The sequence below is a fragment of the Rhizobium sp. LjRoot98 genome (genome assembly GCF_964252935.1).
GTDB lineage: Bacteria > Pseudomonadota > Alphaproteobacteria > Rhizobiales > Rhizobiaceae > Pararhizobium.
Window position 1 is genome coordinate 1,237,531 of the sequence record NZ_CAXUPW020000001.1, and the last position, 56,254, is coordinate 1,293,784.

The 56,254-nt window shown below is 60.2% G+C and carries 56 protein-coding genes and 2 tRNA genes (2 of these 58 running past the window's edge); 27 read left to right on the forward strand and 31 right to left on the reverse strand.

Annotated elements, in window-relative coordinates; all coding sequences use genetic code 11:
* Positions 1-13, forward strand: the end of a protein-coding gene (locus ACSQ3J_RS06090; protein WP_060500616.1) for an O-succinylhomoserine sulfhydrylase. Its footprint begins 1,172 nt before the window's first position; the window shows 13 of its 1,185 coding nt (coding positions 1,173-1,185); the start codon falls outside the window, past its left edge; it ends in the stop codon at positions 11-13.
* A 47-nt stretch (positions 14-60) separates the two neighbouring features.
* Here ACSQ3J_RS06090 and ACSQ3J_RS06095 read toward each other — a convergent pair whose 3' ends face one another.
* Positions 61-681, reverse strand: coding sequence for a CDP-alcohol phosphatidyltransferase family protein (locus ACSQ3J_RS06095; protein ID WP_060500618.1), 621 nt, complete (start codon positions 679-681; stop codon positions 61-63).
* Positions 682-776: 95 nt separating this feature from the next.
* Here ACSQ3J_RS06095 and apaG point away from each other — a divergent pair, with 95 nt between their 5' ends.
* The gene (gene apaG, locus ACSQ3J_RS06100; RefSeq protein ID WP_436038886.1) at positions 777-1,169 is read left to right on the forward strand and encodes a Co2+/Mg2+ efflux protein ApaG; all 393 of its coding nucleotides are present in this window, start codon (positions 777-779) and stop codon (positions 1,167-1,169) included.
* Positions 1,170-1,182: 13 nt separating this feature from the next.
* Here the strand turns inward: apaG and ACSQ3J_RS06105 are convergent, their stop codons facing one another.
* The 3 genes from ACSQ3J_RS06105 to ACSQ3J_RS06115 form a co-directional block, all read right to left on the reverse strand.
* The gene (locus ACSQ3J_RS06105; protein ID WP_436038887.1) at positions 1,183-2,172 is read right to left on the reverse strand and encodes an Hsp33 family molecular chaperone; all 990 of its coding nucleotides are present in this window, start codon (positions 2,170-2,172) and stop codon (positions 1,183-1,185) included.
* A 271-nt stretch (positions 2,173-2,443) separates the two neighbouring features.
* Positions 2,444-3,361: an ornithine carbamoyltransferase gene (gene argF, locus ACSQ3J_RS06110; RefSeq protein WP_060500626.1), complete on the reverse strand. Its 918-nt coding sequence runs from the start codon at positions 3,359-3,361 to the stop codon at positions 2,444-2,446.
* 46 nt (positions 3,362-3,407) lie between these two features.
* Positions 3,408-4,607, reverse strand: coding sequence for an aspartate aminotransferase family protein (locus ACSQ3J_RS06115; RefSeq protein ID WP_436038888.1), 1,200 nt, complete (start codon positions 4,605-4,607; stop codon positions 3,408-3,410).
* A 433-nt stretch (positions 4,608-5,040) separates the two neighbouring features.
* Here ACSQ3J_RS06115 and ACSQ3J_RS06120 point away from each other — a divergent pair, with 433 nt between their 5' ends.
* Positions 5,041-5,574, forward strand: a complete 534-nt coding sequence (locus tag ACSQ3J_RS06120; RefSeq protein ID WP_436038889.1) for a GcrA family cell cycle regulator — start codon at positions 5,041-5,043, stop codon at positions 5,572-5,574.
* A gap of 13 nt (positions 5,575-5,587) precedes the next feature.
* A complete protein-coding gene (locus ACSQ3J_RS06125) occupies positions 5,588-5,965 on the forward strand; it encodes a VOC family protein (protein WP_436038890.1) in 378 nt (125 codons plus the stop codon).
* 20 nt (positions 5,966-5,985) lie between these two features.
* Here ACSQ3J_RS06125 and phoB read toward each other — a convergent pair whose 3' ends face one another.
* The 7 genes from phoB to phoR all read right to left on the reverse strand — a co-directional run bounded on the left by phoB (position 5,986) and on the right by phoR (position 13,770).
* Positions 5,986-6,669 (reverse strand): phosphate regulon transcriptional regulator PhoB, encoded by a 684-nt coding sequence (gene phoB / locus ACSQ3J_RS06130; protein ID WP_060500634.1) that lies wholly within the window; start codon positions 6,667-6,669, stop codon positions 5,986-5,988.
* A 107-nt stretch (positions 6,670-6,776) separates the two neighbouring features.
* A complete protein-coding gene (gene phoU / locus ACSQ3J_RS06135; protein WP_436038891.1) occupies positions 6,777-7,487 on the reverse strand; it encodes a phosphate signaling complex protein PhoU in 711 nt (236 codons plus the stop codon).
* Positions 7,488-7,565: 78 nt separating this feature from the next.
* Entirely contained in the window at positions 7,566-8,381 is an 816-nt protein-coding gene (pstB, locus tag ACSQ3J_RS06140; RefSeq protein ID WP_060500638.1) for a phosphate ABC transporter ATP-binding protein PstB, read from the reverse strand.
* Positions 8,382-8,393: 12 nt separating this feature from the next.
* Positions 8,394-9,716, reverse strand: coding sequence for a phosphate ABC transporter permease PstA (gene pstA, locus ACSQ3J_RS06145; RefSeq protein ID WP_060500641.1), 1,323 nt, complete (start codon positions 9,714-9,716; stop codon positions 8,394-8,396).
* Positions 9,713-11,197 (reverse strand): phosphate ABC transporter permease subunit PstC, encoded by a 1,485-nt coding sequence (pstC, locus tag ACSQ3J_RS06150; protein ID WP_060500643.1) that lies wholly within the window; start codon positions 11,195-11,197, stop codon positions 9,713-9,715. The genes pstA and pstC overlap by 4 nt, the downstream gene beginning before the upstream one ends.
* A 99-nt stretch (positions 11,198-11,296) precedes the next feature.
* Entirely contained in the window at positions 11,297-12,331 is a 1,035-nt protein-coding gene (locus ACSQ3J_RS06155) for a substrate-binding domain-containing protein (RefSeq protein ID WP_060500645.1), read from the reverse strand.
* A 194-nt stretch (positions 12,332-12,525) separates the two neighbouring features.
* Entirely contained in the window at positions 12,526-13,770 is a 1,245-nt protein-coding gene (gene phoR / locus ACSQ3J_RS06160) for a phosphate regulon sensor histidine kinase PhoR (protein WP_436038970.1), read from the reverse strand.
* Positions 13,771-13,917: 147 nt separating this feature from the next.
* Between phoR and ppk2 the strand changes: the two genes are divergently transcribed.
* Positions 13,918-14,796 (forward strand): polyphosphate kinase 2, encoded by an 879-nt coding sequence (gene ppk2 / locus ACSQ3J_RS06165; protein ID WP_200954878.1) that lies wholly within the window; start codon positions 13,918-13,920, stop codon positions 14,794-14,796.
* Positions 14,797-14,817: 21 nt separating this feature from the next.
* On the opposite strand, the gene ACSQ3J_RS06170 is transcribed toward ppk2, so the two are convergent.
* Positions 14,818-15,960, reverse strand: coding sequence for a hypothetical protein (locus ACSQ3J_RS06170; RefSeq protein ID WP_060500649.1), 1,143 nt, complete (start codon positions 15,958-15,960; stop codon positions 14,818-14,820).
* Positions 15,957-16,097, reverse strand: a complete 141-nt coding sequence (locus ACSQ3J_RS06175) for a hypothetical protein (protein ID WP_156393805.1) — start codon at positions 16,095-16,097, stop codon at positions 15,957-15,959. Before ACSQ3J_RS06175 ends, ACSQ3J_RS06170 begins: the two co-directional genes overlap by 4 nt.
* 238 nt (positions 16,098-16,335) lie before the next feature.
* Here ACSQ3J_RS06175 and ACSQ3J_RS06180 point away from each other — a divergent pair, with 238 nt between their 5' ends.
* Positions 16,336-17,295 (forward strand): NAD(P)H-dependent flavin oxidoreductase, encoded by a 960-nt coding sequence (locus ACSQ3J_RS06180; protein WP_060500650.1) that lies wholly within the window; start codon positions 16,336-16,338, stop codon positions 17,293-17,295.
* Positions 17,296-17,418: 123 nt separating this feature from the next.
* Positions 17,419-17,494: transfer RNA gene (locus tag ACSQ3J_RS06185), tRNA-Thr, on the forward strand.
* 101 nt (positions 17,495-17,595) lie between these two features.
* Here the strand turns inward: ACSQ3J_RS06185 and ACSQ3J_RS06190 are convergent.
* Positions 17,596-17,898, reverse strand: a complete 303-nt coding sequence (locus tag ACSQ3J_RS06190) for a hypothetical protein (protein WP_060500652.1) — start codon at positions 17,896-17,898, stop codon at positions 17,596-17,598.
* A gap of 268 nt (positions 17,899-18,166) precedes the next feature.
* Here ACSQ3J_RS06190 and ACSQ3J_RS06195 point away from each other — a divergent pair, with 268 nt between their 5' ends.
* A complete protein-coding gene (locus tag ACSQ3J_RS06195; RefSeq protein ID WP_164491957.1) occupies positions 18,167-18,328 on the forward strand; it encodes a hypothetical protein in 162 nt (53 codons plus the stop codon).
* Between the two features lie 191 nt (positions 18,329-18,519).
* Positions 18,520-18,708 carry a hypothetical protein gene (locus tag ACSQ3J_RS06200; RefSeq protein WP_060500654.1) on the forward strand — a complete coding sequence of 63 codons (189 nt, stop codon included), beginning with the start codon at positions 18,520-18,522 and terminating at the stop codon, positions 18,706-18,708.
* Between the two features lie 38 nt (positions 18,709-18,746).
* On the opposite strand, the gene ACSQ3J_RS06205 is transcribed toward ACSQ3J_RS06200, so the two are convergent.
* From ACSQ3J_RS06205 to ACSQ3J_RS06215, 3 genes are all read right to left on the reverse strand, one after another.
* On the reverse strand, positions 18,747-19,574 hold the full coding sequence (locus ACSQ3J_RS06205; protein WP_060500657.1) for a bifunctional allantoicase/(S)-ureidoglycine aminohydrolase: 828 nt from the start codon (positions 19,572-19,574) through the stop codon (positions 18,747-18,749).
* 188 nt (positions 19,575-19,762) lie between these two features.
* Positions 19,763-20,920: an AI-2E family transporter gene (locus tag ACSQ3J_RS06210; RefSeq protein ID WP_060500659.1), complete on the reverse strand. Its 1,158-nt coding sequence runs from the start codon at positions 20,918-20,920 to the stop codon at positions 19,763-19,765.
* A 196-nt stretch (positions 20,921-21,116) separates the two neighbouring features.
* Complete coding sequence (locus ACSQ3J_RS06215; protein ID WP_436038892.1) at positions 21,117-22,319, reverse strand: MFS transporter; 1,203 nt, start codon at positions 22,317-22,319, stop codon at positions 21,117-21,119.
* A 390-nt stretch (positions 22,320-22,709) separates the two neighbouring features.
* Between ACSQ3J_RS06215 and ACSQ3J_RS06220 the strand changes: the two genes are divergently transcribed.
* The 3 genes from ACSQ3J_RS06220 (at position 22,710) to ACSQ3J_RS06230 (ending at position 26,856) form a co-directional block, all read left to right on the forward strand.
* On the forward strand, positions 22,710-24,410 hold the full coding sequence (locus ACSQ3J_RS06220) for a long-chain fatty acid--CoA ligase (RefSeq protein ID WP_060501375.1): 1,701 nt from the start codon (positions 22,710-22,712) through the stop codon (positions 24,408-24,410).
* A 443-nt stretch (positions 24,411-24,853) separates the two neighbouring features.
* Positions 24,854-26,479: a glucose-6-phosphate isomerase gene (gene pgi, locus ACSQ3J_RS06225; protein WP_436038893.1), complete on the forward strand. Its 1,626-nt coding sequence runs from the start codon at positions 24,854-24,856 to the stop codon at positions 26,477-26,479.
* Positions 26,480-26,613: 134 nt separating this feature from the next.
* Positions 26,614-26,856: a DUF6894 family protein gene (locus tag ACSQ3J_RS06230; protein ID WP_436038894.1), complete on the forward strand. Its 243-nt coding sequence runs from the start codon at positions 26,614-26,616 to the stop codon at positions 26,854-26,856.
* A 27-nt stretch (positions 26,857-26,883) separates the two neighbouring features.
* Here ACSQ3J_RS06230 and ACSQ3J_RS06235 read toward each other — a convergent pair whose 3' ends face one another.
* Positions 26,884-27,771, reverse strand: coding sequence for a LysR family transcriptional regulator (locus tag ACSQ3J_RS06235; RefSeq protein ID WP_436038895.1), 888 nt, complete (start codon positions 27,769-27,771; stop codon positions 26,884-26,886).
* Positions 27,772-27,900: 129 nt separating this feature from the next.
* On the opposite strand from ACSQ3J_RS06235, the gene ACSQ3J_RS06240 reads away from it, so the two are divergent.
* Positions 27,901-28,254 carry an antibiotic biosynthesis monooxygenase gene (locus ACSQ3J_RS06240; RefSeq protein WP_060500672.1) on the forward strand — a complete coding sequence of 118 codons (354 nt, stop codon included), beginning with the start codon at positions 27,901-27,903 and terminating at the stop codon, positions 28,252-28,254.
* A 178-nt stretch (positions 28,255-28,432) separates the two neighbouring features.
* Positions 28,433-29,476, forward strand: a complete 1,044-nt coding sequence (locus ACSQ3J_RS06245; RefSeq protein WP_060500674.1) for a glycosyltransferase family 4 protein — start codon at positions 28,433-28,435, stop codon at positions 29,474-29,476.
* Between the two features lie 163 nt (positions 29,477-29,639).
* Here the strand turns inward: ACSQ3J_RS06245 and ACSQ3J_RS06250 are convergent, their stop codons facing one another.
* The 3 genes from ACSQ3J_RS06250 to ACSQ3J_RS06260 form a co-directional block, all read right to left on the reverse strand.
* On the reverse strand, positions 29,640-30,566 hold the full coding sequence (locus ACSQ3J_RS06250) for a carbohydrate kinase family protein (RefSeq protein WP_060500676.1): 927 nt from the start codon (positions 30,564-30,566) through the stop codon (positions 29,640-29,642).
* Positions 30,567-30,640: 74 nt separating this feature from the next.
* On the reverse strand, positions 30,641-31,339 hold the full coding sequence (locus ACSQ3J_RS06255) for an orotate phosphoribosyltransferase (protein WP_060500678.1): 699 nt from the start codon (positions 31,337-31,339) through the stop codon (positions 30,641-30,643).
* Positions 31,340-31,444: 105 nt separating this feature from the next.
* Complete coding sequence (locus ACSQ3J_RS06260; RefSeq protein ID WP_060500680.1) at positions 31,445-32,008, reverse strand: glyoxalase superfamily protein; 564 nt, start codon at positions 32,006-32,008, stop codon at positions 31,445-31,447.
* Positions 32,009-32,408: 400 nt separating this feature from the next.
* Here ACSQ3J_RS06260 and ACSQ3J_RS06265 point away from each other — a divergent pair, with 400 nt between their 5' ends.
* Positions 32,409-32,912: a hypothetical protein gene (locus tag ACSQ3J_RS06265; protein ID WP_436038896.1), complete on the forward strand. Its 504-nt coding sequence runs from the start codon at positions 32,409-32,411 to the stop codon at positions 32,910-32,912.
* 42 nt (positions 32,913-32,954) lie between these two features.
* Here ACSQ3J_RS06265 and pyrC read toward each other — a convergent pair whose 3' ends face one another.
* From pyrC to ACSQ3J_RS06290, 5 genes are all read right to left on the reverse strand, one after another.
* Positions 32,955-34,007 (reverse strand): dihydroorotase, encoded by a 1,053-nt coding sequence (gene pyrC / locus ACSQ3J_RS06270; protein ID WP_060500684.1) that lies wholly within the window; start codon positions 34,005-34,007, stop codon positions 32,955-32,957.
* A 107-nt stretch (positions 34,008-34,114) separates the two neighbouring features.
* Complete coding sequence (locus ACSQ3J_RS06275) at positions 34,115-34,750, reverse strand: nucleoside triphosphate hydrolase (protein ID WP_060500686.1); 636 nt, start codon at positions 34,748-34,750, stop codon at positions 34,115-34,117.
* Positions 34,747-35,544 carry an ATP-binding cassette domain-containing protein gene (locus ACSQ3J_RS06280; protein WP_082511891.1) on the reverse strand — a complete coding sequence of 266 codons (798 nt, stop codon included), beginning with the start codon at positions 35,542-35,544 and terminating at the stop codon, positions 34,747-34,749. The genes ACSQ3J_RS06275 and ACSQ3J_RS06280 overlap by 4 nt, the downstream gene beginning before the upstream one ends.
* Positions 35,520-36,578 (reverse strand): ABC transporter permease, encoded by a 1,059-nt coding sequence (locus ACSQ3J_RS06285; RefSeq protein WP_060500690.1) that lies wholly within the window; start codon positions 36,576-36,578, stop codon positions 35,520-35,522. The genes ACSQ3J_RS06280 and ACSQ3J_RS06285 overlap by 25 nt, the downstream gene beginning before the upstream one ends.
* A gap of 104 nt (positions 36,579-36,682) precedes the next feature.
* Positions 36,683-37,708 carry a sugar ABC transporter substrate-binding protein gene (locus tag ACSQ3J_RS06290; RefSeq protein ID WP_060500692.1) on the reverse strand — a complete coding sequence of 342 codons (1,026 nt, stop codon included), beginning with the start codon at positions 37,706-37,708 and terminating at the stop codon, positions 36,683-36,685.
* A gap of 300 nt (positions 37,709-38,008) precedes the next feature.
* On the opposite strand from ACSQ3J_RS06290, the gene ACSQ3J_RS06295 reads away from it, so the two are divergent.
* Both ACSQ3J_RS06295 and ACSQ3J_RS06300 read left to right on the forward strand, forming a co-directional pair.
* Positions 38,009-39,241 (forward strand): ROK family transcriptional regulator, encoded by a 1,233-nt coding sequence (locus ACSQ3J_RS06295; RefSeq protein WP_060500693.1) that lies wholly within the window; start codon positions 38,009-38,011, stop codon positions 39,239-39,241.
* Complete coding sequence (locus tag ACSQ3J_RS06300) at positions 39,241-39,669, forward strand: RbsD/FucU family protein (RefSeq protein ID WP_060500695.1); 429 nt, start codon at positions 39,241-39,243, stop codon at positions 39,667-39,669. The genes ACSQ3J_RS06295 and ACSQ3J_RS06300 overlap by 1 nt, the downstream gene beginning before the upstream one ends.
* 72 nt (positions 39,670-39,741) lie before the next feature.
* On the opposite strand, the gene ACSQ3J_RS06305 is transcribed toward ACSQ3J_RS06300, so the two are convergent.
* Entirely contained in the window at positions 39,742-40,125 is a 384-nt protein-coding gene (locus tag ACSQ3J_RS06305; protein WP_060500697.1) for a DoxX family protein, read from the reverse strand.
* A gap of 292 nt (positions 40,126-40,417) precedes the next feature.
* On the opposite strand from ACSQ3J_RS06305, the gene ACSQ3J_RS06310 reads away from it, so the two are divergent.
* Both ACSQ3J_RS06310 and ACSQ3J_RS06315 read left to right on the forward strand, forming a co-directional pair.
* The gene (locus ACSQ3J_RS06310; protein WP_060500700.1) at positions 40,418-41,122 is read left to right on the forward strand and encodes a Crp/Fnr family transcriptional regulator; all 705 of its coding nucleotides are present in this window, start codon (positions 40,418-40,420) and stop codon (positions 41,120-41,122) included.
* A 4-nt stretch (positions 41,123-41,126) separates the two neighbouring features.
* Entirely contained in the window at positions 41,127-42,983 is a 1,857-nt protein-coding gene (locus tag ACSQ3J_RS06315; protein ID WP_060500702.1) for a CHASE2 domain-containing protein, read from the forward strand.
* A 37-nt stretch (positions 42,984-43,020) separates the two neighbouring features.
* Here the strand turns inward: ACSQ3J_RS06315 and ACSQ3J_RS06320 are convergent, their stop codons facing one another.
* Positions 43,021-43,644 carry a FecR family protein gene (locus ACSQ3J_RS06320; RefSeq protein ID WP_060501376.1) on the reverse strand — a complete coding sequence of 208 codons (624 nt, stop codon included), beginning with the start codon at positions 43,642-43,644 and terminating at the stop codon, positions 43,021-43,023.
* Positions 43,645-43,865: 221 nt separating this feature from the next.
* On the opposite strand from ACSQ3J_RS06320, the gene ACSQ3J_RS06325 reads away from it, so the two are divergent.
* The 8 genes from ACSQ3J_RS06325 to ACSQ3J_RS06360 all read left to right on the forward strand — a co-directional run bounded on the left by ACSQ3J_RS06325 (position 43,866) and on the right by ACSQ3J_RS06360 (position 54,301).
* Positions 43,866-44,756, forward strand: coding sequence for a tetratricopeptide repeat protein (locus ACSQ3J_RS06325; RefSeq protein ID WP_082511893.1), 891 nt, complete (start codon positions 43,866-43,868; stop codon positions 44,754-44,756).
* 275 nt (positions 44,757-45,031) lie between these two features.
* Positions 45,032-45,838: a 2', 3'cyclic nucleotide phosphodiesterase SpdA gene (gene spdA / locus ACSQ3J_RS06330; protein WP_060500704.1), complete on the forward strand. Its 807-nt coding sequence runs from the start codon at positions 45,032-45,034 to the stop codon at positions 45,836-45,838.
* A gap of 168 nt (positions 45,839-46,006) precedes the next feature.
* Positions 46,007-46,321 (forward strand): YkgJ family cysteine cluster protein, encoded by a 315-nt coding sequence (locus ACSQ3J_RS06335; RefSeq protein WP_037204632.1) that lies wholly within the window; start codon positions 46,007-46,009, stop codon positions 46,319-46,321.
* A 187-nt stretch (positions 46,322-46,508) separates the two neighbouring features.
* The gene (putA, locus tag ACSQ3J_RS06340) at positions 46,509-50,204 is read left to right on the forward strand and encodes a trifunctional transcriptional regulator/proline dehydrogenase/L-glutamate gamma-semialdehyde dehydrogenase (protein ID WP_060500706.1); all 3,696 of its coding nucleotides are present in this window, start codon (positions 46,509-46,511) and stop codon (positions 50,202-50,204) included.
* A 114-nt stretch (positions 50,205-50,318) separates the two neighbouring features.
* Positions 50,319-50,903, forward strand: a complete 585-nt coding sequence (locus ACSQ3J_RS06345) for an IMPACT family protein (RefSeq protein WP_060500709.1) — start codon at positions 50,319-50,321, stop codon at positions 50,901-50,903.
* Between the two features lie 109 nt (positions 50,904-51,012).
* The gene (locus tag ACSQ3J_RS06350) at positions 51,013-52,779 is read left to right on the forward strand and encodes an SLC13 family permease (protein WP_436038897.1); all 1,767 of its coding nucleotides are present in this window, start codon (positions 51,013-51,015) and stop codon (positions 52,777-52,779) included.
* Positions 52,780-52,907: 128 nt separating this feature from the next.
* Positions 52,908-53,894, forward strand: a complete 987-nt coding sequence (locus ACSQ3J_RS06355; RefSeq protein WP_060500713.1) for an aldo/keto reductase — start codon at positions 52,908-52,910, stop codon at positions 53,892-53,894.
* 164 nt (positions 53,895-54,058) lie between these two features.
* Positions 54,059-54,301 (forward strand): hypothetical protein, encoded by a 243-nt coding sequence (locus tag ACSQ3J_RS06360; RefSeq protein WP_060501378.1) that lies wholly within the window; start codon positions 54,059-54,061, stop codon positions 54,299-54,301.
* 52 nt (positions 54,302-54,353) lie between these two features.
* Here ACSQ3J_RS06360 and ACSQ3J_RS06365 read toward each other — a convergent pair whose 3' ends face one another.
* From ACSQ3J_RS06365 to ACSQ3J_RS06375, 3 genes are all read right to left on the reverse strand, one after another.
* Positions 54,354-54,785 carry a GNAT family N-acetyltransferase gene (locus ACSQ3J_RS06365; RefSeq protein ID WP_060500715.1) on the reverse strand — a complete coding sequence of 144 codons (432 nt, stop codon included), beginning with the start codon at positions 54,783-54,785 and terminating at the stop codon, positions 54,354-54,356.
* A gap of 146 nt (positions 54,786-54,931) precedes the next feature.
* Positions 54,932-55,008: transfer RNA gene (locus ACSQ3J_RS06370), tRNA-Arg, on the reverse strand.
* A 201-nt stretch (positions 55,009-55,209) separates the two neighbouring features.
* Positions 55,210-56,254: the 3' portion of a sensor histidine kinase gene (locus tag ACSQ3J_RS06375; protein WP_060501380.1), read on the reverse strand. 437 nt of this gene lie beyond the right edge of the window; only the last 1,045 of its 1,482 coding nucleotides appear in the window; the start codon falls outside the window, past its right edge; its stop codon occupies positions 55,210-55,212.

Here is a 56,254-nt window from a genome sequence, read left to right on the forward strand (position 1 = left end):
GGTCCAGGCCTGATTATTGAATTTTGTGAAACGCCCTTATCTCCGGATGCGGGCGTTTTTCTATGCCTGGCTCTCTCTTTTGAAACTCGCTCTGGCCAGCATGGTGCGCGACAGCGCCGTATAGAAACAGACGAGCGCGAAGATCACCGCGATCTCGGAAAACCATTGCGGGAACAGGCAGAAAGCCAGGAAGACAGCGATCGTTTCGGTCGCCTCGGCAAGTCCCGTGGTGAAATAGAGCGACTTGGCACCGCGCACCTCCGTCGAGAGACCGCGCCTTTCGGCCATGATCGAAAAAGCAAGGAAGCTGGCGCCGTTGACATAGAAAGACAGCAGCAGCAGCCCGCCGGCAATGCCATTCTCATAGGGATCGGCAAGGATGAAGGCGAACGGGATGAGACCGTAGAAGGCGAAATCGAGCACGATATCGAGAAAGCCGCCGAAATCGGTTTTTTGGGTCGATCGCGCGACGGCACCGTCGAGGCCGTCACAAATCCGGCTGATCCCGATCAGAATGAAAGCCCAGACGTAAGAATCCAGGACGATAGCGACCGCAGCCGCGAGACCGATCAGAAAGCCGGTGACGGTGACGGTGTTCGCCGTGATACCATGACCAGCCAAAGCGCTGCCAGCCCGCTCCAGCCAAGGGTCAATCCACCGCCTCACATGACCGTCGAGCATGCCGTACCCTATCCTTACAGTTTACCCTATGCGTTATTCTTGACGAAACCATCTTGCTGTAGAATATCGCCTATGGACTTGAAAAGGGTTTGCATATGTACCGCGCGCTGACACGCGACATCGAGGTGACCGTCGAGCCTTATTATCTGGAGGAGCAGTCCGATCCGGATGACAGCCGCTATGTCTGGGGTTACCGGATTCTGATCTCGAACCTGTCTGACGAAACGGTCCGGCTGATGACGCGCTATTGGCATATCACCGATGAAAACGGCCAGGTGGACGAGGTCAACGGACCCGGCGTCATCGGCGAGCAGCCGGTTCTGAACCCCGGCGATACCTACGAGTACTCGTCCGGCTGCCCGCTCGATACACCATCCGGCGTCATGTTCGGCCACTATTCGATGGAAAACACACACGGGGAGTCGTTCACTGTCGACATCCCCGCTTTCTCGCTGGATTCGCCCGGCCAGAACCGGACCTTGAATTAGAGCCGCAGTGTTTTTACTGCGGCTTCACTTCCGTCGCTTCAAACCGGTAGGTCGTCGAGCAGAACTCGCAGGTGACCGATACCAGCCCATCTTCTGCCGCGTGATCGATATCGTCCTGGCTGAGGCTTGCCAGAACATCCCGCAGTTTTTCACGCGAGCAGCTGCATTTGTCATAGACCGCTTGCGGCGGATAGACCTTGACGCCGCGCTCGTGGAACAGCCGGTAGAGCAGACGCTCGGTACCCACGGTCGGATCGGTCAGTTCGTCGGCATCGATGGTCTGGACCATGACGCTGGCTTCATCCCACAAATCATCGACCGCAAGAGCGCCGTTGCCGTCATCGCCGTCGCCACCGTGTAGATCCGCCTGACGCATACGATCCGGCGCCTCCGGCAGGAACTGCGCGACCATGCCACCAGCCCGCCAGCGATGGCGCGGCTTGCCGTTTTCATCACGGTCGAGCAATTCGGCAACGCCAAGGCGCACCTTGGTCGGGATCTGCTCCGACTGGCGGAAATAGACGCCGGCAATTTCCTCCAGCGAGGCTCCGTCGAGCGGTACGATGCCCTGATAGCGCTGCATATGCGCACCCTGATCGATCGTGAACGCCAGAACCCCCTCGCCCAGCAGATGCTGAGGCTGGGTCAGGCCGTTCTCTTCAGCAATCTTCAGAGCCTCTTCATCGTAGCGGGCATAGGCGCGCACCCGGTCCGGCGTCGCGAAATCGGCGACAACCAGATCGACTGGACCATTGCTCTTGGTCTGGATGATCAGCTTGCCTTCGAACTTCAGCGACGTGCCGAGCAGAACCGTCAAAACGACGGTCTCAGCGACGAGACGGGCGACCGGCAGCGGATAATCATGGCGCTCGAGGATCGCGTCCAGCATCGGGCCGAGCTGGACAGCACGGCCGCGCACATCAAGGCCCTCCACCTGAAACGGCACGACATGATCGTCACCGGCGTAATCGAACTGGCCAAGGCCCACGTTTGCTTCCGTCATCGCTCTAACTCCTAGCCTTCGAACGTCTGCCCGCCGTGAAGGCCGGGACGCTGTTCGATGCTTCTATTGATCCTGGGCAGGCCGGTTTTGTCCAGATCGCTCCTGAAATAACGGCCGTCGCTCTGCCGCCTCCAATCAGGACGGCGGCGCGGATGGATGGTTGCTTATGAATACGAACGACCGGCGAAGGCGGACACGCCACCTGCCGGTCATCAGCTTGATGCATAGATCGTGTGCCGCTGCCCGGTTTTCAATATGCCGGGCCAGACCGCTAGAGCGCGCCAAGGCACCAGGCAAGGACGGATTTTTGCGCGTGCAGGCGGTTCTCGGCTTCATCGAACACCACCGACTGCTTGCCATCGATGACATCATCCGTCACCTCCTCGCCACGATGGGCAGGCAGGCAGTGCATGAACAGCGCATCCTTATCGGCCTTCGCCATCAGCGCGGCGTTAACCTGGAAGGGCTGGAAGACGTTGTGGCCACGGGCGCGGTGTTCCTGGTTCATCGATACCCAGGTGTCGGTAACCACGCAATGGGCGCCATCCACGGCCTGATCGGCATCATGATAGAGCTTTATATCGCCACCATTGTTGCGCGCCCAGTTGAGGATCTTGTCGTCAGGCTCCGAACCGAGCGGCACAGCCATGTTCATCCGGTAGCCGAACTGCGCCGAGCCTTCGATGAAGGAGTGCAGCACGTTGTTGCCGTCGCCGGTCCAGGCAATCGTCTTGCCCTTTACCGGGCCTGCATGCTCCTCGAACGTCATGATATCGGCCATGATCTGGCAGGGATGCGTCGCATCCGTCAGTCCGTTGATCACCGGCACGGTGGCATGCTCGGCCAGCTCCAGCAGCCGATTGTGATCAGTGGTGCGGATCATGATCGCATCGACATAGCGCGAGAGAACCTTGGCGGTATCGCCGATGGTTTCGGCGCGACCGAGCTGCATTTCGGTGCCGGACAGGAACAACGTCTCGCCGCCAAGCTGGCGCATACCGACATCAAAGGACACGCGGGTGCGCGTCGAAGGCTTTTCGAAGATCATCGCCAGCATTTTGCCGGCCAGCGGCTTTTCAGCGGTGCCGGCCTTGGTGGCAGCTTTGCGAACGCGGGCGTCTTCGATGATCGACCGCAAGTCGGTTGTCGTCATGGCAGAAAGATCGAGAAAGTGTCTGGTACCGGCCATTCTATTCAAAGTCCTGTGTTTTTTCAGCGTGTCAGTGAAGCGTCGTTCAGGCCGATGCCTGTCGTCGCTCCGCTGTCAGCTGTTCGGCCGCGCGCTCGAGACGCGCCAGGCCTTCACGGGCTTCCTCGGCCGTCGTCACCAGCGGCGGCAGCAGGCGGATAACGTTTTCGCCCGCCGGTACCGCCAGCAGCCGTTCGGCACGGATGGCCTTCAGGAGATCGGCAGACGGCACCTTGGCCTTGATGCCGAGCATCAGGCCCTCGCCACGGATTTCCTCAATAATCTCGGGGAAACGATCGGCAAGTGAAGCAAGCCCCTGGCGGAAGACCAGCGAGACATCGCGGACGTGCTGGAGAAAATCATCGGCCATGATGACATCCATCACGGCATTACCGACAGCCATGGCCAGCGGATTGCCGCCATAGGTCGAACCATGGGTGCCGGCGACCATGCCGGAGGCTGCCTCTGCCGTGGCAAGGCAGGCGCCGAGCGGGAAGCCGCCGCCGATACCCTTGGCGACTGCCATGATATCCGGTGTCACGCCAGCCCATTCATGGGCAAACAGCTTGCCAGTGCGGCCAACGCCGGACTGGACCTCATCGAGGATGAGCAGCATGCCATACTCGTCACAGAGCGCACGCAGTTCCTGCAGGAATTCCTTCGAAACGGTGCGGATACCCCCCTCACCCTGGATCGGCTCGATCAGGATCGCAGCGGTCTCTTCGCTGATGGCAGCCTTCAGGGCGCCCATATCGCCAAACGGCACCTGATAGAAACCCGGCGCCTTCGGGCCGAAGCCTTCCAGGTACTTCGCCTGCCCACCGGCAGCGATGGTCGCCAGTGTGCGGCCGTGGAACGCGCCTTCAAAGGTAATGATGTGGAACTTTTCAGGCTGACCCTTGGCGAAATGATAGCGCCGCGCCGTCTTGATCGCGCATTCGAGCGCTTCCGCGCCGGAATTGGTGAAGAACACCTTGTCGGCGAAGGTCGCTTCGGTCAGGCGGCGGCTGAGGCTTTCCTGACCGGGGACTTCATAGAGATTTGACAGGTGCCAGACCTTGTCCGCCTGCTCCTTCAATGCCGATACAAGATGCGGATGTGCATGACCGAGCGAATTGACCGCCACACCGGCGGCGAAATCGAGATAACGGGTACCGTCCTCAGCAATCAGCCAGACGCCTTCGCCGCGCTCAAACCGCAAGGGTGCGCGTGCATATGTGTCATAAAGCGGCGTGGCATCGGCCATGGCGCATGTCTCCTCAAACCATCACGGCCATTGTATAAACGGCGCCGTCAACAAGGCTGTGACCAGCCCATAAAAAATCAAAATGCCGCCTTTCGGCGGCAATGGCACTATCTTCACTTCGCAATGCGATGTCAACAAAAGCCCATGATTTCCAGCAATTCGCGGATATACAGCGGCCGCAAATTTTTTAGCCGGATACCCTTGCAAAAATGCCACGCATCGCAAGCAAGTTGGGGAAAACTCGGAAATCGATTCGGTGGGATTCTCCGGACTCTTGTCAGGGAGTCCCACGGGCTCTACGTTAAGAAATAATTACTAGAACGCATGCGGCGGACCTAGTCACCAAAAGTGTTATCGCGTTTCAGCCTCGGGTTATACCCAGGGCTCGGTGGAGGATTCGACCATCACCAACGCTGGGAATGGAGACAAGACCATGAACTGGACTGACGAGCGGGTCGAAAAACTCAAGAAATTGTGGGCCGAAGGCTTGAGCGCAAGCCAGATCGCAGCACAGCTCGGCGGCGTCAGCCGTAATGCCGTCATCGGCAAGGTTCACCGTCTCTGCCTGCCCGGCCGCGCCAAGGCTGGTGGCAGCACGGCAACGGCCCGCGTCAAGCGCCCGGCACCTTCCGCCGCACCACGCGCACCGAACTATACCGCATCGCGCATCACCGCCACCCGCACAGTGACCCGCACCACCGGTGCGACCGTCATGAAGGAAGAGGTGGAAATCGACGTGATCGAGAATCTGGAGACAGCGCCGGCTGGCAACAACGTTGTTATTCCGATGTCTCGCCGTCTGGTCCTGACCGAGCTGACCGACCGTACCTGCAAGTGGCCGATCGGCGATCCGATGAAGGACGAGTTTCACTTCTGCGGCAACGATTCCCCGGACACCTCGCCTTACTGCACCTTCCACGCCAAGCTGGCTTACCAGCCGTCCGGCGAACGCCGCCGGGCACGCTAAGGCCGGATCGGCCGTGCGTTTCGTCAATCCCATCCCGTTTGTACGGGATATCAGCATCTCGAAAACCTTCTATTGCGAGATGCTGGGATTGGCGATCAGCCGGGACTTCGGCAATTTTGTCATGTTTGAAACGGGATTTGCCATCCATGACGGCAGATCCCTGGAAACGACGATCTGGGGACAGCCGTCAGCCATTTCCAGACCATACGGCCGCGAAAATATCCTGCTCTATTTCGAACATGATGATCTGGATGCGCTTTTCGGGCGCATCGGCAGCCTTGTAAACCTCATCCACCCCATCGAGACGCAGGCTTGGGGCCAGAGGGTTTTCCGCTTCTACGATCCGGATGGTCACGCCATCGAGATTGGAGAACCGCTCGGCAACGCCTGACGGTTCTTTCCTGTACGATTTCAGCTTTCCAGGGAATAGCCCGCGCCGCGCACTGTACGGATCACGTCCTGCATATTGGAAAAGTTCAATGCTTTGCGCAGGCGGCCGACATGAACGTCGACGGTGCGTTCATCGACATAGATATCGTGGCCCCAGACGCCATCCAGCAGCTGTGAACGCGAAAAGACGCGGCCCGGCGATGCCATGAAGAATTCCAAGAGACGGAACTCCGTCGGCCCGAGACGGACCTCGCGCGTCTTGCGGTGGACACGGTGGGTTTCGCGGTCGAGTTCGATATCGCCGCACTTCAGCAGCGTCGACAGCACTTCCGGCTTGGCACGGCGCAACATCGCCTTCACCCGCGCCATCAGTTCCGGCGTCGAGAACGGCTTGACGACGTAATCGTCGGCGCCCGTAGCCAGGCCGCGAACACGCTCACTCTCTTCGCCACGCGCTGTCAGCATGATGATCGGTAGCCGTTCGGTTTCCGGACGCTGGCGCAGCCGGCGGCACAGTTCGATCCCGGAAACACCCGGCAACATCCAATCGAGGATCAGGAGATCGGGCAGGCGCTCCTGCAGGCGCATTTCCGCCTCGTCGCCACGGTTGATGGTGTCGACTTCGAACCCTTCGGCCTCGAGATTGTATCGGAGGAGGACGCTCAGCGCCTCTTCGTCTTCAACAACGGCAATTCTTGGCAACATTCAGTTCTGCTCCTTGGCGTCCGGCCGGATGGCCGGAGGCATGCCGAGCGGCTCCAGCGGCCGCTCGCGCGATCATTGCGTAAGAATTTACTTACTTTCTCAGGCGATCAATTGCCGATCGCACCGACCGTATTGGCTGTGTCGTCCTTTGGACGTTCGCCAGCCGGCTGCGCGCCGGTCGCCATGTAGTAGATTGTTTCGGCGATATTGGTGGCATGGTCGCCGATACGCTCGATGTTCTTGGCGCAGAACAGAAGATGCGTGCACGGCGTGATGTTGCGCGGGTCTTCCATCATGTAGGTCAGGAGTTCGCGGAACAGCGACGTGTAGATCGCGTCGATCTCGTTGTCGCGCTCGCGGATACTGTTGGCCTTTTCCGGCGAACGGGAGGCATAGACATCGAGCACTTCCTTGAGCTGAACGAGCGCAAGCTCGGCCAGGTGCTCCAGACCACGGGCCAGTTGGCGCGGCAGGCTGGCGCTCGCGACCGCGATGACGCGCTTGGCGTTGTTCTTGCCGAGGTCACCGACCCGTTCAAGATCGGCGGCAATGCGGATCGATCCCATGATTTCGCGCAGGTCGGCAGCCATCGGCTGGCGTTTCGCGATGGTGACAATCGCCTTTTCGCCGATCTGGCGTTCGGCCTCGTCGAGAATGGCGTCGTCGGAAATGACCTTCTGGGCAAGCGCCAGGTCGGAATTGACCAAGGCGCGTACGGATTCGGCCACCATCTGTTCGGCCAGACCGCCCATCTCGGAGATGCGCCGGGTCAGGTACTTCAGATCTTCGTCGTAGACGGAAGCAATGTGCGTAGACATGATTGTTTTTCCTTGCGATCACAATCCGGGTTGGAAGACCACCACCCTGCCCTCATGACAGGGTGACAAGCTCAGTCCTCAGCCGAAGCGGCCCATGATGTAATCCTGGGTCCGTTGGTCATCCGGGTTGGTGAACATCTTGTCGGTGTCGTTTTCCTCGACGAGATTGCCGAGGTGGAACATCGCGGTCCGCTGCGACACGCGGGCTGCCTGCTGCATCGAGTGTGTGACAATGACGATCGTGTAGTTTGTCCGCAGCTCGTGGATCAGTTCCTCGACCTTGGCGGTCGCGATCGGGTCCAGGGCCGAGCACGGCTCGTCCATCAGGATGACTTCCGGGCTGACCGCAACGGCGCGGGCAATGCACAGGCGCTGCTGCTGACCACCGGAGAGGCCGGTGCCGGATTCATGCAAGCGGTCCTTCACTTCATTCCAGAGGCCGGCCTTCTGCAGGCTTGTCTCGACGATCTGATCGAGGTCTGCCTTGGTGCGGGCGAGGCCATGGATCTTCGGACCGTAGGTGACGTTCTCGTAGATCGACTTCGGGAACGGGTTCGGCTTCTGGAACACCATGCCGACACGGGCGCGAAGTTCGACGACGTCGATGCTCGGGTCGTAGATATCGCCGTCATCGAGGGTGATCTTGCCGGTGACGCGGCAGCTGTCGATCGTGTCGTTCATGCGGTTGAGCGTGCGCAGGAACGTCGACTTGCCGCAGCCCGACGGGCCGATCAGCGCGGTGACGGTGTTTTCGCGAACGTTGAGGTTTACATCGAAAAGCGCGCGCTTCTCGCCGTAATAAACCGAAACGTCCTTTCCGATCATCTTGAAGGGAACAGTGTTCATTTTCTGGTCCAGCGCCTTTTCAACTGCTGCTTCTGACATCATGTTCATGTTTCTACCTCACTACCAGCGCCGCTCAAAGCGACGCCGCAACAGGATTGCGCCAAGGTTCATGACGACGAGGAAGATCAAGAGGATCATGATCGCACCCGAAGTCCGTTCGACAAATGCACGTTCGGCTTCGTTGGCCCACATGTAGATCTGGACCGGCAGAGCAGTGGACGGGTCCATCGGCGAGCCCGGATAGTCGACGACGAAGGCCACCATACCGATCAGCAGCAGCGGCGCGGTTTCGCCGAGCGCATGTGCCAGACCGATGATCGTGCCTGTCAGGACGCCCGGCATGGCGAGCGGCAGGACGTGATGGAAGATCGTCTGCATCTTGGAAGCACCGAGCCCCAACGCTGCCGATCGGATCGACGGCGGAACCGCCTTCAGGGCTGCACGGGTGGCGATGATGATCGTTGGAAGCGTCATCAATGTCAGCACCAGACCACCGACGACGGCAGCCGAACGAGGCATGCCGGCGAAGTTGATGAAGATCGACAGGCCGAGCAGACCGTAGACGATGGACGGAACAGCCGCGAGGTTGTTGATGTTGACCTCGATCAGATCGGTGAGCCGGTTCTTCGGCGCGAACTCTTCGAGATAGATCGACGCCGCGACGCCGATCGGAAGGGCAAGCACAAGGACGATCAGCATCATGTAGAGCGAGCCGAGGGCGGCGACGCCGATACCCGACGCCTCAGGACGGCTCGATGCACCATAGGTGAACAGCCCGGTATTGAACTGCTTGGCCATTGCGCCGGTTTCGGACAGCTTCTTCATCCATTCGATCTGCTGATCCTTCACCTTGCGGTTGGCTTCAGCAACGGTCAGGTCGATCTGGCCCTTGTTGGCGCTATCGATATTGCCTTCCGCCAGAAGCGAAACAGTGGCGGTGGTACCGATGATCGCCGGATTGGCAACGACGAGATCGCGCAACTGTGTGCGGGCACTGGCCGAAACCATGTCCGTCGCCTGCTTGACGAGCGGCTTGTTGGCGGGATCGATGCCGAGGGCCTTTACCAGCGCGTCACGCACCAGCAGCGGATAATTCGCCGTCATCAACTTGGCGGGATTGGCGCCACGTTCGTTCTTCGGATCGATGATCTTTTCCGAAAACTCGATCGGCAGGGTAATCGCCGTCTGCTGGAAGGCCGTGTAGCCTTTGGAGACAACGGTCCACAACAGCACGAACAGAAAGAACAGGCCGATCAGGATAGCTGTCAGGCCGTAAGCCTTGAAGCGGCGTTCGGCAGCATAGCGCCTCTTGATGCCGATATCGCGTCTTGCCTGCGCCGGGCGCACAAAGGTGGACTGTACGGAGGATGTCATGTCGGTCATTCGTACTGTTCCCGATACTTGCGCACGATGTAGAGTGCATAGATGTTGAGGCAGAGCGTGATGGCAAACAGAGTGATGCCAAGAGCGAAAGCCACCAGCGTCTGCGGCGAGTTGAACTCAAGGTCGCCCGTCAGCTGATTGACGATCTTGACGGTGACCGTGGTCATCGCCTCGAACGGGTTGAGCTGCATGCGGGCGGCAACACCGGCAGCCAGCACCACGATCATTGTTTCACCGACAGCACGCGAGGCCGTCAGCAGCAGGGCGCCGACGATACCGGGCAGCGCCGCCGGCAGGATGACGCGCTTGATCGTCTCAGAGCGCGTCGCACCGAGGCCGAGCGAGCCGTCGCGCAGCGAGCGGGGGACCTGCGTGATGATGTCATCCGACAATGAGGACACGAACGGGATCAGCATGATGCCCATGACGAGACCGGCTGTCAGAACGCTCTGTGCCTGGATGAAATTGACATAGTTGCCAGTGACCAGGCCGTTCAGCTGGGCGGAGATATCGCGCAGGAAAGGCCCGACGGTCACCAGCGCGAAGAAGCCGTAGACGATAGTCGGGATACCGGCGAGAATTTCCAAGAGCGGCTTAGCGATGCCACGCACGACGGGCTTTGCATATTCCGCCATGTAAATGGCCGCGAACAGGCCGACCGGCACAGCAAACAACATGGCGACAAGAGCGATGTAGAGCGTGCCCGCGAGAAGCGGCAGAAGACCGAACTGGCCTTCCGTGCCACCGCTGCCGGCTGCCGAAAAGCGCGGGTCCCAGACCGTGCCGAAGAAGAACGCACTCGGGGACACCGACTGGAAGAACCGGATGGCCTCCGACAGCATGGAGCCGACGATACCGACCGTTGTCAGGATCGCGATCGAAGAGGCAACAAGGAGCGTGCCCAGCATGACGCGCTCGACGCGGTTTCTGGCCCGGAACGGCGCGCTGATACCGCGAATGGCGAAGACGGCCCCGGCAATAGCAATGATCAGCACGACTAGGCTCATTACCCACCGGCTGCCATCTCTGAGGGAATTATAGTGCTGCGCGGCTTCCACCATGTAGGGCTCGCCGGCATTTGCCATCGGCACACCCTTGGCGGCCAGCGCCTCCCGAAGGTTGCTGGAGCCGCTGGTGACGGCCGCAAGCTCATCGCTGCTCAGCCGCTTCAGGCCGTTGGCTACCTGCATAACCTGACCGAGCATCAGCTCGGTGGTCGCAGCGCCCTGGCTTTTCACCGTATCCGGCAAGGCGGAGCGCACGGAATTTTCAATGAAGAACGGGCTGGCAAGAAGCCATACGGCAAGAACGAACGCAGCCGGCAGGACCGCCCAGATGGCAACATAGACGCCATGATAACCAGGAAGCGAATGCAGGGCGGAAAGCTTGCCTTTGGAGCTGGCCATCGCGCGCGCGCGTCCGGCAAAATATGCCGCAAGGCCAACGATCAAAATGATCAAAAGAATAAGAGAAGTGCTCATCGATATGTCCCCCCGGCTTTTCACTCATTGAAAGCCGGCAAATCCGCATACTCGGGATGCCCGGCACGGCAAAGCTGCCGTGCCGGTTTTTGCACTAAATTAGAGCATGTTACCGTCGGTGAAGGCCTTGCGGTCGGCTTCGCGCTCGGCATCCGGAGCCGGAACGAGACCGTAGGCAGCCAGCGGGCTGTCCGGGCCGACCATCTGGTCGTCGAGGAAGAATTCAACATATTCCTTCAGGCCCGGGATAACGCCGAGGTGAGCCTTCTTGACGTAGAAGAACAGCGGGCGCGAAACCGGATATTCGCCCGAAGCGATCGTTGCGCCCGACGGGACAACGCCGCTGACGGTCGCGACCTTCAGCTTGTCAGCGTTGTTTTCATAGAAGGACAGGCCGAAAACGCCGATGCCGTTCTTGTTGGAAGCGATACGGGCGAGCGTTTCGGTGTAGTCGCCATCGATGTCGATCGCCAGACCGTCCTTACGGACGGCGATGCACTTCTTGGCAGCTTCCTTTTCGTCGGCGACGAGACCCTTGATGGCAACGTCAGCGCCAGCGTCCTTGCAGCCGTGAGCCAGCATCTTTTCGTCGAAGACTTCGCGCGTGCCGTGCTTTTCGCCCGGGATGTAAGCAGCGATTTCTACGTCCGGCAGGTCTTTGTTGACTTCCGACCACTTCTTGTAGGGATTGGCAACGAGCTTGCCGTCGATGACGAGCTCAGCGGCGAGCGCGAGGTAGAGGTCCTTCGGAACGAGCTTCAGATCGGCATTGCCGCTGTCCGTTGCGAAGACGATGCCGTCATAACCGATCTTGACTTCCTGGACTTCGGTAACGCCGGCTGCCTTGCAGGTTTCCAGCTCGCTGTCCTTGATCTGGCGCGATGCATTGGCGATGTCGATCGTGTCCGGGCCAACGCCCTTGCAGAATTCCTTGAGGCCCGCACCGGTGCCGCCGGATTCAACAACCGGGGTCTTGAAGTCAGGGAAGGTTTCGCCGAACGTTTCGGCAACGATCTTTGCATAAGGCAGAACGGTCGAGGAGCCGGCAACCTGGATCTGGTCGCGAGCAATGGCAACGCCTGCAAACGCGGCGGATGCAACCAGAGCTGCAACAGTAAGTTTCAAGGACTTCATCAGAATACTCCCGTAATGGGCTTGTGTGGGTGCGCTTTTCACCAGCGCTCGCTTTCGCCGTGTCGATCGGCCGGCCTAGTTAGCGCCCGATGCCCACACCTTTTATGTCAACTTGACGAAACATTTGTGACATATCAATCAATTGAAATAATTGACTATTTTCTAAAAATGACATTTTCGGAGACAGGTTTGTGTCAAAACCTCACGGTAAAGACCGTGCCCTTGCCGACTTCAGACTGAACCAGCAGCCTGGCGCGATGCCGGGTGAGGATATGCTTGACGATGGCAAGCCCGAGGCCCGTGCCTTTTTTCGACCGGCTGGCCTCGACATTCACCCGGTAGAATCGTTCGGTAATGCGCGGAACGTGCTCCGCGGGAATGCCCGGCCCGTGATCGCGAACGGAAACTTCTGCCGGAGCATCACCTCCACCGGAGAGCGTGACCTCGACCTTTTTGCCCTCCTGGCCGTATTTGCAGGCGTTTTCGATCAGGTTCTCAAAGACTTCCGTCAGCTCGTCACGGTCACCCTGCACGGTCACTGGCTCATCCGGCACGATCAGCGAAATTTCGACACCGACGTCTTCAGCAAGTGGTGCCAGAGCATCGCGGACATGACCAAGCAGCGGCCCCAGGCTGATCGCTTCATCCGGCGCGATATGGGACTTGAGTTCCAGCCGCGACAGGGACAGGAGATCATCGACCAGCCTGCTCATCCGCGTCGCCTGCTCGTGCATGATGCCGAGAAACTTTTCGTGTGCCTTCTGGTCGTTGCGCGCAGGCCCTTGCAAAGTCTCGATAAAACCGCGCAACGAGGCCAGCGGCGTTCTCAGTTCATGGCTGGCATTGGCGACGAAATCGGAGCGCATCCGGTCGATCCGACGCGCCTGGGAAATATCCCTGTAGGACAGGACATAAAGCCGCTTGTCGGCCCGCTGGCCAACCTCGGCCGGCGCGACCCGGACGATGTAGACCGCGTCGGATGGAAACCGCTCCGAATGTTCGATCTGGTTGACCTTGCCGGTGACGATGGTCTCGCGAACCATATCGAGGATGCCGGGCGAACGCACCCGTGCCGACAGGTCCGTGTTCGGCGGAATGGTGCCGAACGCCTTTTCCGCCGCCTGATTTTGTAAAAGCACTGTTTCATCGGGTGCGACCACCAAAATTGGCGTGTCGAGTGCATTGAAGCCCGTCGCGAGCATGTCGAGATCGGTTTCTTCCACCACGGACGGCACGGCAACCGGAATCGGCGGCTTGGTGTCTGCGGAACGATTGAACAGGACCGTCATCCAGACAAGCCAGAACAGCAGCACAGCTGCGGCATGAATGCCCGAAAAAACGAGACCTGCAGCGGCAGCAACGGACAGGCCGATGACCCATTTCTCCGACTTGGCGGTCTCTTTCAGTCGAACCCAGACGTTGTTTGTATCTTCCAAGATTTTCTCACGAGCACGGTGCAATTGACCGGTGATAGCGGAGGTTCATGACATGATTTTCACGGCATGCTTGAATTCGCAATGCAATTGTGGCCTCCTCCCATGAAATCGGCGACCGGCAGCAACAATATCCAGCGAGGGTACATCATGATGGACATGGAAAAAAACAAGCCGGTCGAACTCGTGATCAATGGCAAGGAGCGGGTTTTCGACATCGACAATCCGAAGCTGCCAGACTGGATCGACGACAAGGCGCTGGCTTCCGGCGACTACCCTTACGAAAAGAAATTCGACAGCGACGAATATGACGATCTTCTGGAAAAGCTGCAGATCGAGCTGGTGAAGGTCCAGTTCTGGCTGCAGGCGACCGGCAAGCGTGTTGTCGCCCTGTTCGAAGGGCGCGATGCGGCCGGCAAGGGCGGCTCCATCTATGCCATCCGGTCTTATATCAATCCCCGCTCCGCTCGCGTCGTTGCCCTGCCCAAACCCACCGAGACGGAACAGGGACAGTGGTATTATCAGCGCTATATCTCGCATTTTCCGACGGCCGGTGAATTCGTGATGTTCGACCGATCCTGGTACAACCGGGGCGGCGTTGAACCTGTCATGGGCTTCTGCACGCCAGAACAGCACAAGAAGTTCCTGAACCAGACGCCGCGGCTTGAAAAGCTGATCACCGGCGATGACATCCATTTCTTCAAGTTCTGGCTGGATATCGGCCGGGAAATGCAGTTGAAGCGGTTTCACGACCGCCGTCACGATCCGCTGAAAGTCTGGAAGCTCTCGCCGATGGACATTGCGGCGCTGACCAAGTGGGACGACTACACCGAGGCGCGCGACACGATGCTGCGGGAAACGCATACCGACCATGCGCCCTGGGTTGTCGTTCGCGCCAACGACAAGAAACGTGCGCATCTCAACCTGATCCGTCACCTTCTGAATTCGGCCGATTATGACGGCAAGGACGAGAAGGCGATCGGCAAGATCGATGACAAGATTCTCGGCTTCGGCCACGGCTTTGTGAAATAGCCGCAGCGCTTACCAAAAAGCTTATTGGCCGGGAAGGACCCGCACCGCATAGACGCTGACGCTGTTGCCGGCACCCGTGACATCGCTGTTGATCAGGATATGTCCAGGCGAACTCGGGGCAAGACTGCGATCGAATGTCACCTGGAACAGCATGTCGTTCTTTTCATCGTTCACCGTGAACCGGTGGCGGCCGCAATCGCCGAGCGAGGCAAAATCGCATTCGACAGAAAATTGCGTCTGCTTACCGGTATCCGCCTGAACGCTGAGGGCGACAGTCGATGTCTTGCCGGAAATCTGCTCAAGCACCGAAACAGGAATCTCGATCGACACATTGCCGTCGGCATCCGCCGTCGCCGAGGTGATACGAAGACGCTGGCCACGCTCGTCGCTGACGGGATCGGCAGCAGCACGGCTACTGGCCTTGACGTTGCTTGCATCAGCAGGTGTGAAGACCTCAACCCAATCGCCGGAAAAGCCCGCTTGCGCTCCAAGCGTCTTCAAACCGGCCGCGCCGTCGAAATCCTCCGATTGCACTGTCGAGGGCGGATTGGCGACACTGGTATCGCGCTCTGCCGCCGTTTTCAAAAGTCCGCTGGTTTCAACCCACCACGCCCCCATGACCACCGCTGCAACCAGCGTGGTGATGACCATGACGAAGGAGAGAAAACTGCCGCGCTTGCGCCGCCGGGGTTTTACTGCCGCCGCATCTGCCTTTGCGGCCTTGCCGCGCTTGCCGGCGGCCGGTTCCGTCAAGGGTGCCGTGTCCGCAGCACGCGCGCCGTCGCGGCGCTCCGGACGCAGGCCCGCAAGGCCACCATCCGCAACAGGACTACCGGTACGACCCGCATGCCGTTCGGATGGCATGCGGATGTCGTGATCAAGCTCTGCCGAAGGAACCGGCGCGCTGCGGGTCTCAACCTGGATCGGCGGCGGCACGGATGCAGCGGCTTTCAGGCTGGCGCGCTCCTCCAATTCGATGGCGTGAATGACGCCTTCGAGCCGGTGGCGCTGCTGGGCAATCACCTCGGGATCGTGCACATCCTGCTTTCTAAGGCCGGCCTCCAGCGCGTTGCGCGCCGATTGATAGATGCGCGCACGCGTTTCGGAGTTCGCCCGCTCGGAGCGTTCCAACGCCTGTCTGATAGCAGTTTCCAGTCCGCTCACTCTTCGTCCTTCTTGGTGCAGGCATTCACGCCCTTGCAAAGCATACTGCGCGCATCGAAAGCCGAAGCGGCCGGATTGCTGTTACCCAAAAACCATGCACGACCGGCTACGGGCCTTACAATCAAATCCATCGTCATGGCCTGACATCCTTTTAGGAAACCCGGCACGCTTTTGAATATGTTAACAATTGGGTAACGGTTGACGCTGCGATCTGCAAGCCTCGCGCATCAAACGGGCCATCAGCGCCGGGGAAAACCCGGTGGTTTTGGCCGAACCATGACCAGCAGCCACGACAAATCGGCCTTGCAAAACACAAAGCCGCTGCTAAGGTTCTTACGTTTACGGAAACGTCAAATAACAAACCGGGAGTGAACCTTGTCCCTGCCAGCCATCCTCAACGGCACCACGCGCCTGCCCGTCGTCGCAGCACCGCTCTTCATCATCTCGCACCCCGCCCTGACGCTGGCGCAGTGCAAGGCCGGTGTCGTCGGCTCGTTTCCGGCCTTGAATGCGCGGCCGGAGGCACAGCTGGACGAATGGCTGGCCGAGATCACCGAAGACCTCGCCGCTCACAATTCCCGTAATCCCGGCAGGCCGGCAGCCCCCTTCGCGGTCAACCAGATCGTCCACAAGTCCAACAAACGGCTTGAGCACGACCTGATGCTCTGCGTCAAATACAAGGTGCCGATCGTCATTTCCTCGCTTGGCGCTGTGCCCGAGGTCAATGCGGCCATCCATTCCTATGGCGGCATCGTGCTGCACGACGTGATCAACAACCGCCACGCCAACTCGGCCATCCGCAAGGGCGCCGACGGACTGATCGCCGTTGCGGCCGGTGCTGGCGGCCATGCGGGCACGCTCTCTCCCTTCGCCCTTATCCAGGAGATCCGCACGTGGTTTGATGGACCCCTGCTGTTGTCCGGGGCAATCTCGACCGGCGGCGCGGTTCTGGCTGCACAGGCAATGGGAGCCGACATGGCCTATATCGGCTCGCCCTTCATCGCCACGACCGAGGCGCGCGCCAGCGACGCCTACAAGCAGATGATTGTCGGCAGCAGCGCCAGCGACATCGTCTACTCCAACTTCTTCACCGGCATTCACGGCAACTATCTCAAGCCCTCGATTGCCGCTGCCGGCATGGACCCCGACCATCTACCGGAAGCCGATCCTTCCAAGATGGATTTCGAGACGGCCACGACCGGCGCCAAGGCCTGGAAGGATATCTGGGGCTGCGGCCAGGGTATCGGCGCCGTCACGGAAATCGCTCCCACCGCCAATCTCGTCGACAGGCTGGCCGAGGAATATGCGGCAGCAAGGCAAAAACTGGCGCTGTAGAAGGCGCCATTCGAACTGCCGGAAGCTTTTTTCCCGTTCTCAAAACTGATGGCTTGAAATCGCATCCGTTTGCAGGTATCAGCCCCTCACACATCGTTTCGCGGCATCGCGCAACGCATGCTGGCCGCTTTAGCTCAGGTGGTAGAGCACATCATTCGTAATGATGGGGTCGCAGGTTCGAGTCCTGCAAGCGGCACCAGTTTTCTCCCAAAAAGCATGACGAGAACAGGCCTTTACGAGGCTGCGTGGATTCCCGTCACTCCAAAGTCTAGCACTCAAGGCGCAACAGGCTCGCTCCGGTCAGTTAGCCAGTTGGTAATAGGGATCTTCCCTGTAGGTCGCACCGACGTAGCAATTCGTCCCGAAGCATCGGGGGCTTCTGCGGTCTCCCGATTGAACGTAGAAAACGCGCGGACTGCGCCGATGATAATAGCTCGGCCCTTGCCTGACGTCGTAATAGCGCTGCTCTATCACCACCCGCTCGCGATAGGCGGTGGGCACAGGCGCATTGGTATAGAGATATCCGCTGTCATCGACGCAACCGGACAAGATCGCGCCGGACGCTCCGAGGGCAATGAGAATCATAACTAACTTGTGGCTCATGCTTCCTCCAGAATGGGGAGATGGCGCGACGTTGAAACAGGGCAAGTCCTTTTATCTGGGTATGTTTTCAGATTTCCGGCCGATCTGCAAATCCAATGACGGTGCGCGGACGCGGAACACGAAAATGACGCCGCAGGACTGTTCAAATCCTTAATCGAAGGTTAATGCGAAGCGTAGCACCACATCGGGATGTTCAAGCCCGGCGCAAGCGACGCAACCTATCTTGCCCTCACCTCCGGCATGATGCCGGGCAGCAGAGGACAATGACATGTCGAACATCATCGAATATTCAGGCGAGCCCAACGACGCAGCCATCGCGCTTTTTCTTCAGGACGACAACGGCGACAAGCTGACCGATATTCTGGTGGACGCACTCGACGAGGCCTTCCGGATTCTGAGCGACGACCTGGTTGGCGGATCATTGAACTAACGCAGCCCTAGCTCCAAAAAAGCTGCACGACTCCCGGATGTCTTACAACAGGTGTAGGATCGGTGCGGCACGCATGGCGTCCTCGATCGCGCTTCGCCCGAAAACATGGTTAATTTTTTAACTATTTTCCGGCTATCACCGGAACGGTTCGGCGAACTGGCCGTTGATGCGAAAAACCGGGAGGACCTGCGATGATCTTCAATCTTCTCAAGGCAAAGCGCGATGACGCTGACGATACCGGCACCTATGCCGACGGCGTTTTTGAGCTGACGGCATCTGAAATCAAGTCTGAACCGCGGCGCCTCCGTGGCCATATGGCCCATCAACGCGATTATGGCAGCGACCGGGCGATCGCGCCCATTCCCGCCGGATTTGCCTGAGGCTTTCCGGCAGGAACACGCGACACACTTGCCGCAGCTTAGGCGCGCGGCTTCAGTTTCATGTGGCGGTTGACGTCCTTGTAGAGCAGATAGCGGAACTTTCCGGGGCCGCCAGCATAGCAGGCCTGCGGGCAGAAGGCGCGCAGCCACATGTAGTCGCCGGCCTCGACTTCGACCCAATCCTGATTGAGCCGGTAGACGGCCTTGCCTTCCAGCACATAGAGCCCGTGCTCCATGACATGGGTTTCTGCAAACGGGATGACGGCGCCTGGCTCGAAGGTGACGATCGTTACGTGCATGTCGTGGCGCAGGTCGTTGGGATCGACAAAACGGGTCGTTGCCCATTTGCCTTCGGTGCCAGCCATCGGTGACGGCGCAATATCCGCTTCGTTGAGGAAAAGAGGTGTCGGGACATCGAGTCCCTCGACAAATTCATACGCCTTGCGGATCCAGTGGAACCGAACCGTCTGGCCGGAGGTATTGCGCACCGACCACTTGCTCGCGGGCGGGATGAAGGCATAGCCGCCCGGGCGCATCTGATGCGCTTCGCCATTGAGCGTCACCGTCAGTTCGCCCTCGACGATGAACAGCACACCTTCGGCGCCATCGTCGAGTTCCGGCCGGTCGCTGCCCCCCCCGGGCGCGACTTCCATGATGTACTGCGAGAAGGTCTCGGCAAAACCGGAGAGCGGACGCGACAGAACCCAGAGCCGGGTATCTTCCCAGAACGGCAGGAAGCTGGTGACGATATCCATCATCACGCCCTTGGGAATGATGGCATAGGCTTCGGTAAAGACGGCGCGGTCCGTCAACAGTTGGGTTTGCGCTGGCGCGCCACCCGTGGGGGCGTAATAGGTGCGGTTCATCTGCTTTCCTGAACTTTCGAATGGATCAGCCATGACAGCGGCGGGATGCCATCAGGCATCAAAAACCATTAGCGCAACACGGCGCGCAGATCACGCGGCAATTCCCACCAATCTCTGGATTCACTTTCGCGCAAGAGAAGGAAATCGGCTTGGCGCGGATAAGGGTTGGCGCGATCAGGACGACGCCGTCAGTCTGGCTTGATGATCGTGCCTGGTGGCGTTGGAGCCGTCACCTCGCGCAACCATTCCCGCCAGATCGATACGAGCAGCGCCATCAGCACCGGTCCGACGAACAGGCCGAGGAAGCCCATCGTCTTGACGCCGCCGACGAGCCCGAAGAATGTCGGCAGGAAGGGCAGCTTGATGGGGCCGCCGACCAGCCTTGGCCGAAGCGTCTTGTCGACAATGAACAGTTCGACCGTTCCCCAGACGAAAAGCGCCGCGCCGGCCACGGGCGACCCGCTGGCGACGAGATAGATCGACACGAGTGTGAAGCACAGCGGCGCACCGCCGGGAACGAGTGCCATCATGCCGGTGATGATGCCGAGCGTCACCGGTGACGGAACGCCCGCCATCCAATAGGCGATCCCCAGCACGATACCTTCGCCGATGGCGATGACACCCATGCCGGTCACCGTCGAGCTGATGGTCAAGGGCACGATGCGCGAAACGCGCTCCCAGCGCATCGGCAGTATCCGTTCACCCAGGTGATCAAGTTGAGAGACGAGCTTTTCTCCGTTACGATAGACGAAGAAAAGCGTGATCAACATGAACAGAAGCGTCAGCATCGACTGGAAAGCCGATGCGCCGACGACAAGCACGCCGCGATAGATATTGCCGATATTGGACCCACTGACGAGCTGCACCAGTTCGCCGAGCGCACCGGGATGGCCGACATATTTTGCCCACTGGACACTCAGCCAAACGCCGATGCCGGGGATTTGCGTCAGCCACACCGGCACCGGTGCACCGGCGGCGTTGGTCTCGATCGTCCAGACGGCCCAGTTATGGACCTCATCGACCGCATAGACGGCTGCAAGCGAGATAGGCGCGACAATGAAGGAAATCACCGCAATGATGGCAATCGTCGCCCCGATCGTCCGGTTGCCACCGATAGCGCCAAGAAGCCTGCGGTAGATCGGCCAGCTGGCGAAACCGATGACGAGGGCCGCCAGTACCGGCACGAGAAAGCCATGAAAGAAATAGACGCCTGCCAAAAGAACGAAGACCAGAAGCCAGCGCGCAGCCGCAATCGGGCCGACCAGCGCCGAACGTTCATAGGCCGTCCGCCCGAAAAGCCGCGGTTCCGACGGCAGTTCACCGCGCTCACGATTGCTCAATTGCAAAAGGCATTCCTCCAAGTGTCACTCAAGATGACAGCAAAACTCACGGCTAGCCAGCGTGTTTCCATTACCCGCGGCAACCCGTCAACATGCGGCATAAGTAAGTATGCCCGCATGGTCAACACAAGCCGATGACAAACAATAACAACCGGGAAGAACAACGGCCGGACGCAGCATCATTTTGCCGAAGGCCTCGCCTTTAAGCGGTTGCAACCTTCGAGCGGTCGAGGAAGACTGACGACAGGAAAATGCCGATGCCGGCCACCGACATCATCGCGCCCACAAGACCCGTCGAAGTCCAGCCGTAACCAGCCGCAATGGAGAGGCCGCCAAGCCAGGCCCCGAGCGCATTGGCCAGATTGAAGGCCGAATGGCTGGCGGCCGCCGCCAGGGTCTGCGCTTCGCCCGCGACATCCATCAGCCGCATCTGGATGCCCGGGACGACGGCAAAGCCACCGCCGATAAGCAGAACGTTGATCACCGCCATCCACGGCGTTGTCATGGTGAAGTAGAACAATACGTAGGCGACGAGGTTGAAGACCAATGCGATACCGATCGCCGGCATCAGCTTCCAGTCGGCCAGACGCGAACCGACGATATTGCCAAGGATCATACCCGCGCCGAACACGGACAGCATGATCGGAACAGTTCCAAGCGATATGCCGGCAACTTCGGTCAGGGCCGGAGTGATATAGCTGAAGACTGCAAACATGCCGCCGCAACCGATGGCGCAGATGCCGAGCGTCAGCCAGACCTGGCTCTTGCCGAGAGCCCCCAGCTCCTTCAGCGGCGTGGCGGCTGGATTGGCCTTGTCCTTTGGCACGAAAAGCCATGTCAGCACGACCGTCAGCACACTGATGGCGCCGACGATGGCAAAGGCGGCGCGCCAGCCGAGTGCCTGGCCGAACCAGGCAGCAAGCGGCGTGCCGAGCAGGGTCGCAACCGTCAGGCCCATCATGACGCGGCCGATGGCGCGCGCCCGCTGATGCGGAGGCGCCATGCCGGCGGCGACCAAAGCCGCCACGCCGAAAAAGGCGCCATGCGGCAGGCCAGCGAGAAAGCGGGCGGCAACCAGAAGGCCGAAACTTCCGGCGGCGGCGCTGGCAAGATTACCAAGCGCAAACAGGCTCATCAGGGCAAGCAGCACATTGTGCCTTGAAAACCGCGCGGCCAGTACGGCGATGAGCGGCGCGCCAACAACAACACCGATCGCATAGGCACTGATAACGTGGCCAGCAAAGGGTACCGAAACCGAAAGATCGCCGGCCACCTGCGGCAAAAGCCCCATGATGGCGAATTCACCGGTGCCGATGCCAAAGCCACCGACGGCAAGGGCCAATTCTGCACTGGACATGCCGCCCCAGCGAGCGGCCGGAACGGAAGAAAGAGCGTCGTCTGACATAGCAAGTCCTGCCTGGAGCCGCATCGGCCCAAAGGATTTTCGTTCTGAAATGGGAAGCCAAGGCGGAAACGGGAGGAAAGCCTGGGCGCTATTGCAATGCAATATACCCTTTTGCGCCTGCTCGCAAAGAGATTGATGCGGCGAAATACCACGAAATCTGGCCGGATGCACACCACTTATTGACGTTTACGTCAAGGTCATATAATCCGGAATGATCTTGATGGCGTGCAACAAAAGCCCCATCTTGACCGGGCGGAGAATCTGGAGGGATTTTCGCCGATGCGCAGTGCGCTTTCCGGAGACATTTTCGGACAGGGTTGCGCATGGAAAAGGGAGAGACGGTGCGCTTCTTTTTGCTGCGCGGCGACGGATCGATGAGGGAGAGAGATGATGCCTGACACATTGATGCAGACCCCAGGCCCGCAAACGGCCAAACCCTGGCTTCAATCCTACCCGCCGGGCATGCCAGCCCATATTGATCCCCTGCCCTATGCTTCGATCGGCGATCTCTTCGCGCAATCCTGCAAGAAATATGCTGATCGCGCCGCCTTCACCTGCATGGGCAAAACGCTGACATTCGGCGACCTCGATGCGCAGAGCCGCAAGATTGGCGCGTGGCTGCAATCGACCGGCCTTGCCAAGGGTGACCGCGTTGCCGTGATGATGCCGAACATCCTGCAGAATCCGGTGATTGTCTTTGGTATCCTCCGGGCCGGCTATACGGTGGTCAACGTTAACCCACTCTACACGCCTCGCGAACTGGAACACCAGTTGAAGGATTCCGGCGCCAAGGCGATCTTCGTGCTGGAAAACTTCGCCCACACCGTCGAGCAGGTGGCGGCACGCACGGATCTGAAGCATACAGTCGTTGCGACGATGGGCGATCTTCTCGGCCTCAAAGGGCTGATCGTCAATATCGTCGTGCGCAAGGTGAAGAAGCTCGTGCCTGCCTGGTCGTTGCCGGGGCATCTGTCCTTCAAGGCGGCGCTGGCAAAGGGTGCCGGTCAGACGCTCAAGGCCGTCGATGTGAAGCCCGGCGATGTCGCATTCCTGCAATATACCGGCGGCACGACAGGCGTCTCCAAGGGCGCCACGCTGACCCATTCCAACCTTTTATCAAACATGTCTCAGATGGGGCTCTGGTTGGAAACAGCCTTCCTCGACAAGAAGCGCCCTGACCGGCTGGTGTTCCTCTGCGCCCTGCCGCTCTACCATATCTTCGCCCTGACGGTGAATTCGCTGATGGGCCTGAGCACCGGCGGCGAGAACATCCTGATCCCCAACCCGCGCGACATTCCGGCTTTCGTCAAGGAAATCGCCAAGTACAGGGTCAATATCTTTCCCGGCCTCAACACGCTGTTCAACGCCTTGATGAACAATGCCGATTTTCAGAAGCTGAACTTTTCCGACCTGGCGCTGACTTTTGGCGGCGGCATGGCTGTGCAGCGCCCTGTCGCGGAACGCTGGGAAAAAATGACCGGCTCGCCGATCAAGGAAGGCTACGGCCTGTCGGAAACCTCACCAGTTGCGACCGCCAACCGGCTCGATGGCAATGCGTTTACCGGCACGATCGGCCTGCCGCTGCCGTCGACCGATGTCGAGATTCGCGACGAGGACGGCAACACCCTGCCGCTCGGCGATATCGGCGAAATTTGCATCCGCGGGCCGCAGGTCATGGCCGGCTACTGGCAGCGGCCGGATGAAACCGCCAAAGCCATCTCCGCCGACGGCTTCTTCCGTTCTGGCGATATCGGTTTCATGAACCCGGAAGGGTTGGTCAAAATTGTCGACCGCAAGAAGGACATGATCCTGGTTTCCGGCTTCAACGTCTTCCCCAACGAGATCGAGGAAGTGGCGATGACGCTTGCAGGCATTCTCGAATGCGCCGCCATCGGCGTGCCGGACGAACATTCGGGCGAGGCCGTCAAGCTGTTCGTCGTCAAGAGGGACCCGAACCTGACGGAAGCGGACGTCAAGGCGCATTGCGCGGCGAACCTCACCAACTACAAGCGGCCAAGATTTGTCGAGTTTCGCACCGAACTGCCGAAATCGAATGTTGGCAAGATTCTGCGCAAAGACCTGCGCGGGTAAAGGCTGCGTTCGCTTGTAACAGTGCCGCAAAACATCTATTTTGGCGGAGTGGTGACTGGAGCGTGAACTCCAGCCACCTTTGCTAGGCTAAGAAATTGACCCGCACGGTGATTAACCAGCTCGTGCGGATTTTTCCTATGCCAAACGTGACGCTAAATGGCCGGAACCACATAGATCACCTCCACATTCGAGGACAGGGCTGTGTCCTGCTACAGTCCGGAAAGCCCATCTGTCCGGATGCGCCAGCTGGTTTGACGTTGCTGCTTAGCCCTCTAACGCGAAGAGCATACGGCAAATACGCCCACCTGCAACCATAAGGCGATATTTGATCGTCGCCCGAAAAAGCCGCTGGGCTTTTTTAGTGTTGGCATGAGGACAGACTTGATTTGCCAAGGGCAAAGCGACTAGCTATCGCAACCCTTCCGCAACGCAAGGAACCTGCCATGAGCGCGCTTGTCGAACAGCTGAAATCCACCGTTTCCGACACCAACGCAACAGACATCCGGGCTGCTTTCGCGAGCGATCCCAAGCGTTTCGCCAAATACAGCGTCACGCTGGACGACATGCTGTTCGATTATTCGAAATGCGCCGTCAACGACAAGGTGCTGGACGGCCTGGAAGCCATCGCCAAGGCTGCGAAAGTCGCCGAGAAGCGCGACACAATGTTTGCCGGCGACATCATCAACATCACCGAAGGCCGCGCCGTACTGCACACCGCGCTGCGCAACCGTTCCAACACACCGGTCCTGGTCGATGGCAGGGATGTGATGCCGGATGTCAACGCCGTGCTTGCAGCCATGGGCGTCTTTTCCGACGGCATCCGCTCCGGCGCGCTGAAGGGAGCAACCGGCAAGAAGATCACCGATGTCATCAATATCGGTATCGGCGGCTCAGACCTCGGCCCCGTGATGGCGACGCTGGCGCTGGCACCCAATCATAATGGCCCGCGCCTGCATTTCGTCTCCAACATCGATGGCGCGCATATCGCCGACACGCTGAAGCTGCTCGACGCGGAAACGTCGCTGTTCATCGTTGCATCCAAGACCTTCACCACCATTGAGACGATGACCAATGCCGCGACCGCGCGGGCGTTCATTGCCGAAAAGCTTGGCGAAAAGGCCGTCGGCCATCATTTCTGCGCCGTCTCGACAGCGCTCGACAAGGTTGCCGCCTTCGGCATCGACGCGGACCGCATCTTCGGTTTCTGGGATTGGGTCGGCGGACGCTACTCGATCTGGTCAGCGATCGGCCTGCCGCTGATGATTGCCATTGGCAAGGAGAATTTTGGCGAGTTCCTGGCCGGTGCGCACGCGATCGACAACCATTTCCGCACGGCCCCCTTGCGCGAAAACATCCCGATGCTGCTCGGTCTTCTCGGCTTCTACCATCGCAACGTGCTCGGTTACGCCACCCGCGCCATCCTGCCCTACGATCAGCGCCTGTCGCGTTTCCCGGCCTATCTGCAGCAGCTGGACATGGAATCAAACGGCAAGGGTGTGACGCTGGACGGAACACCGGTCGAGGGCAATTCCGGCCCGGTCGTCTGGGGCGAGCCCGGCACCAACGGTCAGCACGCTTTCTATCAGCTGATCCATCAGGGCACGAGCATCATCCCGGCCGAATTCATGATCGCCGCCAACGGCCATGAGCCAAACCTGCGCCACCAGCACCAGCTGTTGATGGCCAATTGCCTTGCCCAATCGGAAGCACTGATGAAGGGCAGGACGCTCGCTGAAGCCAAGGCCCAAATGGCGTCGAAGGGCCAGGACAAGGACTTCATCGACCGGATCGCCCCGCACCGCGTCTTTACGGGCAACCGTCCATCGCTGACATTCGTCTATGACCAGATGACGCCATTCACGTTCGGCCGCCTGATTGCTCTTTATGAACACCGCGTTTTCGTCGAAGGCGCGCTGTTCAACATCAACTCCTTCGACCAGTGGGGTGTCGAACTCGGCAAGGAACTGGCAACGGGCCTGCTGCCGGTCGTTGAAGGCAAGGAAAGCGCTGCCGGTCACGACAGTTCCACGGCAGGCCTGGTTGCCGCCTTGCTGAAGGCAGCGAAATAACGCTGCTCCATGTGATCGCGATGAATACAGGCTGAACGCACAATTCAGCCTGTATTCGGACACAATGCGCTATCCCTGAAGCTGCGTCCTCAAGCCGGAGAAATCTCCAGCGGCGCATGGGTTCGGGGCATAACGTGGAACACTATTTCTTCGATCTGCATTTCGGCAATGAACAGGTTGTCGATGAGGAGGGCGTCGACCATTTCGACGTCGGATCGGCCGTCTATTATGGCCAGAGGATCGCCGACCGGATCGGCCGCGACACCGACTATCGTTCCCTTACCGTCCATGTGCGTACCTTCGAAGGTTCGCTCTTGGCCGTCGTCGCCGCCTCGGCTGGCCGCGGATACGAGCAACTGGCCTTGATGAGCAGATGACGAGCTGAGCCGCTGCCGCAGGCCGCATCATTTCCGAAACAGGTTTTCGCTCATGAACCTGACGAACGCCTGCACCTTTGGCGACAGATGCCGGCTGGACGGCCACAGAATGCTAAACTCGCCGACGTCCTCGATATAGTCGCCCAAAACCGGCACAAGCTTTCCCCCGGCGATCTGGGCGTGAACCGTGAAGAGCGGCAAACAGGCGAGGCCAAGTCCCCGCTCTGCCATGCTGACCAGCGGTTCCAGCGTACTCGCCATGGAGGACACAGGCAGCTCCAACTTCCCCTGTTTGACATCATGCCTGAGCGGCCACCGTTCGAGCTTCCCGGAAGACGGGTATTTGTGGTGAAGGCAGATATGTGCCGACAGATCCTGGGGCTTTTCGGGAATTCCGAAGCGCGCCAGGTATTCCTCCGTTCCGACGATACGATGAGAGAATTTACCGACGCTGCGCATCATCAGGCGGCTATCGCTTATGTCTCCCGTTCGGACGACAGCATCGAAACCCTCTTCGATCACATCGACCAGACGATCCGTGAAATCGAGATCGATGGAGACCTCCGGGAACAGGCGCATGAACTTGGTGATTGCCGGCATGAACAGCATGCCGGCAAGTGGCAGGCTGACGCGAAGACGGCCGCGCGGCGCGGCAAGCGTTTGCGACAGTTCCTGCTCCGCGGCTTCTATCTCGGAGAAAATCCGGCGGCAACGCTCGAGGAACATTGTGCCCTCTGCGGTGATCGCGATGCTGCGGGTACTGCGGTGAAACAGCCGGACACCAAGCCTCTTCTCCAGACGGGCCATTGCCTTGCCAACAGCCGACGAGGAGATACCGAGAACCTCCCCTGCTCCGACAAAGCTGCGGGTTTCCGCCACGATCACGAACACATTCAAGGAACCAATGGTTTCCACGACGACGCTCCATTACGGACATCCACGTCCGTTATCAACGGAGCCATAACCCGTTTTTCCAAGCGTCGCCACGCACTAAGTCTCGACCCGACGGCATTTTCCGTCGATCGTTTTGCGAATGGAGACAACGTGACTCACTCCCCAAAAGCCGAATTTCAAATCACTCCCCAGCCAACCGTATTTGTCGTGAACGTCATCCACGCCCACCCAGGCAAACAGGATGAGGCGTTCCAGATCATCCAGGACGTCGTGCACTATGTTGCCGAACGCAAGGCAGGCTTTCTCTGGAGCAACCTGTCGAAAAGCACCGACGGCAAAACCGTCGTCAACATCGAGGCAATCCACAGTGCTGACAATGTCGACGAATTTTTCTCCGATCCCGTCTTCGTGGAAAAATTCAAATCCCTCGACACCGTGTCCACAAGCGAATTTCATATCTACAAGGTCGGAGATCTCGTCCTTCCCGCCTTGAGCGCACAATAGGATCAGCAGAACCGGGTGCAGCTGCGCCCGGTTCTGCTGCCTCCCCCTGAGGCCGCTCGCCGATATGGCAATCATCTGCCTGTCATCAGAGCATGATCAAACGGGCCAAATGCAGCAGCCACCTGATTCGAGGTCAGCCGGTGCTCCCGCAGGTGCCAAAGCCGCATCGAGGCGACTTATGGAAAAAACCGTTCTCGTTGTTACCGACGCCTGGCATCCGCAGGTCAATGGCGTTGTGCGCACGCTCGATGAACTCGCCCGCTCGTTGAAAGAACAGGGCATCGCCATTCACTTTCTGACACCGGAACGCTTTACCACTTTTCCGTTGCCCTTCTATCCCGACATCCGGCTGGCGCTGCCGACGCGTAAGCAGGTGGCGGGCGAAATCGACGCGGTGGCGCCCGACTACATCCATATCGCCACGGAAGGGCCACTTGGTCTCGTGGCACGCGGTATCTGCCTGCGCCGGGGCCTGCCGTTCACCACGAGCTATCACACGCGCTTTCCAGAGTTCGTCAGCGCCCGCCTGCCTATCCCCGAAAGTTGGAGCTATTGGTGGCTGCGCCAGTTTCACAATTCCGGTAATGGCATGATGGTGGCGACCGCGTCGCTCGGCACCGAAATGGCCGCGCACGGCTTTCACAATATCAAGCGCTGGACGCGGGGTATTGATACGGCTTTGTTCGATCCGGCACGCCGTCAGGACCTGCCGTTTCCCCGCCCGATTTTCCTCAATGTCGGGCGGGTTGCCGTGGAGAAGAACCTGCCGGCCTTTCTCGATCTCGACCTGCCCGGGAGCAAGATCGTCGTTGGCGACGGCCCGGATCTGGCCGCTTTGCGGCAGCGCTATCCGGATGTGTATTTCCTCGGAAAACGCCTGGGAACGGACTTGGCGACGCTCTACGCATCGGCTGACGTCTTCGTCTTTCCAAGCCGGGTCGACACGTTCGGTAATGTCATCCTCGAGGCACTCGCCAGCGGCTGCCCTGTTGCCGCTTTCCCAGTGACGGCGCCGAAGGATATTCTGGGAGACGGCAGCGGCGCACTGTCGAGCAACCTGCAGCAGGCGGCGCTTGCCGCCCTGGCATTGTCCCGGGAGGACGCACGGCAGAAAGCGCTGACGTTCAGCTGGAGTGAATGCGCCCGCCAGTTTCTGTCAAATCTCGCAGGCGTGCCCCAAAATGCCTTTGCAGGACGAGGCCGCCGCTTACGGCTGATGTAGATTGCCGAGGCAGCAATACCTCACCCTCCCCTTGAGGGGGAGGGTCGGCACGCAGTGCCGGGGTGGGGTGAGTTGCGGGGCATATGCAATTGATTGTGGCGTTCGTGGTGGTCACCCCCACCCGCCGCTTCGCGGCGACCTCCCCCCTCAAGGGGGAGGTGGATTACAGCCCGATCTCGTAGCTCCACGGCGGGTTTGCCCCCGCCCGCGAAACGGTAACGGCGGCCGCCTTCGCACCCAGTGCCAAAGCGTCGCGGACGGCGCTCTCGCTGAGGTTTGCAACCTGTTCCTTGGTGAGCAGATTGTTCATCTTCAGCGACGCCAAGATACCCGCATCGAACGTGTCACCAGCACCGACCGTATCGACCACCTCGACCTTTTCGCCTGGTACCGACACCTTGCCGCGCGTCGTGTAGCCGTCGGCCCCATCGGCGCCCTTGGTGATGACCACGAGTTTCGGGCCGCGCTGCAGCCACTTGGCCACCAGCTCGTCATGCGTGCCCTCTTCGCCAAACCAGTCGAGATCCTCGTCCGAGAACTTGACGATGTCGGACATTGCCGCCATCCGCAGCATGCGGGCCTTGTGGGCTTCGGCATCCTTGATGAAACCGGGGCGGATGTTGGGATCGAAGGAGATCACCCGCTTCTGATGCTCGCGGGTCATCAACGCTTCGTAAGTCGATCCGCACGGTTCAGGGATCAGGCTGATGGCGCCGAAATGCAGCGCCTCACAGAAATCGCCGAGCGCCGGAAGGTGATCCTTGGTGATCATCCGGCCGGCCGTGTTTTCGTCGAAGAAGGCATAGGTCGCCGAACCGTTGACCAGCTTAACAAAGGCAACGGTGGTGTGCAGCGACAGGGTTGCGCAGGGACCGAAATCGACATTGCTGGATTTCAACGTGTCGCGCAGCATGTCGCCGAACATGTCGTCGGAGAGACCGGTGAAGAAGCCGGTGGGGATGCCGAGACGCCCAAGAGCGATGGCCGTGTTGAAGATCGCACCGCCGGAATAGGGAGCAAACGCTGTTTCGCCCGCCGTCGTCTGGCGTGGCAGCATGTCGATCAAGGCTTCCCCACAGCAAACGATCACGGCAACGTCCTCCCTATCCTGGATGTCATTTCAATCGATTTAAACCAAACTCCGCCGGATTTCCAGCGCCGTTTTCAAGCTGTCGCGAGTTCGCTGACACCCCCGTTGCGACCGGACCATTCGAGCGGCGCATTGAGGAAGGCCTCGACCTCCGACAACGTCTTTTCGTCGAACAATTTCTGCAGCTTGGCAACAGCCAGTACATCGCGCCAGGTGGCGATATTGTGCAGCGTCACGCCCTTGTCCAACATCTCGCCCCGCGCCTTCGGGAAGATATCGTAGTAGAACAGAGCCATGCCGTGATCGACGACGCCGCCAGCGGCGCGGATGGCATCGATGAACTTGAACATCGAGCCGCCCGCTGTCGTCAGGTCCTCGATGACGAGAACGCGGGCGCCTTCCGGCATATGACCTTCGATCTGGGCATTGCGGCCATGGCCCTTGGGTGCCTTGCGGACATAGATCATCGGCAGCGCCAGGCGCTCGGCCAGCATCGCAGCGAAAGGGATACCCGCCGTCTCGCCACCGGCAATGATATCGAATTTTTCGAAACCGGCTTCGCGCAGCACTGTGGCCGCGGCAAAATCCATCACCGCCGAGCGGATGCGCGGATAGGAAATCAGCTTGCGGCAATCGATATAGACAGGGCTCGCCATGCCGGATGCCAGCTTGTAGGGCTTGTCGGCACTGAAATGCACCGCCTTGATTTCCCAGAGCATCTTGGCAACGAGTTCGGCCATCACGGCCTTGTCGGGAAAGGATGTCTGGATCATCGGCGGGGCTCCTGCAGCTTCGGATTTTTATCACCCGCCGCATAGCAGGTCGGGCCGCGCAATGCCAGAGGTGGAGGGCGCGGCAGAGCCGCCGCGCCGCCAAAATCAGCCGTTCTGGCTCTCGCCCTGCTGCTGGCAGAAGGTGATGCGGTTGTTGAAGGGATCGATCACCTCGACCTCCAGCCCCCACGGTGCCTTTGTCACGCCGGGCTTCATGTAGCGGTAGTTTTTGGCCGCCAGTTCCGCCTGCAGCGCCACGGCATCGCCGACGCGGACGAAGGCACGGGCGCCGGGGCTCGCGTCACCGGCGTGCTCGCTCAGATGCAGGATCATGTCTTCCCGGGTGACCTGGCAATAGAGCGGAAAATTGTCGCCGAAGCGGTGTTCCCAATCGAGCGTGAAGCCGAGAAAACCGCAATAGAACTCCATCGCCTTGGCGACATCGAAGATGCGGAAGATCGGGATCGGCGGCTGAATGCCGACGTGGCCGTCCTGCCTTTGCGGCTTGTCTGCCGCGTCGATCTTTGCCGACAGGATATTCCATTGATCGTAGCCAAACTGACCGGCGACGATCTCAAGGGCTTCGCTGTGGGAAAGGTTTGTGTTGCGATCGGCAAAGGCTTGTTTCAGCACCTTTGCCATCAGTTTTGCATCGCGAAAATCGCGCATGGTTCATCCTCCGTCTGGCGGCAAACAGGACGATCAGTGCCCGCTCTGCTGACCCGTTCGCCATCAACGCCAAAAGGCAAGGATGAGAAGGTTTGGATGGATGCATTCACCATTCGTGCCAAGGCACTGCGGGGCGGCTGGCCGCATCCGGCCTGCCCCATTGTTAGGCGAAGTTTTTTCCCCGATCAAGTCCGCCGCTCGCCGATTTCAAACAGCACTCTGTCACCGGGTCAGCGTAGCGCGCCACCGGCAAGATCCGCCAGATTAATTCTTGGTAAGCTTCAGCTATATTAGAGAAAAAACCACGATCCGGACACAAACCGGGAGACATATCTGTAGTTGAGGCGGACGTTCAACGCGTCGCTGAACGCCTGATGCCCTCGTATCATGAGGTTATCCAATGAAGATGATCAGCCTTGCCACCCTCGCCGCTCTTTCTCTTGCTCCCTTCGTCCTGTCCTCCGCCGCAAATGCCATGAGCATGACGGATTGCAGCGCCAAGTATAAAACGGCCCAGGCGGCCGGAACGCTGAACGGAATGAAGTGGAACGATTTCCGCAAAGCGCAATGCGGAACCGATGCCGCCGCGACATCCATGACACCGGCTTCCACGAAAACGGCCGCGAAAAAACCGGCTGCGATGAGTACCGACCAGGAACCAACGATGGCCAATACGGAGAATATGCCGGAACCGGCCAAGACCACGGCAAAGGCACCGAAAGGCGTCGTCTTCCCGACCAAGGTCGATTCCAAATATTCGACCGAGACTGCGGGCAAGGCCCGGATGCATACCTGCCTCGATCAATACAAGGCCGACAAGGCCGACAATTCACTCAACGGCCTTGCCTGGATCCAAAAGGGCGGCGGCTTCTACAGCATCTGCAATTCGAAGCTCAAATCCTGACAGCACAACGCCTGTTTCCCGGAGGCGGGCTTTGGCTCACCTTCAGGAAACGGCCCAATGCAGCGGAAACATCGGATCGAACACCGTCACCGTACCTGCTTCCGTCTCGATCTTTTCCGGGAATGTCAGAGCGTCTGCCTGCTTGCGCAATGTGATCGTCTCCTCGTTGACCGGCAGGCCGTACCAGGCCGGACCATTCAGCGATGTGAAGGCCTCCAGCTTGTCCAGGGCATTTTCCTGTTCGAACACATGCGCAAGGCAGCTCATCGTGTTGATCGAGGTATAGATACCGGCACAGCCGCAGGCGCACTCCTTCAGCGGATCGACATGCGGCGCAGAATCCGTGCCGAGGAAGAAACGGCCATCGCCGGAGGTTGCCGCAGCCCGCAGCGCCAGACGATGCAGTTCGCGCTTGGCGACCGGCAGGCAATAGTAATGCGGGCGGATACCGCCGACCAGGATGGCGTTGCGGTTGATAATCAGATGATGGGTGGTGATCGAACCGGCGAGATTGCTCTTTGCCGACTTGATGTAGTCGATACCGTCCTTGGTGGTGACATGCTCCATCGTCACCTTCAGTTCCGGCAGGCGGGCACGAAGCGGCTCGAGCACGGTTTCGATGAAGACGGCTTCGCGGTCGAAAATATCGATTTCCGGCGTCGTCACCTCACCGTGGACACAAAGCGGCAGGCCGATCTTGGCCATCCGCTCCAGAACCGGCATGGCATTTTCAAAGTTGCGCACGCCGCCATGCGAATTGGTGGTCGCGCCGGCCGGATAGAGCTTGACGGCCTTGATCAGGCCGCTGGCATGACCAGCCTCGACGTCATCCGGGTTGGTTCCCTCGGTGAGATAGAGCGTCATCAGCGGCTCGAAACGGTCGCCCTTCGGCAAGGCGGCCATGATGCGTTCGCGATAGGCCGTCGCATCGGCGGTGGTCACCACCGGCGGCACAAGATTGGGCATGATGATGGCGCGGGCGAAGTGGCGGCTGGTGTCACCGATGACGCCCTTGAGCATGCCGCCATCGCGCAGATGCAGATGCCAGTCGTCGGGACGGCGGATCGTCAGTTCGGTGACGGACTGTGGGCTCATGGCGGTATCTCCAGACGCAATCTTTTGCGCATGGGTTCGGGCATGCGCTGACCGAAGGCTCCGATAGCATCATTGTGTGGCGGAAAACAATGATCGATTGCCCGGCATCAGGCCGTTTCGAAAATCTCGATGGCGATATCGGCCGGCCTCGAATTGTCGATGATCCGTTTGCCGTTCGGCAGATCGTTGCCGTAGAGCTTCCATTCGATGCCCGCGGCATCCAGCCCATAATGGACCCAGCGCTGCCGCAGCCGCTCTTCCAGCACCTCATAGGGTGGACCGACGAAGATCGACAGGTCGAACATGCCATCGAGCCGCGACCACGGCGCTTCGTTCAGCAGCAGGTAATTGCCTTCAGCAAGGATGATACGCATTTCCGGCGATACCGGCCGGGCCGACGCAATGGCGATTTCGCGCGACCGGTCGAATACCGGCACGAGAACCTCTTCATCGGCCTTGCGCACCGCTGAAACGATATCGATGAAGGCGCGCACATCGAAGGTCTCCGGCGCGCCTTTGCGCTTCAGCAGGCCGCGCTCTTCGAGAATGCCGTTGTCCATGTGAAAACCGTCCATCGGCAGCACGGCCGATTTTTCGCCACGGCGCGTCAGCTCCTCCTGCAGCGCATCTGCAAGCGTGGACTTGCCGGCCCCCGGGGGGCCGGCGATGGCGACGATGAAGCGGGACGACTTACCCGCCTTCTCGACGATGCTATCCGCGATGGCGGCAAGCGTCATGGTCATGCGACGGCAGCCTCCGGCGGAACCTTGGCCCCTGTCATAAAGGCGACGGCATCCGACATCGTATAGTCCTTCGGATTGATGACGCAGAGGCGTTTGCCAAGCCGGTGGATGTGGATGCGGTCTGCCACCTCGAACACATGCGGCATGTTGTGCGAGATCAGCACGATCGGCAGGCCGCGCTTGCGAACGTCGAGGATCAGCTCCAGAACCTTGCGCGATTCCTTCACCCCAAGGGCCGCCGTCGGCTCATCGAGAATGATGACCTTGGAGCCGAAGGCTGCGGCACGCGCCACCGCGACCCCCTGTCGCTGGCCGCCGGACAGGGTTTCCACCGCCTGATTGATGTTCTGGATCGTCATCAGCCCCAGTTCACTCAATTTGTCGCGGGCGATCTTCTCCATCTTCGGCCGGTCAAGCATCCGGAACAGCGAGCCCATCGGGCCGCTCCTGCGGATTTCGCGACCGAGGAACATGTTGTCGGCGATCGACAGAGCCGGCGACAGCGCAAGGTTCTGATAGACGGTCTCGATGCCAGCGGCGCGCGCCTCCATCGGATTGGAAAAGTGCACGACCTTTCCGTCAAGGCGGATTTCCCCCTCGTCGGGCCGGACGGCGCCTGAGATCGCCTTGATCAGCGAGGATTTTCCCGCACCATTGTCGCCGATCACGGCGAGGATTTCGCCGGGATAGAGATCGAAATCGGACTGATCGAGGGCCGTGACGCGGCCGTAGCGCTTGACGATACCACGTGCGGTGAGAAGGGGTTCCATCAGCCGGCTACCTTTCTGATCCATTGGTCGACCGCGACGGCCGAGATGATGAGGACACCGGTAAGACCGACTTTCCATTGCGGATCGGCACCGAGCATGTTGAGGCCCATCGAGACGACGCCGACGATCAGCGCGCCAAACAAGGTCCCGAGGATGGAACCACGGCCGCCAAACAACGAGATCCCGCCAATCACCGCTGCTGTAATGGCCTGCAGGTTGTAGTCGGTCACCGCCCAGGAGGGCGAGATAGAACCATTGCGGCCGATCGAGACCCAGGCGGCAAGCCCGGCAATCAGACCCGCCAGCGCATAGGTGCCGAGCAGGACGCGGTCGGTGCGGATACCGGAAAGTTTAGCGGCTTCAGGATCGTCACCGACGGCATAAAGGTGCCGCCCCCAGGCGGTGTGATTGAGCGCATACCAGAGTACCAGCACCAGCACGACCATCATGATCACGCCGAGCGTGAACACCGCCGAGCCGAGCTTCAGACTGTACCCGAAGATCCCAAGGAAGGGCGCCGACGCCTCGATATCGGCGCGGCGAATGGTTTCGTTGGCGGAATAGATGTAGTTCGTCGCCGCGAAAATGCTCCATGTTCCAAGCGTGACGATGAACGGCGGCAGCTTCAGCCGGGCAACGAGGAAGCCGTTGATCAGACCGCAAACGCCGGCGACGATAAAGCCGACGAGCACGGCGAGCGGCGCCGGCATGCCATAGGTGACCGCGCAGTTGCCCATCGCAACCGCGGAGAGGACCATAATCACGCCGATCGAGAGATCGATACCGGCAGTCAGGATGACCAGCGTTTGCGCCGCGCCAAGAATACCGACGACGGCGATCTGCTGCAGGATCAAAGTCAGCGTTCCGGCGGTGAAGAACCGCTCGCCCTTGAGGACGCCGAACACGATAATGGATACAATCAGCACGATTGCCGGCACGGCGGCCGGTGTCGAATGCAGGAAATGCTGAACGCGCCGCAGAAGCGAACGATCTTCGAATGAAGCGACTGTTTTGTCGCTCTGATCCAGTGTTTTTTCGAATTCCTGGACGCTTGTCATGACAACGCCTCCCTCCCAAGAGACCGGCCTACCAACCGGTTGTTGAAAAGGGCGGCCATGAAACCGCCCTTCCATATTGATTGTGTGCTCAAAGCCCTAAGGCATCAACCCCAGCACTTGTCCGTGCCAGTCTTGACGTCGATCGACTCGACGCCGGCGGCCGGCTTGTCGGTGACGAGTGCCACGCCCGTATCGAAGAAGTCCTTGCCTTCGGTCGGCTTCGGCTTGGTGCCGTCCTTGGCGTACTGGGCGATCGCTTCGATGCCGAGCGAGGCCATCAGCAGCGGATACTGCTGCGACGTTGCACCGATGACGCCTTCAGCCACCGACTTGACGCCCGGGCAACCGCCGTCGACGGAAACGATCAGAACGTCCTTTTCCTTGCCGACGGCCTTCAGCGCTTCATACGCGCCGACTGCAGCGGGTTCGTTGATCGTGTGGATGACATTGATGTCCGGATCCTTCTGGAGAAGGTTTTCCATGGCGGTTCGGCCGCCTTCTTCGTTGCCGTTGGTCACGTCATGGCCGACGATGCGCGGATCGTCCTCATCGCCAATCTTCGCCGGATCCTTGGGGTCGATGCCGAAGCCGATCATGAAGCCCTGGTCGCGCAGAACGTCGACGGTCGGCTGCGAGGGAACGAGATCGAGGAAGCCGATCTTGGCATCCTTTGCCTTGTCGCCGAGGGTGGCGGCGGCCCAGGCGCCGATCAGCTTGCCGGCCTGCAGGTTGTCCGTTGCGAATGTTGCATCGGCGGAACCGGGCGGATCCAGTGGGGTGTCGAGCGCGATCACGAGAAGGCCGGCATCCTGCGCCTTCTTGACCTGGTCAACGATGGCCTTGGTGTCGGAAGCGGCAATCAGGATACCCTTGGCGCCATCGGCGATGCAGGATTCGATGGCAGCAACCTGACTGTCATGATCGCCATCGACCTTGCCGGCATAGGACTTCAGGTCAACACCCAGTTCCTTGGCCTTGGCTTCGGCGCCTTCCTTCATCTTGACGAAGAAGGGGTTGGTATCGGTCTTGGTAATCAGGCAAGCCGAAACACCGGCGGCCTGGGCAGGGGCTGAAAATACGACGCCAAGCGCCAGCGCGCCGAGAGCGGCGGAAACAATAGTCTTCTTCATGAAATCCTCCCAAGGATTGAAAAATGGAACCGGCGAACCGGTCCGTCAGGCTTCGCCCACCGCAACATCTCCTCTGTGCGGGTGGCGCTTCCGGACACAAAACAAACATCAAAATGAAATGCTGTCAATAAATAAATCAAATTGAATTATTAAAAATCTGTGCCATTCTCTGCGCAGAAAATCGGCATGCGCCTCTCTTGGTTGCAGTGCATGCAAGAAACAAAATAAAGGCGCGATCAGGAGGCCAGTCCGGAACAACCCAGCCCGGATAGGAGGTCACGCTTTAGGGAGGTAACGGGCATGACATCTCAGGCCGGTTCCGGCGGTGCATCGACCGTTCCGGACGTCTTCGACCCCGGCGGCGGCGCAAATCTGACTCGCGTGCGGGCCTACAACGAACGGCTGGTCATGTCGCTGGTGCGCCGCCACGGCAGCCTGTCGAAGGCCGACATTGCCCGGCGTTCCGGCCTTTCGGCACAGACGGTGACGGTCATCATGCGGGCGCTGGAAAAAGACAACCTGTTGATGCGCGGCGAACCCGTGCGCGGCCGTGTCGGCCAGCCCTCGATCCCGATGCGGCTCAATCCGGATGCGGTCTATTCCTACGGCGTCAAGATCGGCCGGCGCAGCTGCGATCTCGTGCTGATGGATTTCGTCGGCAATATCCGCCTGCAGTTACATCAAGCGCATGCCTATCCGATGCCCGGCGACATCCTGTCCTTCATCGTAGAAGGTATCCCCAAACTCGAAAAGATGCTGACTGCGGAGCAACGCGAACGTATCGCGGGCGTCGGCATCGCTACCCCTTTCCAGCTCTGGAGCTGGGCCGAGGAGACCGGCGCACCGCGCGAGGCGATGAACAGCTGGCGCGGTTTTGATCTGCGCGAAGAGGTGGCGGCCCGCACCCATCACCCCGTGCTGATGCAGAACGATGCCACCAGCGCCTGCGGTGCCGAACTGATCTTCGGAGTTGGCTCTTCCTATCCGGATTTCATCTATTTCTATATCGGCTCGTTCATCGGCGGCGGTATCGTCCTGAACTCGGCGCTGTTTTCCGGCCGCACCGGAACGGCAGGCGCCGTCGGCCCGCTGCAGGTTTCCGATAAGAATGGCAAGCCGCAGCAGCTGTTGAAGATCGCTTCGATATACGTGCTCGAAAATCTGCTGCGCGATAAGGGCATAGACCCAAAGCCACTCTGGTATTCCGCTGATGAATGGATCGATTTCGGCGAACCGCTGGAAACTTGGATTCAGCTGACGGCCGCGGCACTGGCGCAGGCCATCGTCTCCTCCGCCTCGATCATCGATTTCGGCGCCGCCGTGATCGACGGAGGCTTTCCCGGCTGGGTACGCGAACGCATCGTCGCGGCAATCCGCAATGCGGCGGGCGAACTCGATCTTGAAGGCGTCATCCTGCCTGACATCATTGAAGGTGCTGTCGGTGCCCAGGCCCGCGCCATTGGTGGCGCCAGCCTGCCGCTGTTCTCCCGTTACCTCATAGATACCAACGTTCTTTTCAAGGAAACACCCTGATGCTGAAAGGTCTGAACCCGCTTTTAAGCCCCGAGCTTTTAAGCACGTTGCGCGCCATGGGCCATGGCGACGAAATCGCATTGGTCGATGGAAATTATCCCGGCATGGAGCATGGCCGCCGGCTGATCCGGCTCGACGGGCATCATCTAATCCCGGTTCTCGACGCCATCCTCAGCGTTCTGCCGATCGACGACTTCGTGCAGGAAGCCATTTTTCGCGCCACCGTGAAACAGGATCGTGATGCACTCGACCCCGTGCATCAGGACATTATCGACTGCTGCGCCAAATACGAACCCGACCGTGCAGTCACACCACTTCTCGGGCCGGAATTCTATCCGAGGGTTCGCGCAGCCCATACCGTCGTCCAGACCAGCGAACCGCGGCTTTACGGCAATGTCATCCTGCGCAAGGGCGTCATCTATCCTTGACGATTATCCAGACACGAAAAAGCCCGCCGATTTTCCCAATCGGCGGGCTTTTTTTATTCAGCTATTCAGCAATCAGGCGCGCTTGGCATCGACCGAAAGGGAACCGGCACCGAAGGTGGCGACGAACAGGAAGCCGCCAGCCATGGCCAGGTTCTTCATGAAGTGGATGTCGTTGCCGGCAACCGAGAAGTCACCATGGCCGATGAACGCCGTGGCAACGCAGAAGAGCGCCAGGATGTAAGCTGCCGGGCGGGTGAAGAGGCCAACGAGAATGGCAAGACCACCGAGCAGTTCGACGGCGGTGACGAGGATGGCCGTGACCATCGGGAGCGGCAGGTTCATGCTGCCGAAATAGCCGGCAGTGCCGCCGAGTGCGGTGAGCTTGCCGTAGCCGGCGATAATGAAGAGGATCGACAGAAGGATACGTGCGACGAGGAGGACTGCATTCTGCGGCATTGGAAGAGACTCCGGTTGGGTTCTTTGTTGGCGACAGATTTATCAGCAATTCCCAATTCATCCAGCCCATGCGCCGGAGACAGATCGTTCACAATAAGTAGACGCCTTGCGCAGATCGTCAACCGAGCAAACGGTCACGTGTAATGAACATCGTTGTGACAGCGAAACCACCATGGCAGCGCCAGCATATCCCGGGCATTACCGCATCCTGAGTGTTTTTTGTTGCAACGCCTTAAAGACTGCGAGAAGAATTTCGGCGGGGCAGCAATGAAATTTGCGGATGGGGAAGCAAATGAGCGAGATCAACAAGAGTCCAGCCTTCTGGCGTTCCTTTCCGATTTTCGAGGAATTCGACAAGGAGACGATTTCTGCGATCGCAGCACTTGCGACCTATCGCAAATGGACGCCGGGAACGGTGATTTTCCAGCGCGGCGATGAGGGTAATTACATGATTGCCGTCCTGTCCGGCCGCATCAAGCTGTCGCTGATCACGCCACAGGGCCGCGAATTGCTGCTTCGCCATATCGAGGCTGGAGCGCTTTTCGGCGAAATGGCCATTCTCGATAACCAGCCGCGTTCCGCCGATGCAACGGCGATCACGGCGACTGAAGGCTATGTCATCAGCAAGAAAGCCTTCCTCGACTTCATCACCCACACGCCGAATGCAGCGGAATCGATCATCCGTTATCTCTGCTCGCAGCTGCGCGACACGACAGACCGGCTGGAGACGATCGCGCTTTACGACCTGCACGCTCGCGTCGCGCGTTTTTTCCTCGCCACACTGAAACAGATCCACGGAACCGACCTGCCCGAAAGCGCAAATCTCCGCATCACGCTCAGCCAGTCCGACATTGCTGGAATACTCGGCGCCAGCCGCCCCAAGGTGAACCGGGCCATTCTGGCGCTGGAGGAAAGCGCCGCGATCAAGCGGGTCGACGGCGTCATCACCTGCCACATCGGCCGCCTGCAGAAGATCGCGGAACCGGAGGAGGAATAACCCTTTGAAAAGTTTCCGCCTGGCCCGAATCCGGCCGCTTTTTGCGGGGGCGGCTGCGAGCCTTTTCAGCGCATTGCTGCTGTTCTTCTATGGTGGGCCTGCGCTTGAGACACAGCGGGAACAGTTTTTCGATTCCCTCACCCAATGGGTTCCGGCGCCCCAATCGGCAGAAATCGTCGTCATCGACGTCGATCGCAAATCGATGCAGCAGTTGCAGGACAAGACCTGGGGCCGGAGCGAAATGGCCGGTCTCTTGTCGAAATTATCAAAGGCGGGCGCCAGGGCTGTCGCCCTCGATTTCATCTTCAGTACGGCCTGCGATCCGGCGGAACCATCCAACATTGCCCTGACGCAGGCGATTTCCGGCGTGCCCGTCATTCTCGGCTTCCTGATCGCCGATGGGGGACCGGAGCATCCGGCCCCCGTGCCGCCGGTTGCGGTCCGCAAGCCGGTCACCATTCCCGATCTCTGGTTCATCAATGGCGCGGAAGCATCCTGCAGCTTCCTGCAAACGGCGTCGCACTCGGCAGCAGCGGCGTTTCTGGTGGGCGACGAGGATGCCCGTATCCGCCGGGTCCAGGCTTTCTCGATTATCGGCAATGACGCCTATCCGGCGCTGGGGCTGGAAGCCGCGCGGTTGGCCGCAGGCGGCCGCACGCCAATTCTGGGCGGGCAACCCGCCTGGCTGAAGCTTGAGAGCCGGTTGATCGAGCTGGACGAGGATGGCAGCCTGCGTTTTGCCGCCAGCCCGATTGGCGCCATCGAGGCGCGCACGGTGTCGGCGGGCGATGTGCTGAGCGGCGCGGTTGCCGAGGGACGTTTCAAGGACAAGACGGTGCTGATCGGCAGCAGCCTGCCCAATCTCGGCGGACTGCGCTCCACCGCCTCGATGCCGCTTGAGCCATCGGTGCAAATCCATGCCGACATCGCCAATGCCGTGCTTACCGGCTTCATTCCCGAGAGACAGGCAAGACTGCCCCTGTTCGAAGCGGCGCTGGCCCTGATCGGCGGGCTTTTGGTGGCTTTTGTCGCCACGCGCCTGCGGCCGGTCACCGCCGTTGCCCTCGGGCTTCTGGCCATCTCCGCCACGATCGCCGCGGCCACCGCGATCTATGCCGGCTCCGCTCTCCTGGTCGATGCCGTCGGCATCAGCCTTGCTCTGATCTTCGTACTTGCCGTGACCAGCACGCTGCAATTCGCCCGTGTGCGGCGGGCGGAATCCGCGGCGCGCAGCAAATTCTCGCAATACCTGCCGCAATCCGTCGTCGCGCGATATATCGATAACCCGGATGACGACCGCGTGGCGGGAGAAGAACGCCCGGTCACTGCCCTGTTTACCGATATCGAGGGCTTTTCCACACTATCCCAGAAGCTTCCGCCACGCGATCTCGTCACCCTGCTCGACATCTACTACGCTGAGGTCAACGGTCTCGTCGCACAGTATGGCGGCATGGTCGACAAGGTGGTTGGCGACGCGGTGCATGCCTTCTTCAATGCGCCGGAGGATCTGGATGACCACGTCAACAAGGCGATCGACTGTGCCGAGGCAATCCGGGCTCTGACGGAGGAAATGCGGCAGCGTCCGGGTTTTGCCGAACACCAGTTCGGCCGCACCCGCATCGGCATCGAAACGGGGATCGCCGTGCTCGGCGAAGTCGGCGCCGGTGGCAAGCTCGACTATACCGCGCATGGCGACTGCATCAACCTTGCTGCCCGGCTTCAGGAAGCCAACAAATTTCTCGGCACCGCCATCTGCATCGGCCCGGAAGCCGCCGTCCAGAGCGGCCGCACACTGCGCTCGGTCGGCATGCACGAAATCCGGGGCTTTGGCGAAATGGAGCTGTTCACCAGTCAAGCCTGAACAGGCTTGGAGCGCTTCTGTCTAACGATGGGCCGCTCTAACGTTTCAGACCGGCGCTGGCATAAGCCTCGACGATCCGGGCTTCCTTCCATTTCACAGTCTCGTTCGGCGCTTCGCCCGGCTTTGCAATCTCGATGCCTTCACCGGCACCAACCAGCCGCTGGACTCCGCCGGCATCCACAGACACTTGGCCGTGTTCGACGAAGACGGCAAAGACACCGCGATTGGGGCCAGCAAAAAACTTCGTGCCCCGCACGCCGATCATGCCGAACGTGGTGCGCAGCGCCAGATCGATCTTCGGCAGGCCCTCCGGCCGGTCAAAAACCATCTGCCCCATCCCGAGCTCCATCGTCCCCCCCTGGCCGGCAATGAAGCTGTCGAGCAGCAGCTCCGTCTTGCTGCCCAAAAGGATGCGCGTGTCACCGACCAGCGCCAGATCGGCAAAACTGTCGCTGCCGGTCGCCACAAAATCATTGTCCATGATCTGCGCGCCCGTTGCCAGCCCTTCCTGCTTTTCCGCCCGCTTGAGATTGACCTTGCCGCGCACGTCAGATGCCTTGCCGATCACCGTACTTGCCTGGGTCGGTATGGCCGCAAGACCACCGGCGACCAGCGCACAGCCGGCGATGAATGTCCGCCGCCCGATAAGGCCTTGCCGCAGCAGTTGAATGTCTGGCGTCATTGTCCTTGCTCCTTGTTCACATAACCCGGTTTTCGGCGAGCGATCCATATCGGCGGGGTGGGAAATCCCGCTTCCGTCTGGATGCCGCTTTTCCCGGCCTGTCCTGATCCTCCTCTCCGGCTGCACCACGGACTGTTTCCCAAGGAACAGCCGCAGACCGGCGTGCGCCATAGGGTGACACAAACGCCAAGGAGAACGCCATGAAAAACGGACCCAGCAAGCGCATTTCAGCCATCAACGCGATCCTGCTTACCGCCGTCAGTCTGCTTTCAGTCGCCGCGATCGCCATTCCTTCCGCTCGCGCTGCCTCGGCGCTGCTGCCGGCAGACCAGTGCGATGCGGAAGCAGGCAGTGAACACGATCTGCAACGCAACCTCGCCTTTCGCCCCGTCGCGACCGAGGACATCCGCATCGGCATTGCCCTTTCGGCTTGCCGCGAGGCTTACAACCAGGGCAGCGGCCCCCGGCAGACCTTTGAGCTTGCCCGCGTGCTCCATGCTGCCGGCCAACGCGGGCAAGCCATGGCGATGCTGGAAAAGGCGGCGGAGGGCAACCATGCGGTCGCGATGGTGAATTATGCCGTGATGCTCGGTGAACGTGGTGACCATGCAGCGGAGTTTGCGCTCTACCAGAAGGCTGCCGCTACCGGCAATATTCTCGCCGCCTACAATCTCGGCGTTGCCTATCGCGACGGCATCGGCACGTCGGCCAACGGTGAACTTGCAGCGCAATGGTTCGAGCGGGCATCGGCCGCCAAGGATAATCTGGGCGCCTTCAATCTCGCCGTCATGCTGGATGAGGGCACGCAGATTCCGGAAGATAACCACAAGGCCGCACAATTTTACAAACTCGCCGCCGATCGCGGCAATGTCGATGCGATGGTCAATCTCGGGCTGATGCTGGAGAACGGCGAAGGCATGCCCGTCGATCGCGCTGCCGCAACTGCAATGTTCAGCCAGGCCGCCGAAATGGGTGACGTGTTCGCGCAAGGCAAGATCATTCAGCCGGCAATCGCCATCGCCGCCGCGACCGGCATCGAGCCGAACGAACAGGCAAGCCTGACTGTACCAAAGGCGGGCCGGGTAAAGTGAAAAGCCAGAACTGCGGCGCGGCACCGTTTTCCCCGGATACAGACCGGCCGCGAAATTGATCTATCCGCTGACGGTTACCACGCCCGCGGATTTTTCACATCGATAGTCCGCCTTGATGAGTACGGCGTGCCTTACCAAGGGCGTGGCCTGGGATGTGGTTTGAAACCGGCCCCTCTGATCGAATCCTCCCAATTATGTTGCTTGACGTGCGCCGCATCCAGCGACAGCGTGAATCTATTAATTAGAGTTTTCTTTTTTAATCGGATTTCCGCGAAATGACGAAGCTCATTATCTTCACCGACCTGCATATGGTGCCCGTGGGGCAGTCCATCATTGGCCTCGATCCGTTCAAACGGCTCGCCGCCGGTATCGACCACGTCAACCGTTACCACGCCGATGCGGACAGGATCATTGTCATGGGCGATCTGGCCCACCGGGCCGATCAGCCCTCCTACGAGCGGCTGAAAGGTCTGCTGGACCAGCTGATCCCGCCGCTTGCCATCACCATAGGCAATCATGACAACCGCGAAACCTTTCGCGATGTCTTTCCAGACGTTGCGACAGACGACGACGGTTTCGTCCAGCAAGTCATCGATTTTCCCGATTGCCGCGCCGTGATCCTCGATACGCTGTTTGCACCGCCTTACGACTACCCGCGCAGCCATGCCGGTTTCCTCTGCACCAAGCGGCTTGCCTGGCTCGACCGCCAACTGGAGACCGCAGGCGACTTGCCGGTGCTGTTGTTCATGCACCATCCGCCGCACGCCACCGGCTTTACCGGCATGGACCTGATGCGGCTGATCAATGAGGTGGATTTCTACGACGTCGTCAAACGCCGGGGCAATGTGCTGCACATTTTCGCTGGCCATGTGCACCGGACGATTTCGGGCTCCAGTCGCGGCATTCCGTTTTCGGTGTTCAAGAGCCCAGTCCACCAGCAGCCGATGCCCTTTGATGCGCCTGACCCTTCGCTCTCCGTCGACGAACCCGCCGCCTATGGCATCGCTGTGATGACCGACACCGGCATTCTGGTGCATACGGAAGACTATGAGATCGCGATCAGGGAAGCGGCGGTGGCGTGATGGGTCAGGCCCCTCCCCCTCGTGGGGAGGGGTTGGGGAGGGGACTTTCTGTTTATAAAAGAGCCCCTCCCCTCCGCTTCGCTACGACCCTCCCCACAAGGGGGAGGGTTAACCCGTGTATGACGCCACCCCATTCCGTTCCCGCATGATTTCAGCTACCCTACCCGCATGACCCTTGCCGTTCCCACCGATGATTTCGACTGCCAGAGTTGCGGCGCGTGCTGCAGCTATTCCGAAGACTGGCCACGGTTTTCACTTGAGACTGACGAGGAACTGGACCGTATCCCGGCAGAATATGTGTCAGCCGATCTTGGCGGCATGCGCTGCGAGGACAATCGCTGTTCGGCGCTCGACGGAAAGCTGGGCGTTCATGTCGGTTGCAAGATCTATGCCGTGCGCCCGATTGTCTGCCGAACCTGCATGCCGGGCGATGACGAATGCCTGATGGCTCGCCATAAACTATCCCAGAAAGTGCTTCTCTGACACCGGATCATCCGGCTCAATCTGGATACGGCCGCAGAGTGTACGGTCTTGACAATCATAATCGGTGAAACATCCGCCGTAAATCTCATTTTCCCGGATAGCTATCCGGAGCCGTCTACCCTATTTTGCGCCCATGAATTCCGGGCCACACTGCGTGTGCCTGACAGCTTCGAACAGGGACGATCTGATGAGCCAGCCGCTGCCGCAAAACACTTCTAATAGCCCGACCGCTCCCTTTGCCGATTTCGCCCCGCCGATTGCCGAACAGACCGCCTTGCGTCAGGCAATCACCGCCGCCTATCGCCGCCCCGAGACCGAATGCCTGCCGCCGCTGGTGGCGGCCGCGACGCTTCCCGATGATGTTCGCGCCCGCGCCAGGACGACGGCCCGCAAACTGATCACCGCCCTGCGCGCCAAGCACAAAGGCTCCGGTGTCGAGGGTCTGGTGCATGAATACTCGCTGTCGAGCCAGGAAGGCGTGGCCCTGATGTGCCTGGCCGAAGCCCTGCTGCGCATTCCCGACACCGCAACCCGCGATGCGCTGATCCGCGACAAGATCGCCGACGGCGACTGGCGCTCGCATATCGGCGGCGGCCGCTCCCTGTTCGTCAACGCTGCCACCTGGGGTCTCGTCGTCACTGGCAAGCTGACCTCGACCGTCAACGATCGCAGCCTGTCGGCCGCGCTCACCCGCCTGATCGCACGCGCTGGCGAGCCGGTGATCCGCCGTGGCGTCGATATGGCGATGCGGATGATGGGCGAGCAGTTCGTCACCGGTGAAACCATCGACGAGGCGCTGAAGCGCTCGCGGCCGTTGGAAGCCCGCGGCTTCCGTTATTCTTACGACATGCTGGGAGAGGCCGCGACGACAGCCGCCGACGCCACGCGCTATTATGCCGACTACGAAAACGCCATCCACGCCATCGGCAAGGCGTCCGCCGGCCGCGGCATCTATGAAGGCCCGGGCATCTCGATCAAGCTGTCGGCCCTGCATCCGCGCTACGTCCGCGCCCAGTCGGCCCGTGTCATGGGCGAACTGCTGCCAAAGGTGAAGGCGCTGGCGCTGATCGCCAAGAGCTACGATATTGGCCTCAACATCGATGCCGAGGAAGCAGACCGGCTGGAACTGTCGCTGGATCTTCTGGAATCACTGCGCCTCGACCCGGCCCTGTCCGGCTGGAACGGCGTCGGCTTCGTCGTCCAGGCCTATGGCAAGCGCTGCCCGTTCGTGCTCGATTTCATCATCGATCTCGCCCGCCGTTCCGGCCACCGGATGATGGTACGCCTCGTCAAGGGCGCCTATTGGGATGCCGAGATCAAGCGCGCGCAGATCGACGGTCTCGAAGGTTTCCCGGTCTATACCCGCAAGATTTACACCGACATCTCCTACATTGCCTGCGCCAGCAAGCTGCTTGCCGCCAAGGACGTCATCTTCCCGCAATTTGCCACCCACAATGCGCAGTCTCTGGCAACGATCTATGAGATGGCCGGGCCTGACTTCAAGGTTGGCGATTATGAATTCCAGTGCCTGCACGGCATGGGCGAGCCGCTTTACGACGAAGTGGTCGGCAAGGCCAATCTCGACCGCCCGGCCCGCATCTACGCACCAGTCGGCACGCATGAGACGCTACTTGCCTACCTTGTCCGCCGCCTGCTCGAAAACGGCGCCAACTCCTCCTTCGTCAACCGCATCGCCGATCCGGCCGTCTCGATCGACGACTTGATCGCCGATCCGGTCGATACCGTCCGCGCCATGCCGGTGATGGGTGCCCAGCATGATCAGATCAAGGCGCCGGTCGATCTCTACGCCGGGCGAGCGAATTCCGCCGGTCTCGATCTTTCCAACGAGACATCGCTGTCGATGCTCTCGGAAGCGTTGAAGGCAAGTGCCGCGACGGACTGGAAGGCTGCGCCACATCTCTGCGCCGAAACCCTGCGCGGCGAGAGCCGCCCGGTCCTCAATCCCGGCGATCACCGCGATATCGTCGGCTCCGTGATCGAAACGGCCGAGGATGACGCGCGCCGTGCCGTCGAGATCGCCCGCGCCGAAGGTGCCAAGTGGAGCGCCGTTTCGCCCAGCGAGCGCGCCCAATGCCTGGTGCGCGCCGCCGACCTGATGCAGGACCGCATGCCCGCACTCCTCGGCCTGATCGTCCGCGAGGCCGGCAAGTCGCTGCCCAACGCCATCGCCGAGGTCCGCGAAGCCATCGACTTCCTGCGCTATTATGCCGAACAGGCAACTCGCACGCTCGGCCCGGCGCATCAGGCGCTCGGCCCGATCGTCTGCATCAGCCCCTGGAACTTCCCGCTGGCCATCTTTGCCGGCCAGATCGCCGCAGCGCTGGTCGCGGGCAACCCCGTGCTGGCCAAGCCCGCCGAAGAAACGCCGCTGATCGCTGCAGAAGGTGTTCGCATCCTGCATGAGGCAGGCATCCCGGCCGAAGCGCTGCAATTGCTTCCGGGCGACGGCCGTGTCGGGGCTGCCCTCGTCGGCGCGCCCCACATTGCAGGCGTGATGTTCACCGGCTCGACCGAAGTCGCCCGGCTGATCCAGGCGCAGCTTGCCGACCGGCTGTCGGCCTCCGGTAAGCCGATCCCGCTGATTGCCGAAACCGGCGGCCAGAACGCCATGATCGTCGATTCCTCAGCACTTGCCGAACAGGTTGTCGGCGACGTCATTGCATCCGCCTTCGACAGTGCCGGCCAGCGCTGCTCGGCGCTGCGCGTGCTGTGCCTGCAGGACGATGTTGCCGATCGCGTGCTGACCATGCTGAAAGGCGCCCTGCACGAACTCGATATCGGCCGCACCGACCGCCTCGCCGTCGATGTCGGCCCGGTGATCACCGGGGAAGCCAAGGGCATCATCGAAAAGCATATCGCCGCCATGCGCGGTATCGGCGCCAAGGTCGAGCAGATCGCGCTGTCGCCAGCCACGGCGCAAGGCACATTCGTGCCGCCGACGATCATCGAGCTGAAGCAGCTTTCCGAGCTGAAGCGTGAAGTCTTCGGTCCGGTGCTGCACGTGCTGCGCTATGAGCGCGACGATCTCGACCGGCTGATCGACGATATCAACGCCACCGGTTATGGCCTGACCTTCGGCCTGCATACGCGCCTCGACGAGACGATTGCCCATGTCACCTCCCGCGTGAAGGCCGGCAATCTCTACGTCAACCGCAACATCATCGGCGCCGTTGTCGGCGTGCAGCCCTTTGGCGGACGTGGCCTGTCCGGCACCGGCCCGAAGGCCGGCGGCCCGCTCTATCTCGGCCGCCTCGTCACCACGCCGCCGGTTCCGCCGCAGCATAGCTCGGTTCACACCGATCCGGTCCTGCTCGATTTTGCCAAGTGGCTGGACAGCAAGGGCCTGAAGACACAAGCGCAGGACGCCCGCGAAACCGGCAGCCAATCGGCACTTGGCCTGACGACCGAGCTTGCGGGACCGGTTGGCGAGCGCAATCTCTATGCGCTGCATCCGCGTGGCCGTATCCTGCTCGTGCCGGAAACAGCCGATGGCCTTTACCGCCAGCTGGCCGCAGTGTTCGCCACCGGCAACGCCGCCGTCGTCGATACCGCTTCCGGCCTCAAGGAAGCGCTCGCTTCACTGCCCGCCACCGCCGCCGCCCGGGTTTCCTTCACCGCTGACTGGCGGATGGATGTGCCTTTTGCCGGTGCATTGATCGAAGGCGAAGCGGAGCGCATCCGAACGGTCAACAAGAAGATCGCAGCACTTCCCGGCCCTCTGGTCCTGGTTCAGGCAGCCTCGACGGCCGAGCTTGCCAAAAACCCGGACGCCTATTGCCTCAACTGGCTGCTCGAAGAAGTCTCCACCAGCGTCAACACGGCGGCGGCTGGCGGCAATGCCAGCCTGATGTCGATCGGCTGATAGGACGCTTCTTTCCCAGCCCATCCTGGTCTTGACCGGGATGGGCAGAAACCTTTCTCGCCTGTTGGCATCAAGGCTCTCGATGCGCTATCACCGCGCAAACGGAACCGGCGAATGTTTACGCTTCAGCGCATCGAGACCCAGACACAGGAAATCAAGAAAAGCCGTTTCCTGGCAATCTGCGGGCCTGTGGGCAACGAAGAAGAAGCCCGCGACTTCATCACCCGGCATTCGGACCTGACGGCCAGCCACAATTGCTGGGCCTATCGCATCGGCCAGACCTATCGCTTCAGCGACGATGGCGAACCCAGCGGAACGGCGGGAAAACCGATCCTCCAGGCAATCGACGGTCAATCGCTGGATCACGTCGCCGCCGTCGTCACCCGCTGGTTCGGCGGCACGTTGCTCGGCAGCGGCGGGCTGATGCGCGCCTATGGCGGCACGGCGGCGATGTGCCTGCGGGCGGCGGAGAAAACCGAAGTCATCGAAACCGTGACGGGCAGCGCGGTCTGCGACTTTTCCGATCTCGCTCTCATCAAGGCGCGGCTTACCGCGCTTGGCATCACGATCAGCGCCGAAGCCTTTACCGGCACTGGAGCGGAACTGTCGTTGCAAATTCCCAGGGATACGGCCGAGACCGCTTCCGCCATCATCCTCGACCTCAGCCGTGGCCGCACGTTTCTGAAGCTCGGCGACTGAGATTTTTGCCCGTGCCCCGGCTTGACCGGCGCGATCCCCGCCTATCTTTTTCCGCAACCGCATCGATTTTGCATTTCGGGCGTTTAACGATACCCATCAGGATACGCCCATGCGCACGGACCAATGGCTTTCTCTCCTTGTCATCGCCCTGATGATGGCCGCATTCCTATGGGGGCGTTACAGGTACGATATCGTCGCTGCCGGATCGCTGCTGGTGGCCGTTGCCATTGGGATTGTCCCGGTCACGGAAGCATTCTCCGGCTTTTCGGATGACATCGTCATCATCGTTGCCAGTGCGCTGGTGGTTAGCGCCGCCATATCCCGATCCGGCATCATGGAAATCGCGCTGCGCCGCTTCTCGCCCGAACGGCGCGGCCCGCGGGTCCAGTTACTCATTCTGGTCGCGGTCGTGGCTGTTCTCTCCGCTTTCATCAAGAATATCGGTGCTTTGGCCATCATGATCCCCGTTGCGTTCCAGATGGCGCGGAAGTCGCGGGTTTCGCCATCGCTGTTCCTGATGCCCATGGCTTTTGCCTCACTGCTGGGTGGGCTGATGACACAGATCGGCACCTCGCCGAACATCATCGTTTCGCGGGTGCGCGAGGAAATCACCGGCACGCCGTTCACGATGTTCGACTATACGCCGGTCGGAGCCGCCCTTACGCTGGCCGGCATTGCTTTCCTCGCGGTCTTCTACAAGCTCCTGCCGGAACGAGTGAAAGAACAGGCTTCGCTCGACGAAGCGCTCCGGATCAAGAACTACACCACCGAAGCGCGCGTCACTGCGCAATCATCGGCAACCGGACAATCCATCAGCTGGCTGCAGAAGCCGGCGCAGGGCGACGCCATGGTGACGGCCATCATCAGCAATGGCGACAGGAAGCGCTCGCCGCTGCCGGACACTGTGCTCAAGGAAAGCGACCTGCTCATCATCGAAGGCGAACAAGCCGCACTCGACCGCATCGTCAAGGAAGGCAAGCTCCAGCTCTCCGATCGCAAGCATGAAAAGGATACGATCAAGGACGTCGGCTCCGTCGAGGCTGTTGTCGGCGAACATTCGCAATTGATCGGGCTCAGCGCCAAGGATGTGTCGCTGTTTGAAAACACCGGTCTCAACCTTCTGGCCGTCAGCCGCCGCGACAAGCGCTTCACCGAACGCCTGGGTGAAATCAAGATCCGCAACGGCGATGTGCTGGTGCTTCAAGGCGACCTTCGCCGCCTGCCGGACCTTTTGCGCGAATGGGGCTGCCTGCCGCTGGTGGAGCGCGACCTGAAGCTTGGAAGCGTACGTAACAGCATCGTTCCACTGCTGATCCTGATCGTCACGATGGGCGCAACAGCCTTTGGCGGCGTTCCCGTCGCCCACGCTTTTTTCGCTGCCGCATTTTTGATGGTGGTGTCCGGTTCACTGCCATTGAAAGACGTCTACGAACATCTGGACGCGCCGATCCTGATCATGCTCGCCGCCTTGATCCCGATCAGTGATTCCCTCAGAACCACCGGGACGACAGATATCATCGCCAGCCTTCTGTCCAAACTCGCTGCCATGCTGCCGCCCTCCGGTGCCCTGGCGCTCATTCTGGTGGCCGCCATGGCTGTGACACCATTCCTCAACAATGCGGCAACGGTGCTGGTCATGGCGCCTATTGCCGCGACCTTTGCGGAAAATCTCGGTTTCCGGCCGGATGCGTTCCTGATGGCGGTGGCGATCGGCGCCGGTTGTGATTTTCTCACCCCTATCGGACACCAGTGCAACACGCTGGTCATGGGACCCGGCGGCTATCGTTTCGGAGACTATGCCCGCCTTGGGCTGCCGCTGTCGGCCATCGTGCTGGTCGTCAGCATTCCGATGCTGTTGCTGGTCTGGCCAATATAGATGCGGAAGACCGGAACCGGCCGCTTGGTTGCCTGTCACATCCGGCATAAGAATGTCTTTTAGAATAAACTGCCCTCCTCCCGACGGGAACACCAAGGCGGCATGACTGCCAAACGAGGAAATACGCGATGAAAAACAGAACATTGGGACGCACAGGTGCTGCCATTTCCGAAATCGGCTTCGGCGCCTGGCAGATCGGCGGCGCCTGGGGCGACGTGACGGAGGAAGACGGCAAGCGCGCCCTGAACGCAGCCCTCGATGCCGGCGTCACGTTCGTCGACACGGCCGACGTCTATGGCGACGGCCGCTCGGAAAAGATCATCGCGTCCGTCTTGAAGGAACGCGGCGGCGAAAAGCCCTTCGTTGCCACCAAAGCCGGCCGCCGGTTGAATCCGCATGTGGCCGAAGGCTATACCGCCACCAATATCGAAGCCTTCATCGATAGAAGCCTCACCAATCTCGGCGTCGAGACACTCGATCTCGTGCAGCTTCACTGCCCGCCGACGGAAGTGTTCTACCGGCCGGACATGTTCGGCGCGCTCGACGACCTGACCGTCAAGGGCAAGATCCGCAGCTATGGCGTCTCCGTCTCCAATGTCGAGGAAGCGCTGAAGGCGATCGAGTATCCGGGCGTCGCGACGATCCAGATCATCTACAACATCTTCCGCCAACGCCCGCATGACCTGTTCTTCGAGCAGGCGCAGAAGAAAAATGTCGGCATCATCGTCCGCGTCCCGCTGGCGTCTGGCCTCCTGTCCGGCAAGATCACTGCCGATACCAAATTTGCCGATGACGATCATCGCAAGTTCAACCGGAACGGCGAATTCTTCGATGTCGGCGAAACTTTTGCCGGTGTGCCGCTGGATGTGGCGCTCGAAGCCGTCGAGCAGGTGCGGCCGCTCGTGCCACAGGGCGCGTCGATGGCGCAGTTCGCGCTCGCCTGGATCCTCCAGAGCCCGGCCGTCTCCGTCGTCATTCCAGGGGCTCGCAACGAGGCACAGGCGAAGGCCAATGCCGCGGCAAGCGAACTCCCAGCCATCCCAGCAGAAACGCTGGCAGCCCTTGCCGATGTCTATGAGCGCCTGATCAAGGTTCACGTTCACCAGAAATGGTAAAAGCCAATGCCGCGCCGGTTCTTCCGGCGCGGCACGCTTATGCTGATTGGAGTTCTCCCAATCAGGTTTTGGCAATCGCACCAGAGACGAAACAGTTTTTTCCGGCTATAGCGGCCCTGCCGGAACGTATGATCGCCCGGTCAGCAACGACACCGGAGAACACCATGGCGTTTGATCCCATCAAGGCACTTACCAACTATTCGGACGCGGAGTGCACGGTACAGTTCTTGATTGCCGGCGCTGCGGCCTCAGTCTTTCCGTCGCTGGAAGCAGCCGTAATCTTTGCCCGCGAAAACGGCGCCGGCTGGAAAGACGTCGAGATTACCGTGCATCTCGACCGCGAAGACATCACCTACGCGACAGGAAAAACCCGCACCCTGATCGAAGCTCTGCGGCAGAAGAAATAACCCCGCATGATCGGCCAAGCGGGCGTGGCGGCAAACAGCGGCTGCGCCGCTGTTACTTGAGCGGGATCAATCCCGCATCCGTTTGGGTAAAACCGCAAGCGTCGAAATAGAACGGGCGGAGGTCGGGATCGAAATCGACATGAAGCCACTCGCAACCGGCTTCCCGCGCGCGTTCAGTCGCTTCTTTTATCAACTCTGTCGCAAGACCCCGCCGCCTCGATGTAGCTGCTATCATCGTGTCCAGAACGAAGGCATGGACGCCTCCATCCCAGGCGACGTTGACGAACCCGATGAGCTTCCCTGATCGCCGCAAACAGACCCAGCCCAAGCTGAAGTGATTGACCTGAGTCCACCAATCATCCTCGAACAAACGATGCTCGAAGCACTCCGCATGCAGCAAGTTGACTTCGCCGTTCTCAAATGGACCCCGCCACTCGGTAATCACCGGCGGTTCGGTTGCGTCATCATAGAGAGCTGAATTCATATCGACGGAAACTCATCAGCGCAGCGCCTGAGATCACGGACGATAGCGTTCAGATCACGGGACCGCAGTTGAAATTGCTATGACCTTGGCCATCGCGTCAAGCGATGCAATCAGTGGCATTTGTCGTTGATATTTCTGTAAAAAAATGGCGCACCCGAAGAGATTCGAACTCCTGACCCCCAGATTCGTAGTCTGGTGCTCTATCCAGCTGAGCTACGGGTGCGTTTCGCTGCGGCGTCAACCGCTTGCGTGGCGATCCTCTAAAACGTCCCACCGGGGAATGCAAGCGAATTTCGGCAAAAAAATTCTTTTTTGATGAAACTACCCGCTTATACCCTTGAAACTGTGGATGGATTTCAGCCGCAAAGCCTTTCCACAGCGCTGTTTGGGGCGCGTGGGAGAGGGCTTCAAAAAAATTGGGCAATCAGTGACGAGCTTTCGAGCGGAAAGCGTCCAGGGGGACGGGACGGTCGGGTAACTCGATTCTGAACAGGGTTCCCGGTGTCGATTTTTCCACCAGCGCGATGGTGCCGCCATGCGCGAGCACCAGTTCACGCGCGATCGCGAGCCCGAGGCCGGTGCCACCGGATCGGGCAGAGCCTCTGAAGGCGGTAAACAGGTTTTCGCGCGCCTTGGGCGGCATGCCGGGGCCGGTGTCATCGACAGAGATGCTGACGACACTGCCCGTGCGCATCGCCGAAACGCTGATGAGGCGCGCAGCGCCGCTGTCGGCATGATCGTTCATCAAGGCCTGTACGGCGTTGCGGCAGATATTGTGGACAACGCGAAACAGTTGCTCACTATCGGCATCAACCTGCAGGCCGTCAGGAATTTGAATCTGGAACTCGATCCCGGCATTCGGGTCTATCGCCAGCATTTCGCCGACATCGCTTACCAGCGGCCGCAACGCGACGAAACGCCGGTGTGGTTCCGGCTCGGTGGTGCGCCCATAGGACAGAACTTCGGTCGTGTAACCGACGGCCCGGTCGATGGTGCGCAGCAGCGTCGGGGCGAAGCGCTTGACGATGGGATCGTCGACATCGGCAAGGCGGTCCGAGATCAGCTGCGCCGACGCCAGGATGTTACGCATATCGTGATTGATCTTCGACACAGCAAGCCCGAGATCGGCCAGGTTCTTCTGCTGCTTCAGCGTCTTCTGCAATTGCTGCTGCATCGCCGACAGATGCTGGCCGGCGATCGAGAGTTCGTCCCGGCCCGGCGCCGGTTCCAGGACGCGGGCCGGATCGGCCGGAGCGGCCGCAAAATCCTGCATGTTGGTGGTCATCCGGCGGATCGGCACAATCATCAGCCGGTTGATGGCAAGAAAGATCAGCGCGGCCGTAAACAGGGAGATGGCCAGCGACAGGAAGAAGACGTTGCGCGAATAGACCAGCATCGCCTTGCGCAGGCTGGCATCCTCCATCACCACTTCGATGATCGCGTTGCTCTCACCGATCGGCCCATAGATC

Excerpts from the sequence above, each read along its gene's own strand:
- ACSQ3J_RS06095 (WP_060500618.1), bottom strand. The coding sequence starts at position 681 with ATGCTCGACGGTCATGTGAGGCGGTGGATTGACCCTTGGCTGGAGCGG.
- apaG (WP_436038886.1), top strand. The coding sequence starts at position 777 with ATGTACCGCGCGCTGACACGCGACATCGAGGTGACCGTCGAGCCTTAT.
- ACSQ3J_RS06105 (WP_436038887.1), bottom strand. The coding sequence starts at position 2,172 with ATGACGGAAGCAAACGTGGGCCTTGGCCAGTTCGATTACGCCGGTGAC.
- argF (WP_060500626.1), bottom strand. The coding sequence starts at position 3,361 with ATGGCCGGTACCAGACACTTTCTCGATCTTTCTGCCATGACGACAACC.
- ACSQ3J_RS06115 (WP_436038888.1), bottom strand. The coding sequence starts at position 4,607 with ATGGCCGATGCCACGCCGCTTTATGACACATATGCACGCGCACCCTTG.
- ACSQ3J_RS06120 (WP_436038889.1), top strand. The coding sequence starts at position 5,041 with ATGAACTGGACTGACGAGCGGGTCGAAAAACTCAAGAAATTGTGGGCC.
- phoB (WP_060500634.1), bottom strand. The coding sequence starts at position 6,669 with ATGTTGCCAAGAATTGCCGTTGTTGAAGACGAAGAGGCGCTGAGCGTC.
- phoU (WP_436038891.1), bottom strand. The coding sequence starts at position 7,487 with ATGTCTACGCACATTGCTTCCGTCTACGACGAAGATCTGAAGTACCTG.
- pstB (WP_060500638.1), bottom strand. The coding sequence starts at position 8,381 with ATGAACATGATGTCAGAAGCAGCAGTTGAAAAGGCGCTGGACCAGAAA.
- pstA (WP_060500641.1), bottom strand. The coding sequence starts at position 9,716 with ATGACCGACATGACATCCTCCGTACAGTCCACCTTTGTGCGCCCGGCG.
- pstC (WP_060500643.1), bottom strand. The coding sequence starts at position 11,197 with ATGAGCACTTCTCTTATTCTTTTGATCATTTTGATCGTTGGCCTTGCG.
- ACSQ3J_RS06155 (WP_060500645.1), bottom strand. The coding sequence starts at position 12,331 with ATGAAGTCCTTGAAACTTACTGTTGCAGCTCTGGTTGCATCCGCCGCG.
- ppk2 (WP_200954878.1), top strand. The coding sequence starts at position 13,918 with ATGGACATGGAAAAAAACAAGCCGGTCGAACTCGTGATCAATGGCAAG.
- ACSQ3J_RS06175 (WP_156393805.1), bottom strand. The coding sequence starts at position 16,097 with ATGACGATGGATTTGATTGTAAGGCCCGTAGCCGGTCGTGCATGGTTT.
- ACSQ3J_RS06190 (WP_060500652.1), bottom strand. The coding sequence starts at position 17,898 with ATGAGCCACAAGTTAGTTATGATTCTCATTGCCCTCGGAGCGTCCGGC.
- ACSQ3J_RS06195 (WP_164491957.1), top strand. The coding sequence starts at position 18,167 with ATGTCGAACATCATCGAATATTCAGGCGAGCCCAACGACGCAGCCATC.
- ACSQ3J_RS06200 (WP_060500654.1), top strand. The coding sequence starts at position 18,520 with ATGATCTTCAATCTTCTCAAGGCAAAGCGCGATGACGCTGACGATACC.
- ACSQ3J_RS06205 (WP_060500657.1), bottom strand. The coding sequence starts at position 19,574 with ATGAACCGCACCTATTACGCCCCCACGGGTGGCGCGCCAGCGCAAACC.
- ACSQ3J_RS06215 (WP_436038892.1), bottom strand. The coding sequence starts at position 22,319 with ATGTCAGACGACGCTCTTTCTTCCGTTCCGGCCGCTCGCTGGGGCGGC.
- ACSQ3J_RS06220 (WP_060501375.1), top strand. The coding sequence starts at position 22,710 with ATGCCTGACACATTGATGCAGACCCCAGGCCCGCAAACGGCCAAACCC.
- pgi (WP_436038893.1), top strand. The coding sequence starts at position 24,854 with ATGAGCGCGCTTGTCGAACAGCTGAAATCCACCGTTTCCGACACCAAC.
- ACSQ3J_RS06245 (WP_060500674.1), top strand. The coding sequence starts at position 28,433 with ATGGAAAAAACCGTTCTCGTTGTTACCGACGCCTGGCATCCGCAGGTC.
- ACSQ3J_RS06255 (WP_060500678.1), bottom strand. The coding sequence starts at position 31,339 with ATGATCCAGACATCCTTTCCCGACAAGGCCGTGATGGCCGAACTCGTT.
- ACSQ3J_RS06260 (WP_060500680.1), bottom strand. The coding sequence starts at position 32,008 with ATGCGCGATTTTCGCGATGCAAAACTGATGGCAAAGGTGCTGAAACAA.
- ACSQ3J_RS06265 (WP_436038896.1), top strand. The coding sequence starts at position 32,409 with ATGAAGATGATCAGCCTTGCCACCCTCGCCGCTCTTTCTCTTGCTCCC.
- pyrC (WP_060500684.1), bottom strand. The coding sequence starts at position 34,007 with ATGAGCCCACAGTCCGTCACCGAACTGACGATCCGCCGTCCCGACGAC.
- ACSQ3J_RS06275 (WP_060500686.1), bottom strand. The coding sequence starts at position 34,750 with ATGACCATGACGCTTGCCGCCATCGCGGATAGCATCGTCGAGAAGGCG.
- ACSQ3J_RS06280 (WP_082511891.1), bottom strand. The coding sequence starts at position 35,544 with ATGGATCAGAAAGGTAGCCGGCTGATGGAACCCCTTCTCACCGCACGT.
- ACSQ3J_RS06285 (WP_060500690.1), bottom strand. The coding sequence starts at position 36,578 with ATGACAAGCGTCCAGGAATTCGAAAAAACACTGGATCAGAGCGACAAA.
- ACSQ3J_RS06290 (WP_060500692.1), bottom strand. The coding sequence starts at position 37,708 with ATGAAGAAGACTATTGTTTCCGCCGCTCTCGGCGCGCTGGCGCTTGGC.
- ACSQ3J_RS06295 (WP_060500693.1), top strand. The coding sequence starts at position 38,009 with ATGACATCTCAGGCCGGTTCCGGCGGTGCATCGACCGTTCCGGACGTC.
- ACSQ3J_RS06300 (WP_060500695.1), top strand. The coding sequence starts at position 39,241 with ATGCTGAAAGGTCTGAACCCGCTTTTAAGCCCCGAGCTTTTAAGCACG.
- ACSQ3J_RS06305 (WP_060500697.1), bottom strand. The coding sequence starts at position 40,125 with ATGCCGCAGAATGCAGTCCTCCTCGTCGCACGTATCCTTCTGTCGATC.
- ACSQ3J_RS06310 (WP_060500700.1), top strand. The coding sequence starts at position 40,418 with ATGAGCGAGATCAACAAGAGTCCAGCCTTCTGGCGTTCCTTTCCGATT.
- ACSQ3J_RS06325 (WP_082511893.1), top strand. The coding sequence starts at position 43,866 with ATGAAAAACGGACCCAGCAAGCGCATTTCAGCCATCAACGCGATCCTG.
- spdA (WP_060500704.1), top strand. The coding sequence starts at position 45,032 with ATGACGAAGCTCATTATCTTCACCGACCTGCATATGGTGCCCGTGGGG.
- ACSQ3J_RS06335 (WP_037204632.1), top strand. The coding sequence starts at position 46,007 with ATGACCCTTGCCGTTCCCACCGATGATTTCGACTGCCAGAGTTGCGGC.
- putA (WP_060500706.1), top strand. The coding sequence starts at position 46,509 with ATGAGCCAGCCGCTGCCGCAAAACACTTCTAATAGCCCGACCGCTCCC.
- ACSQ3J_RS06345 (WP_060500709.1), top strand. The coding sequence starts at position 50,319 with ATGTTTACGCTTCAGCGCATCGAGACCCAGACACAGGAAATCAAGAAA.
- ACSQ3J_RS06350 (WP_436038897.1), top strand. The coding sequence starts at position 51,013 with ATGCGCACGGACCAATGGCTTTCTCTCCTTGTCATCGCCCTGATGATG.
- ACSQ3J_RS06355 (WP_060500713.1), top strand. The coding sequence starts at position 52,908 with ATGAAAAACAGAACATTGGGACGCACAGGTGCTGCCATTTCCGAAATC.
- ACSQ3J_RS06360 (WP_060501378.1), top strand. The coding sequence starts at position 54,059 with ATGGCGTTTGATCCCATCAAGGCACTTACCAACTATTCGGACGCGGAG.
- ACSQ3J_RS06365 (WP_060500715.1), bottom strand. The coding sequence starts at position 54,785 with ATGAATTCAGCTCTCTATGATGACGCAACCGAACCGCCGGTGATTACC.